This is a genomic window from Paenibacillus sp. ACRRX (genome assembly GCF_022346885.1).
Classification (GTDB): domain Bacteria; phylum Bacillota; class Bacilli; order Paenibacillales; family Paenibacillaceae; genus Paenibacillus_B.
Window position 1 is genome coordinate 57,672 of the sequence record NZ_JAKRNK010000009.1, and the last position, 57,671, is coordinate 115,342.

Below are 57,671 nucleotides of genomic sequence, written 5' to 3' on the forward strand. Positions count from 1 at the left end.
TGCAATTTCAGCAGAGCACATCCAGCGAGGTGCTGTTCTACAAGAGCATCTGGAGTTGGATTCCATTCAGTCTGGTCATATACAGCATGCAGCTATTCATTCAGGGCATATAGATCAGGGAGCTATACATGGAGGGCATTTGCAATCAGATATTATTGCATCTGCTCATATCCAATCGGAAGCGATCGAGAGCCAGCATCTGATGGCAGGGAGTGTGCAAGCGGATCATCTGGCCCGTCAATCTGTAGGGATGGATGCAATTGCGGATGGTGCTGTAGGCCATACCCAATTATCCTTGCATGCAGTAGGACAGGAGCATCTCGCGAATGGAGCCGTTGCCGCGGAACATATACAGCATGCAGCTGTTGGGGGGCATCACATTCATAGCGAGACGATTGGTTCGAAGCATATCCAAGCGGAAGCCATAGATGGAAGACACTTAAAGCATGCTATTATTTCATCACACCATTTAACAGAGGGTTTTTTGCTTCCGCATCATTTAAGAGAGCAAATTATTAATGAGAGCCATATCGCAGCCGATTCTATTCGCACTGATATGCTGAAGGAACGCTCCGTGGATACGTCACGACTGGCAGAGGGAGCAGTGAAGAGTGATAATTTGTCAGCAGCGGCGGTTCAAGCGAATCACCTCGCTGATCAAGCGATTCTTAGCTGTCATGTGGGAGACGGTGTCATTAAAGGGCAGCACATTGCATATTCAGAAATAGGCGGGGAACATTTATTGCCGATGTCTGTTGGGTCCAGACAAATTGCGGTGCATTCGATCAGGACGGATCATTTGGCAGAACTTTCTGTTGGAAAAGAACAGTTGGCAGAGGGAGCCGTTACGAGTGATAAGATTGCATCTAATGCTGTTCGAGGAGAACATATTGAGCCGCATACAATCGCGTCCTTCATGCTGCAGGACAATATTATTGTAAATGAAAAGCTAGCGGACGGAAGTGTGACAGGTACAAAGCTGGCTATGAGAACCATTACAGGGGCGCATTTGATAGCACACTCCATTCAAGCGGAATTGATCGATAGTGCAGCTATTGAGGCGCGACACATCGCTGATCGTTCCGTATGCGCACAGCATATTGGCCAGGGAGTGGTAGAGGGAGAGCATCTGGCAGAAGAGGCTGTGGATAGCGCCCACTTAAAGCAGGAAGTGATTCACAGCGAGCATCTGCGGAATGAAGCCGTTACGAACGAGAAATTAGCTGACGGGTGTATTACAAGCGCCAAGATAGCGATACATGCGATCGAAGCGTCACACATTCAAGTAGAGGCAATAACCACTGAACTCTTGGCGCATGAGGTTGTAACGTCAAATAAGCTAGCAGATCGAAGCGTCACAACGGGGAAGCTCGCCCAAGGATGTGTGACGAGTGATCAGATCGGTCTCGAGGCTGTAAAGTGTGACCATCTGGAGCCAGGTGCAATCGGTAAGCTGCAGTTGGCGGAAAACGCCGTAGGCGCACAGCATATTGGATCTTGCGAAATTAATGGCGCGCATATCCAAGCCCATGCGATCGGGCCTCTACAGCTGCAGATTGCTGCTGTCAGGAGAGAACATCTAGAAGATGGGGCTATCACGGAGGAGAAGCTGTTAGATGGGGCTGTATCTGGAAGTAAGATCTTGCCGCAGTCAATCGGCCGTGATCATATTCAGGATGAAGCGATTATAACTTCGATGATTCAGAATGATAGCATCACAAATGATAAGCTGGTAAATGACGCAGTGACAGGTCAGAAGCTGGCAGCGGAATCTATCCATTCCATACACCTTCGCAACGAATCCGTGATGACGGAACATCTTGCAACGGCTTCGATATCTACACGGACGATACGGGATGGAGCCATCAAGTCAGAACATGTGCAAGAAGGAGCAATTCAAGGACAGCATCTACAAAAATATGCAGTAACAGCAGAACACTGCAACTATTCCCCAGTTCGCACCGCAGCTACAAAACGTACGGCTTTACAGCAGTTTGGCACAACACCGTTTGAACTTAACGAAGTGGAAGATCGGATGACACTTACGGTTTATTTTCAAGAGCCATACGATACCCCTGATTACGTACTTGTCGCTATGACCAATCATGAAGAATGTTATGCCGTATTAGCACAAAGATGGAAGGATAGTGCTGACATCTCAATCGTCCGTCGACTTAAAGGGGGCACATTACAAGGGCATCTGTCGTGGATCGTCATCTCGTAGCTGGCGTATACGAGAGATCGTGATGAAGAGGCAAAAGTGGAAAATCGCGGCTTTGTTAGAGGATGTATTATGGGAAAGGTTCCATTCCTGTAAGGAATAGACCGGGAGAAAGCTGTCCCGGTCTACCGTTTTTTTGGCAGCAATGAAAGGCTAAAGTCAGCCAACACGTACATTTGCCGTTACCACATTTATCCCTGCTCATACTATGTGTTGTAGCAGCAGGTGCAGCAGGCCTATTTGTGGCAGGGGGTGAATACATGCGTCGACTTAAGCGGATACATCGCTCGGATCGCAGTCGGACGGGTGCACGATCAGGTAAACGAACAGCAGCATTATCGCTGCGCAGAGGGAAAAGGCCGATACGTCGCCTCAGCTCTCTGAGTCTTACAAAGACGGGTATGCGTAGGCGGAAAGCCGTGAAAAGGATGAGGAAGCAGTGGACATCGCATCCTCATCCAATCGTGTCGGTCATTATCCCGGTAATGAATGAACGTCGCACGATCGTGGAGGTAATCCATGAGGCACGTAGAGTTCATCCGGAAACAGAGATCATTGTGGTGTCCAATGGGACATCTGATGGCTCAGGTCTACTAGCAGAAAGAGCCGGGGCGCATGTCATTCGGCATGCCAATCCGCTGGGTCACGATGTAGGCCGGACCATAGGTGCAGAGGCAGCGAAAGGTGAGATTCTACTCTTTATCGACGGGGATATGGTCATACCAGCAGAGCGATTAAAACCTTTTATTAGGGCCGTTGCTGCAGGTGTAGATGTGGCCTTAAATGATTATTCAGGACCGACCAACAGGCGTTATGTACATCGTGTCGTCTTGGCCAAGCATACGCTAAATGCACTGTTGTCCCGATCTGATCTAAAAGGGACGTCCATGACTGCTGTTCCGCATGCCCTAAGCCGAAGAGCCTTGGATACCATTGGCGCCGATTCATTATCGATCCCGCCGCTCGCTCATGCAAGGGCAGTTCATCAGGGGCTTCGGGTCGAACGAACGGTCGGCATCGATGTTGGCAGTTTAAATCCGATACGGACGAAGCAGTATGAGCAAGATCCACTTACATCTCTGATTGACAATGACCATCTTCAATCTGTACGCTGGCTCATTGAACATGCGGGCAATCGGGGAGGTTACACGGATTTAAACCGACAACGCCATCTTGTGAGGTGAAATCGTTGAAGCGTAAGGTAATGAGGCGAGGAAGATATCAACGTAAGGCGAAGCGATCCAGACGTGCAGCTGCTGTTCACAGAAGCCAAAGACCACTTCAACGGCCGCGGCACAAGAAGAGGCGATTGCGTTCAGCGCAGACAGTTGCAGGATCGATGCAAGACAAACAAATGAAGCGGCATTCTCCGCTGTCTGAACCGTTAGTATCAGCTGCCGTAATACGGAGCTCGGAAGAGGCGGGTATGCATGATGGACAATTGGCACGAGATGCCCAATACCAGCTGCTGGACCTGAATTCGCGTTTAAAGTCATTAAAGAGATCATTTAGTGCATGTTATGCCAACGCCTTCTCGCATATTGTATCGTACGAGGCGATATTGGCACTAGGAAAAGCTTATCAGGCCGGGTATTCCCGCGAAGCAGGGCCAGAACTGGCGCTGCCTTCGGTTGTACTGATTCCGGCGACAAAGCGTCATGCCGTTATTATAAGCGCGATGAATGAACAAGAACGAATTAGCTCGGTGCTGCAAGAACTGGAACGTCTTGTGTTAGATGAACTGATCATAATCGTTAACGGGTCAACGGATATGACTTTACAATTGGCAAGAGAAGCATCGCCTGCATCAACGATTGTCCATTACCCGGATGCTATAGGGCACGATGTAGGTCGTTCCATAGGTGCTAAGCTGGCTAGAGCAGACGTGATGCTGTTTACAGATAGTGATCTCCAAGTCCCAGCAGAGGACTTGGGTGCATTTATTTGGGCGGTAGAAAGTGGTATAGATGTCGCGTTAAACGATATTAGTCCTTTTATGGGTACGTTTGACAACCAGGATACCATCAGTCATTGCAAGTTATGGCTTAACCACACTCTGGGCAGAGAAGATCTGGATGTGAATTCGCTGACTGCAGTGCCACACGCATTAAGTCGGCGTACGGTGGATACCATCGGTGTTGATGCGCTTAGTGTCCCACCGCGGGCGCATACATTAGCACTGCTGCATGGATTAAACGTGCAGCGAGTTCACGTAGTAGATGTCATTACACATAATCGAATGCGTGCCACGAACGTTGGAGATCACAATCCCGTGGCTCAGCTTATACTAGGGGACCATGTGGAAGCTATTCAGGAAATATGGAAATGGTACGGTGACCGTCTTCACGAGCCCCAGCGTAGTCGTGACCAGATCGCGCTCAGGAGGAATGGAACATGACACTTGCCCATGTAGCGGCGCCATTGTCCAGCATCATTATTCCTACGTATAATCGCTGCGAACTGTTGCGGCACTGCGTCTCATCCATACGCAAGTATACGGATGTACCGTATGAGATCATTGTGGTCGATAATCATTCCTCAGACGGTACACGCCATTATTGTATTGCGGAAAGGCTCACTTATGTTTCGCTGCCGGAGAACAGGGGGTTCCCCGCAGCATGCAATGCAGGGATGCTGATTAGTTCAGGCGATACAATCGTGCTGCTTAACAATGATGTAGTCGTATCTCATTATTGGCTGCGCAACTTAAGTCAAGCTCTGATGGAGCATGAAGAAGTTGGCATCGTTGGACCAACTACCAATTACGCAAGCGGGCGTCAACAAGTGAATCATCCTTATGAAGATCTAGAGCAGTTTCACCGATTAGCAGCACAACTTAATCAACCCGATCGTTTCAAGCGTGAGCGTGTGCAGCGTGTAGTTGGGCTTTGTTTTGCCTTGAAACGTAAGGTTTTGGATACGATAGGCCTGCTGGATGAGCAATTTAATCCAGGACACTATGAGGATGATGATTTTTGTCTAAGAGCGCGTATGAGCGGTTACGGAATTATGATGTGCGGGGATGTGTTCGTTCACCATTATGGCAGCCATAGCTTCAAACAACTCGGGGAGACTCATCTTCGACAACTGGTGCAGCGTAATTATGAGTTGTTCAAGCGCAAATGGAATATCGATCCCCACCATTTTATGTGAGGAGGAAGAGATGTGAAGGGAATTATTCTGGCGGGAGGCACTGGAACACGACTATATCCGTTAACGAAGCTGGTGAACAAACATTTGCTTCCCGTCGGCAAGTATCCGATGATTAGCTATGGCATTGAGCGGCTTCGCTTTGCCGGAGTGACCGATTTAATTATCGTTACAGGAAAAATGTCCGCAGCTTTGTTCACCGAATATATCGGAAGCGGGCAGCAATTCGGGGTTCGTGTTACCTTTTCTATCCAAGAAGAAGCCGGTGGCATTGCACAAGCATTATCGTTGGCTGAGCCTTTTCTTGCTCCGGGAGAGAAATTTGTTGTGCTGCTTGGCGACAATTTATTTCAAGATGACATCACTCCTTATGTGCAGTCGTATCTGGAGCAGGGCTCAGGTGAAGCCCGTGTACTTCTGAAGAAGGTGTCTGATCCCAGAAGATACGGTGTACCCGTATTTGACGAGGTAAAACAAGATTACATTATACGGATTGAGGAAAAGCCGAAGCAGCCCAAGTCCTATTATTGCGTAACAGGTATTTATATGTATGATACTGAAGTGTTTCGACATATTCACAGTATTGCGCCTTCAGCGCGTGGTGAGCTTGAAATTACGGACGTTAACAATGTGTACGCACAGGCTGATAGTCTTAAATATGATGTGTTAAGGGGATGGTGGACAGATGCCGGAACCTTTGACTCCTTTAATGAAGCAGCGATGAAGCTGCGTGGGGTACAGTTATGAGGAAGTTTCTAGTCACAGGGGGAATGGGATTTATCGGGAGTAATTTTATCGGATACATGTTTGAGCATTATGCTGATATTCATATTACGAACGCGGATGCTCTTACGTATGCTGGTAATCCTGATAATGTGGAAAAATGGAGCAGTTCGGATCGATATCAGTTTGTTAGAACGGATATTACGGATGCAGAGCAAGTCCGTAGTCTATTTCAAAGCGAGACCTATGAAGCTATGTTTCATTTTGCGGCAGAATCACATGTTGATCGCAGTATTACAGGGCCTGAGCAGTTCGTACGCACCAATGTGCTGGGTACCTTTCACCTGCTTGAAGCTGCCAAGGCAAGCGGTGTAGCCCGAATAATTCATATTTCCACAGATGAAGTATACGGCACTCTCGGAGCAACAGGGTATTTTACGGAAGACACACCGCTTCAACCGAACAGCCCTTATTCTGCAAGCAAAGCAAGCTCTGACCTACTGGCCAGGTCCTATGTACACACATACGGAACGCCGATTATTATCACGAGGTGTTCCAATAACTATGGTCCTTATCAGTTCCCAGAAAAGTTGATCCCAACCATTATTGTCAAGGCACTTCATAATCAGCCAATACCGGTGTATGGTGATGGCTTAAATGTTCGTGATTGGCTGTATGTGCGTGATCATTGTGCGGCCATTGCTGCAGTATGGGAGCGTGGCGCAGTAGGCGAAGTGTACAATATTGGAGGCCATCAAGAACGAACGAACATCGACATCGTACGATCTGTACTGCAATTGCTGGGCAAGCCGGAATCCTTAATCACCTTTGTGGCCGATCGGAGTGGTCATGACCGCAGGTATGCCATTGATCCAGCAAAGACAAAACAGGAGCTGGGATGGGTGCCGGAGCAAACGCTGGAGACAGGGCTTGCGGAAACGGTTCAATGGTATGTTGACAATCGGGTTTGGTGGGAACGAATTCAATCTGGCTCCTATCGGAAAGGGAGATGATGTGATGAGGAGGAATTCTCAAGCGAACACATCTGCAAGTCATCCAAGCGATGAAGTCCTTGTTCATGCTCACCGCAGAAAGCAGAGTACTCGTAACCACCCCCAAGGAGCTTCGGATGCGCGCCTTAAACCTGGCGCGCGTCCACTCAGGAGCAAGCGTAGGCTCAAGCGCGGCAAGAAGAAGTGGCGTCGCGCTATGCGACCTCGCAAGCAAGTTCCACTTCAGCCTGTTACTGCGCCAGATATCGTTGAAGCAGAGCGAAGCATCGCTTATGAGGACGGGTTCCGTAAAGGGAAATACGAAGGTGGAGAGGCCGTACTTGCTGGCCTCGTACCAGAAGATCACATTCTTCCTGACATTCCGGTAGAACATGTTATTGCACTTGGCTTCGAACAAGTGAAGCATTTGTTGAAGCCATTGGTCGATCCACAGACGATTTTAGCGGAAATGATCCAAGCATTAGATGAACGGCGGCCAATGTCGTTGGTCCGGCTTGGTGATGGCGAACTGCTTGCTCTAGCGCATGACCGTGTGCTTTCTTCCGCCTTGGTGCAAAGAGAAGGACCTTTTCTGCCTTACTCTGGAATAGAAGTGCCAGACCATGAGTATAGAGAGCAATTGGCCGAATCTGTGCGCAAGGCAACTTTTGTTGGCATTCCTACAGCCAAATCTCCCAATTTTCAAGGTCTGGTACATCCGTTATTCCGCTCGTATGGCATGTCTATTGGTGCTATGCGGTTAACTTATTCAACTGTTAACTACATGTTGGCGCAGCAGGGCTCTTTGCTGCGGTTGATGCAGGGACGACGCGTACTCGTGATCGGCAATGTAGCAGAAGAGCTTTCGCAAGTGCTCCAACAGCATGGTATTACGGTAACGGGGCTTATTGCACCCGTGATAGGTGTGAGGGATATTCCTAGAGTGATGCAGGAAGCTGGCTCTCACCAATATGATTTTGCCTTGGTAGCGGCAGGAATTCCAGCGGTGATCCTTGCAGAGCGCATTGCCTCGCAGTATGGCAAAGTTGCCATAGACTTCGGTCATCTGGCTAATAAAATTGCAAGTAGAGAACATCCTCTATGAGTTGCCCATGTTATTCCAGACTACACCGGAGGTGTGAAGAAGATGGCTAATCTTCGACGAACAACTCGCATCAATACGGATCGCCAACCGCGTGCGGTCAAGCGTCAAGCAAGGGGCTTTAGACGCAAGTCCGTGCATGGAAGGCGGGTGCGCTATGAGCGAGGGTTTGCGTATGGATATGCTGAAGGGCTTCGTGCTGGTCAAGAGCAGTATGAAGCCCGGTTGGAAGGCACGAGTATTATTATTCCGAATTTTAATAAGTTAGATCTCCTCCAGCAATGCATCTCCAGCATTCAGGCGTATACGCCAATTCCCCATGAAATCATCGTTGTTGACAACGCGTCAACGGACGGTGCCGCTTCTTACCTCGATTCAATGGCAGGAAAGCTTCGATACTATGTTCACGAGAGCAACAAAGGTTTTGCAGGTGCTGTCAACACAGGGTTGATGATGGCAAAAGGACAGACAATATGTGTGTTAAACAATGATATTGTCGTGACGCCCAATTGGTTGAGTAATTTGCTGCTATGTCTAAATAGTGACCCGAACATCGGGATTGTAGGGCCTGTTACGAACTATATTAGCGGAGAACAACAAATAGAGGTTCCATATACTCGTGTGGAAGATATGCAAGCATTTGCAGCCAAACATAACGTCTCGAATCCGGAACTGTGGCAGCATACTGATCGAATCGTTGGTTTTTGTTTCTTATTTAATCGTGCGTTTTTTGATGCAAATGGCTACTTTGATGAAGGTTTCGAGATCGGAAATTTTGAAGATGAGGATTACGTTGTACGAGCGCTCATAAATGGCCGCAAGCTGGTGGTTGCAAGAGATACATTTATTCATCACTACGGCAGTCAGAGTATGAGGGCACTCGGCGATCAGTTTCAGGTTGTAAATGATAAGAACGCCGCATTTTTTAGCGCTAAGTGGGCTGACCCCCGCGATTGGGTTCGAAAGATGCAGCCACGAATATATGACGGACAAGGAAGCATTGTTCAGCATTTTAGATCCCAATCATTTTATCCGTCGCATGTGGCGGTGACTGGACTTAGCGAGACGGTATATTGGGTGGAACAAGGGGCAAAGCATCCACTGCGGGGACATGTGGGTGTACCTGTAGTCAAATTGTCACAAGTTGACTTACTCGGTTGGCCTACTGGTGACGTGATGGATGCTTCCGCTGCAGAGGCGAAGTGGCATGAACGAGTAGCAGCAGATGGAACGATTCCCGATGGCGGTATGTTTACAACCGAGACAGGCAGATGGTATCAACGTCAAGGGGATACGTACCGCGAGGTCGTTAGCGGACATGCGCTGAGTCGCTGGCAGCTCGAAGGTCGATTAACGCATCGAACAGAGGTTGAACGCCTGCAGCTTCATGAGGGCATTCCTATTATTGCTGCGCCAGTTATTCATGCTTATCATATATAAGGTGAAGGAGCATACCGGTGTCAATGCGCTGGTTATGCTTCTTTGCGCTGCTGTTGAGGAAATTATACTGTACATGCTGGTGATGCTATGAATTGGGCGAATCAGCCGTATGCGAAGCCGTATCAAACGGCATATGTTGTGTATGAGGAAGTTCTGACGTTGTTTGTGCACCAGGTACTATTGCCATAAATAAACTGGTCTGAGAGAAAAGGAGGGACAAACATGCATCCTAATAATGAATCCGTTAATCATGCCGTTAATCATACGATGCAGCACTTGTCACATACGCAGCAGCAGATGGCGCGAGTTCTGGATGCGGAGCGTCATGTAGCCGTTCGCAATTCGCAGGTCATTCATGTCTTGCCCGATACACAGGAATTACTTCACGGAGTAAGGGACATTAAAGAGCAATCGATGGCATTATCCCGCAATTTGATTGCCTATTTGAATGGCATTGCGGAGCTAGAGCATGCTCTTGCTGACCAATTGGAGCAGATTATGATCGAGCTGCAAAATGAGAACGCGCAGGGAGAGGCTTGAGTAGACACTTGTGCGTCTTATAAACGGTGTCTCGATGAGGTGAGGAGGGATTGATGGGTGAGTCGGGAACGTGCGATGACAAAAATGCTGGAGGCTATGGCTGACATGCAGTGGAGCATATCGATGATTCTCGAAGCAAAAGCAATGGAAGCTGAGAAATCCCGCAATTGGATGCTTAATCACTTCACTCACCAGCCAGCAGCGACACCTCATGAACAGATAGAAGAAGCTCTTGAAATCCATGAGCAAGTCATTGAAGTATTAGAAGGACTAACCAAACTGCAGCAGGGCTTGGCTAGAAATATGAAGACGATATTTCATCGTGCGGGTAGCGGAGGACACGGCGATGGTATTTCCGATGGAGCGTTCGGAGAATTTGAACTTGGGGATAGGCTGCAATGAACAATAAAACAAATCAAGCTACTCAAGGGAGCAATGCTGCCTATCATGTGATGTCGACAGCACATGATCATCGTGAAAATGAAGCCAAAGTTGCGATGGTTGAAGCGATCACAAGGAGTCAGATTGCATTGGCGCGGCTGCTTGAGCAGTTGGCAGATGTGTCTGCACATTCGGAGGTGCAAGTAAAACTAATGTACGACAACATTCATTTGCTGTCGCAGCATCAGCATGCTTTATGCCATATGGTGACTGGCTGGAGGCCGCGCAGCCTAAATAAAGGAACCCCCGAAATACCATGGCTAAATCCAGTTTGTCATGTTGAAATATATGGCCCCCAAGGGAGCGCAGGAGGAGAAGCACATTGAAGAAAGACAGCCGCAGCCGAAAGCGTAAGTCCGCTTCGAAGAGAACGAGAAGTAAGCCTGGCAGAGCAGCGTCAAGCCGCTTGCGCGTCAGACGAGCAGGGAAAAGCCGACTAATCAAGCGTAAGGGTGGTATTAAGGCAAAGCGTAAGCGAGGTAGAAGAAGAATGGGATCATCTGGGATCATCTTTAAACAAGGTTATGATGCAGCATACAACGAGGGCTTTAACAGCGGCTTTGCAAAAGGATATGAGGATGGACACCAGTTAGCTTATGCCGGGCAAGTATAGTGGGAAAATAGCCTGATATGTGCCTCGTGCGATATCAGGCTGTTTTTATGGAAGGCTGTGCATAAGGCAACAGCCTTATTTCTATCGATATCGACAAAAGTCCATAAGACAGTCGGTCTAGCGGCATATAGTGATTTGACTGCACACATTATTCGGCACCAGTTGTGATTCGTTGCTAGTTGCTGCTCATGATTGGTACAGGCGGGTGTCGCTAATGTCAAGCGCTGAGGTTTCAGGAACAATCACTTGTCGTTATGAAGGCGAGGAACAGACTAACTTGGTTTGATTGGATGACAAATGAGTAGATAGATGATGATCGTTATGATTTATGAAAGATTGGTGGTTGAATAAGTATGGTGTTGGCCTCGATACAGCCAAAGTTTGGTTGGCTCACGGTCGACAGTAACAACAAAGGAGTGAGGAGATGCCCGGTTCACGCTCACGGAGGAAATCATATCGACACAGACGCGTGACATCGATAACCGTTGCTCGCAGGCGTGGACGATTACGCGGTCTGCATGAAGGATACCAGGATGGATACCTTCGTGGCCGTGCGGATATGCTGGTGAAGACCATACGCCCGCAAATTCCTCATCGACCTATACATGTCATGTACGTTACCTCAGGCAAGGGCTTCCCATACTCTCCAATTGATGATGCGTTAGTCAGCACGCTTCAGGAGATGGTGGGGAAGGTGACGGTCATCGGGCCGAGAGATGCCGTTGCAGCTTCGGCGGCCTCCTTAAGGCCGGATATTATCATCGCCTTGGATGGCATGGAGCTTCCAATCGGCCAGCTTGATGAACTGCGGGCAGCAGGCATTCGCACAGCCGTATGGCTGACGGACGATCCGTATTATACGGATATGATGTCTGCTATCGTGCCGCATTACAGCGATGTGTTTACGTTAGAAATCAACAGTGTCAGCTATTATCAATCTATTGGCTGTCCCAGTGTTCATTACTTGCCGTTTGCGGTGTATCCAGGCCATTTTTTGCCGAAGACAACACCTACACCGGGGCGCCGCGATGTTTGTTTTATAGGTTCAGCCTACTGGAACAGAGTACGTTTTTTCGAATCGATTATAGATCGAATGATGCAGTATAACGCATACTTTTCAGGCTTGTGGTGGGATCGACTGCCACAGTTTAGCTCCTATACGGGCAAGATTGATCTTGGTCGTTGGATGACTCCGCAAGAAACAGCTGATATGTACAACATGACCAAAATTGTCATCAATATGCACAGATCTCACGATGACGAGACGGTGAACAGCAATTCCAGTCAGATTATTGCCTCCTCTCCGAACCCAAGGACGTTTGAAATTGCTTGCTGCGGCACACTGCAATTGACAGACATTCGCAGTGATCTAGCTAGCTTTTATACCCCTGGTATCGAGATTGTGACCTACCAATCGCCTGATGAGCTGCTTGCAAAGATGGAGCATTATTTGCACCATGAAGGAGAACGGCGTGAGATTGCGCTGCGCGGGCTTGAAAGAACGCTGCGTGAGCATACGTATGCCAATCGGATGAATCAGCTTTTGGGTACTCTTTTTGGCTACTGATGTTCCCGCGGATCCCAAAAAATTACATGAGACAGCCGCTTGAACGTACTCGATTCAGGCGGCTTTAGTGTATGCGCTGATATAGCCATACGAAAAGGCAGTGTAGTCTAAATCCCGCCTATGCATGCCTTATGCAAACGCATCAAAGCGAGCTATGAGCTGTAAATGGAAGCTTGAACAGGACACGAGTAATAGATTAATCATGACAGAAATTTTGCCAAGAAAGCGATTAAATCCATATTGTTATCGAAATTACTTTAAAATGCTACTGTTATCCAATCGAATGAAGATAATTAAAGATATGACGAGTAAATGATAGGATTTGCGATGATTGATTATGATTATATCCAGCATTTGGTCATGCTTGGAACAATATGAACGTTCGAATTGATTTACATACATACATAAAAAGGCGTAAGATTCAGTTCATCGACGACAACAATATCCGTTGCGTCTTCATCGCTGAGTTCCGCCGGAAGGCGGGAGCGGGGGAACCACAATGAGAAGGCAAATCCGTCATAACAACCGATTGCGGCTGAATTAGATTGATTTGCGTTCAGGGGGTGAATCCGGTAAAGGTTATATCCATGCTAAATGTTAGGGGATGTCACTTTGCAACCGGTAGGGCGACTCTTCGATTCCGAACCCGACAGCTAACCTCGTAAGCGTCCGAGGAGAGGCGCGCTAGACCGATTTGCGCATACTGACCAACCTCTACCCGAATGATGAAAGTAACGGACTTCAGGAGGTATGGTGAAATGCAAGACACGGACCGAATCGTTACCGTATTCGCTCCGAACACGATGGGGGCTGACTTTGTCCGCCAACTGCGCGGCGCAGGCTTGCCAGTGGCAGCCATCAGTAACAATGTGAGATGTTCGGCAAGAATGGAGAAACTTGGTGTCAAGCACATTTGGCACGTAAACACATCTCGGACCAAAGCAGCCGAGATTCCGTTATTACCAGTTGGACGTATATACGTATTCGAGCAAAGCTTTGCGCTGACTTGCCGTCTGCTGCAGCAATGCCGAGCATGGACGTACGACCCGATTACGGTCATAACTAAGCAGCATTTTCCACGTTCCATTTACCGCCTGCTAGGCGCGGATATGGTTGTGTACACGCAGTCGGATCAAGTATCCTTTCTGCTGACCGAATTGATTTACAGCGAGCAGCGTTCAACCGTATAGCTGCACCAGTAACTTATTTACAGCAGGTTCTGGTGCGATCAGTTCGAACGGCTCGACTAATTGATAAGCTTTGGGCAATGCTCATCGCTGAATCCCTGAGAAGGGAACGGGGGACCCAATGTTAGAGCACAGTGCTTCGAAAGTGGAGAAGCTGCTGTGCGAGGGGTGAATCTTGGCCTTTGGCCAGTAGGGCGACTCATGCGCCCGAATCCGTCAGCTAACCTCGTAAGCGTCCATAGAGGCAGCCTTATTTCGTTGTGGAGATTCGCAGCTTGCGTTTTATTTAGCTGCGTGTTAAGAAGCCGCACGGAAAGGGATCCTCTTTCCGTGCGGCTTTTTGTGTTGTCTTTTAACATGCTGCAAGGTAAAGCACCGTCTCTGAAGGGTGAGCACATCTTAGCACCAAGGCTCAAAGGAGGAGTTGGCATATGTTCGATGTCATTATGCTTGTATTAATTGTATTGTTAGGCGTCGTAACGTATGGGGTGCTGTCCTGGTGCTCCACAGAAGTTGATCATTAGTCATGGCTAATGCCATGAACATCGCACGGGCTGACTCGTGCATATAGAGGTGAACAAAGATGATTATCGTGCTTGGTGTACTGGTAGGGGCACTGTTTCTCTATCTGGGATACGCACTTGTAAAGCCAGAGAAATTCTAGGGATACGACTTCCTTGTAAATAGTTGAAAGGTGGAACACAAAAATGACAGGTTTAGGTTGGTTGTCTATTGGCATTACATTACTTATTGTATTGGTGTTGGCACGTCCGGTCGGCATCTATTTATCTCGTGTATTTGATAGCGGTGGAAAGCCGCTGCCGATGGATCGAGTGCTTGGTCCAATTGACAGAGGTTTATTCAAATTGTTTGGCATCCGAGAGACCAACCAGAGCTGGAAAGCCTATGCAGGTTCGTTGGTGCTAAGCAACGTGGTCATGATTGTGATCACTTATGCAATATTCCGGCTGCAAGGAGTGCTGCCGCTAAATCCGAGCGGCATTGCAGGCATGGAACCTTCGGTTGCGTTTAATACAGCGATCAGCTTTATGGCAAATACGAATTTACAGCACTACAGCGGAGAAACAGGGTTATCCTATCTCTCACAAATGATCGGCATTATTTTCTTGATGTTTACCTCGCCGGCAACTGGTCTCGCCATTGTATTTGCTTTTATGAGAGGTCTGGCAGGCAAGCCACTTGGCAACTTTTTTGTGGATCTAGTTCGCTCGATTACGCGTGTCCTGCTTCCGATTGCGGTAGTGGCAGGCATTATATTCGTTGCGATGGGTGTTCCGCAGACGCTCAGCCCGACGGAGACGGTAACAACAGTACAAGGTGCAGAGCAGCAGATCGCACGGGGTCCTGTCGCTTCATTATTGTCCATTAAAGAGCTGGGCAACAACGGGGGTGGTTTCTTCGGTCCGAACTCGACGCATCCATTCGAGAATCCAAATGCACTCAGTAACACGCTGCAAATGATTCTAATGATGCTGGTAACGACTTCCTTGCCGTTTGCATACGGAAAAATGGTCGGGAATGCGAAGCAAGGCAGGGTATTGTTTGTGGCGATGTCCGTCATGTTTATCACGATGCTGGGCCTCTCCCTTACTTCTGAGCATGTGGGTAATCCGATGATGCATCAGCTTGGCATAAATGGCCCGAGCATGGAAGGCAAAGAACAGCGGCTTGGCATGGTGCAATCTTCTTTGTATTCCGTCGTCACGACAGCTTCCGAGACAGGAGCGGTTGCGACCATGCATGATACGCTTACACCGCTCGGTGGACTTATACCGATGGCTAACATGATGCTGAATACGGTGTTTGGCGGTATCGGCGTGGGATTTGTCAATGTGTTGATGTACGCCATGATTGCCGTATTTTTGTCCGGCCTGATGGTTGGGCGTACACCGGAGTTTCTGGGACGGAAGCTTGAAAGTCGGGAAATGAAGCTAATCGCAGTCACGTTGATCGTGCATCCATTGCTCATTCTTGTACCAACTGCGATTGCGCTCATTGCTTATCCTGAGACGATATCGAATCCAGGCTATCATGGTTTGTCACAAGCTTTGTATGAGTTTACATCGTCTGCTGCCAACAACGGCTCAGGCTTCGAGGGACTTGGCGATAACACGTTGTTTTGGAACATTGCCACAGGGATTGTAATGTTCTTCGGCCGTTATATTTCGATGATTACATTGCTTGCTGTCGCGGGGTCTATGGCAAGAAAACGGCCTGTTCCCGCAACAAGCGGTACATTTAGAACCAATACAGCGATGTTTGGAGCGATATTCGTCGGAACGGTTCTTATCGTAGGGGCATTAACGTTCTTCCCGGTCATTGTGCTTGGACCTGTGGCGGAGCATCTAACGTTGTGGAAATAATGTGTACGGCTTAAGAGGAGGAAGAAAGACATGAAAACGGTTCAGTCCACGAATTCGTCGGTTCCGTATGACACGGAAAGCGGACGTTCTCATATAAAAGCGCAAAAAGGTATGTTTCAAGCTGCATTAGTCAAAAAGGCATCTATCGATGCACTGCGCAAGTTTAATCCGAAGCAAATGGTTAAAAACCCAATGATGTTTATTGTAGAAATCGGATTTGTCATCACATTGTTCTTAACCTTAGTTCCAGATGCGTTTGGATCACCTGTCGCTCGGTGGTACAACGGATCAGTGAGCTTTATATTGTTTATTACAGTATGGTTCGCCAACTTTGCGGAAGCTCTGGCAGAAGGGCGGGGTAAGGCTCAAGCGGACTCCTTAAAGCAAACCAAGAAAGATATGTGGGCGAACAAAGTGACAGAATCAGGCACGGTTCGTGTATCCTCTGCAACGCTGCGTAAAGGAGACCTTATTATTGTCCGTGAAGGAGAGACCATTGCGGGGGATGGGGAAGTTATTCAAGGCTTGGCATCAGTTGACGAATCTGCAATTACAGGCGAGTCGGCACCAGTGTTAAAAGAAGCAGGAGGCGACTTCTGCTCTGTGACAGCAGGCACGCGGGTCGTAAGTGACTGGATTCGTGTTCGTATCACGAGCGATCCGGGCGAATCGTTCCTTGACCGAATGATCGCGCTTGTTGAAGGTGCTGAACGGCAAAAGACGCCAAATGAGTTGGCGCTGCACACCGTACTGATTAGTCTAACCCTTATTTTCTTGATTGTAGTGGTAACACTACCTTTCTTTGGACAGTATTTGAACATTGAACTAAATGTAGCTGAACTTATCGCCTTACTAGTTTGCTTGATTCCAACAACTATCGGGGGGCTGCTGTCTGCGATTGGGATTGCGGGTATGGATCGTGTTACACGCTTTAACGTCATTGCGACTTCAGGGAAGGCAGTAGAGGCTTGCGGCGATATTCATACTATTATTTTGGATAAAACGGGTACGATCACCTATGGAAATCGTCTTGCTTCCGATATGTATGCGGTTGGGGGCGGTTCAAAAGAAGAGCTTGGACGCTGGGCAGCGGTATCCTCTCATCTGGATGAGACACCGGAAGGACGTTCTGTTGTCGAATGGGTAAATAAACAGGGTTGGAGCTACGACACTCAGCTGAGTGAACAAGGTGAGATTATTCCGTTTAAGGCGGAGACACGTATGAGCGGCATTGATCTGACGGATGGTCGCAAAGTGCGCAAAGGCGCCGTAGATTCAGTGAAGCGATGGGTGAAAGAGAAAGGCGGATCTATTCCTGTTGATTTAGATGCACAGACCGAAGCGATTGCGGCAGCAGGTGGAACGCCGTTGGCAGTTGCAGTCGATCATCATATTTATGGTGTGATTTATTTGAAGGATACAGTGAAGCCAGGCATGCGCGAGCGTTTCGAGCAACTTCGTCAGATGGGGATTCGTACGGTGATGTGTACAGGCGACAACCCGCTGACAGCTGCTACGATTGCGCGGGAAGCGGGTGTAGATGATTTTATCGCAGAGAGCAAACCAGAAGATAAGTTGGCGCTTATTCGTCAAGAGCAGGCGGCGGGCAAGCTGGTTGCAATGACGGGTGACGGCACAAATGATGCGCCAGCCTTGGCACAGGCAGACGTAGGGATTGCGATGAACAGCGGTACAACAGCTGCTAAAGAGGCTGCTAATATGGTCGATCTCGATTCTGATCCGACCAAAGTTATCGAAGTCGTTGCTATTGGGAAGCAGCTGCTGATGACACGTGGTGCCTTGACTACATTTAGTATCGCAAATGACGTAGCCAAATATTTTGCGATCATACCTGCTTTATTTATGCTTGCGATCCCGCAGCTTTCTGCTTTGAACATCATGGCATTAAACTCGCCGATGTCAGCGATACTGTCTGCGCTCGTATTTAATGCGATCATTATCCCGCTCCTGATCCCACTGGCCGTGAAAGGGGTAGCATACAAGCCAATGAGCTCAGAGAAGCTGCTTGGTCGCAATATGCTGATCTATGGACTAGGCGGACTGATTGCACCGTTTATAGGAATTAAGGCTATTGATATGGTGCTTGGAATATGGATGTAACTTCTCAATCAGCTAACGGATGTGCCGATAAGATGGCAAGCTGATATTAAGCGGATTAAGAATGATTTGGCAAACAAGCTGCATAGTTACGTTCGTTAATAAGCAAATAAGAATAAGCAAACAGGCAAATTGAGCAGCCGATCAGTTTAAAGTTTTAGGCATTTAGAAAGGGTGTATTTACATGAGTTCACATTTACAACAGTCAGATCATACAGATTCTCCCGCCGATAATGGCGGGGGCATCAGCACCATCATCCGTACAAGTTTCGGCTTGCTTGTGTTATGCGGGTTGATATATCCCCTCTTGATGACGGGAATAGCACAAGCTATTTTGCCGAAAGAAGCAAACGGCAGCCTCATTTATAATGCCAAAGGGCAAGCGATTGGTTCCGAGCTGATTGGTCAGACTTTTACAGAACCACAGTATTTCCATGGACGTGTATCAAGCATTGACTATAACGGAGTAGGAGCTGGGTCACCGAACTTTGCGCCTTCCAATCCAGATTTGAAGGCACGAGTAGAACAGTTTGCAGCAGATTGGAGTAAGAACAACCCTGAAGTGCCGCTGTCAAAGGTGCCTGCTGATTTGGTGACGAATTCGGGTTCGGGTCTTGATCCGCACATTTCCCCGGAGGCGGCGCAAGCTCAATTACCACGGGTTGCAAAAGCTGCCGGCTTGTCCTTAGAGGAGGTACAGCACCTAGTAGATAAGTATACCGAGTCTGCTGATCTGGGTATTTTCGGTGAACCGCGTGTGAACGTGCTGCTGTTAAATTTGGCGGTTCAAGGAGAAATGAAGGGCGATACAGCGCGTATAGAGGGTTAGAAGGAATAGATGTGAAACATGAAAGCGACATAGAATAAAAAACATATAGAAAATATAAAAGATATTCAAGATGAAAAAGGCACAGATATTCATGCTTTGCGTGTATAGACGCAGGGGTTCAATTGAAGGATTATATGGAGCTCATTCCTCATTCATACTTTTGGAATAAAGGAATGTTATAGTACAGGCTGCGGTTCGGGAGGGATGAGGATGAAAGAAAGTGATGCTTATCGTAGACGCTCACCAGAAGTGCTGCTTCAGCTTATTGAACAGATGCAGCGAGGCAGGTTGTGTATTCTCGTGGCGGTAGCAAGCGGTGCGGGCAAGACAACACAGCTTGAACGCGAGGGACAAGAGCGAATCAAGCAGGGGCTGGAAGTAGCCTGGGCAACGTCTTCGCCTGAGCAGGAGCCTGCGTCATCTCTCATTTCCCGTATTCCTTCTATAGAATGGGAATGGAATGGACAGCGGATGGAAGATTTGGATATGACTCAAATTCAAGCGGGTTCACCGGATATCGTCCTTGTGGACGGCTTAGCTCAGCCGAATCGGTCGGGGGCAGAGCGTGCTACACGGCTGGAGGACGTCCGATATTTGCTTCAACTGGGCATCAGTGTTATTGCTACGATGAACGCATATGAAGATGAGCGTGTAAGCGAACAAGCGAAAAAAATGACGGGAATCGATGCGATTTGGACCATTCCTGGCGATGTGCTCAAGGAGGCAGACGAAGTCCGCCTCCTTGACGTGTCTGCAGAATCGTTGATTGAACGGCGGCAGCATCATCGAGGCAGAGGAAAAGAGGCACGTGCCAGCACACGCAAAGAGCTTGTATCTGAGCGAAGCCAGCTGAGCATCCTCCGTGAATTGGCGCTGCGGACGCTTGCAAGTGATGTCAACGGATCATTGGAGCAGCACCGGCAAGAGCTTGGATTAAGTGGTCCTTCCGGTGTTGCAGAACGTATTCTTGTGCTGGCGCAGTATGGATGGAACGGATCTATTCATGTCAGAAGGGGACATCAGATATCCAAACGATTGAACGGAGAACTGTTTATTATTTCATTTGTACATCCGAAGAAAGCACTTACCCCTATACAGACGACATTCAGGCGTTCACTCAAAAAGCTGGCAGCCAAGCTTGGTGCTTCATGGGAGGAAACAGCCTCCTCATCCAGAAGCGGCATGGCTCGACTGCTTGCGCGATACGCATGGGAGCACGGCATGACCCGGATTATACTAGGTCATTCGCGGCAAACTCGCTGGCAGGAGTTCTGGAACGGTTCTCTAATTAATGGCTTGCTGAAAGAGGTTGAGCACACGGATTTGTTTTTTGTCGCTGACCGTTCGATGAAAGAGGGGGAGCGAATCCTTCCAGTACGCTCTCAATCCAGTCATTCCCATCCTCCTTTTAAACGCTGGACACAGGCTGAACTGTTAGCGAAGGCTGACGGACTTCGACGTGGACGATTTAAGATCATTATCGGTGCGGCTCCAGGAGTCGGGAAAACGTATAAGATGCTGCAGGAAGGCAATCGTCTGCTCGAACAAGGGGTAGATGTTGTGATTGGCTTGCTGGAAACGCATGGACGGAAGGAGACAAAAGCCCAGATTAACCAGTTACCTCTTATACCAAGAAGCAAGATCGCATATAACGAACGGTTCCTAGAAGAAATGGACACAGAGCGATTGCTGCAGCTGAGGCCCGAACTTGTTCTGGTAGATGAACTGGCGCACACGAATATGCCAGGTAGTCAACACGACAAGCGCTATGAAGATGTCCTGCAGTTGCTTGAAGCAGGCATATCTGTCATGACAACAGTCAATATTCAGCATATTGAGAGTCTGAACGATGCCGTGGAACAATTAACAGGCGTGCGAGTAAGGGAAACGGTGCCAGATGGCGTATTACGGCTTGCGGATGAGATGGAGTTGATCGACGTCACTCCTCATACGATTCAGGAGCGAATGCGGAGCGGCTTGATCTACTCCGCAGATAAAGTGAATCAGGCGTTAGATCATTTTTTTCGAACGTCTAATCTGATCGGCTTGCGTGAGCTCGCCTTACGCGAAGTTGCGGACGATGTTGACGAGCGACTGGAATCATGGGAGCGAAGGGCATTGCTGCGGGGGCCCTGGCGCCGACAGGAAGTAATCTTCGTCTGTATTGAGCCAAATACGCAAGCGGAGCGGCTCGTAAGACATGGATTCCGTATTGCACATCGGCTTAAGGCGGAATTGTTTGTTGCTTGCCTGCCTATTATGGGGCGAAGCAAGATCGAGGAAAAAGGGATGAAATCGATTAAGTCGCTGGCAGAGCGGCTAGGTGGTACATTTGAGATGTACCATCCTGTATTACGCAAACAATGGGCGAGTACGGCCGTAAAGCTTGCGGATGCACAGCTTACGACACAGCTTATCGTTGGATTGCCAGGGAGAAAGCAGCGGAGAATGGAGCGTCAACAAATGAAAATGCTGATGCGTCTGTCTCGGCATATGGATGTGCTCGTCATGAACGAGATCGAATGGGCGAAAGGGAAGCCAGGATAAACGGATCGTTTTCAGTTTGCGGGAGTGGTCTTACAGCAGTTGTAAAAGGTTATATTCAAGGTGAAAATAATGGTAGAATAATCATAGATTAGCCTTGATATTCATTCTAGGATAGAGCCTATTTACAACTGAGAGGTGGAAGCATGAACAGAGCAGCACAGCTATGGAGCAAGAATGAGATTGATTGTATTCGCGAACGAGCGATCCATATGGAGAAGAACGGCACGGTTGATGACCAATTTCTAGATTGGATTAGAGACCGTGGTTTGTTTAAGATGTTTGTTCCAGAGCAGCTTGGCGGCAGGATGGCTGATCTGCCTGAGGCGCTGCGGATATTTGAAGAGTCTGCATGGATAGATGGCAGCTTTGGATGGACTGTAACGATTGGGGCAGGTGGTGGATTCTTTGTGCCTTTTATGGAGCCGGGCGTGTGCCAATCGTTGTTCAGTGAACCTGCGGCGGTCATTGCAGGAAGCGGCTATCCATCAGGCCGTGCCACAGCAGTCGAGGGCGGTTATAGGGTGAGCGGCACTTGGAAGTATTGCAGCGGAGCAAGGCATGCAACGATGTTTACGGCAAATGCACTTATTGAAGGTGCATCCGATGATGCGGAATCAGCAGATGCTTCGCCTGTGATGAGGGCTTTTACATTTATGCCTGATCAGGTTCAGATCGAATCGGATTGGGATGCATTTGGGCTTAAGGCTACAGATAGCCATACGATTCGGGTTGAGCAGGCATTTGTTCCAGCTGAGCGTACATTTAGCCTAGTGGAGCCATATGGTGCTTATCAGCATCCTACGTATCGTTATCCGTTCCCTGCATTTGCAGCAGCTACTTTTGCGGCTGTTGCACTTGGTATTGGACGGCACTTTTTGGATGAGGCGGAGCGTATGGCAGCTGGAAGCCGAGATGCTTGGCATGCAGTGAAGCCGGAACGTGTTGCCTTTACGGAGCAATTGATTGCGGAAGGACGCTGCGCTTACGAGGAAGCGGCACGAAAATTCATGTTTCATGTGGACATGTCATGGAGAGAGCTTAAAGAACTGGGAACTGTGACGGAGGAGTCGGAGCGTGAAGTTAGTTTGCAAGCGAGGGCTGCGGCGCAATCGATCAGAGCGGCAGTAGACAGTATTTTTCCATACATGGGTATGGGCGCGATTATGGAGCATTCAATGCTTAATCATATTTGGCGTGATCTGCATACAGCTTGCCAGCATACATCTCTTGTGTCGTTTCAGTAACGAGATGGTAGGAGTTGCAATAGCATTATATAGTTGAGCGGGTATTAATACGGTGCCGAGCACCCTTTTACCGCGATGAAAGAGAGACTCTTTTATCGTTGTGAAAGGGTGTTTTTTTGTTCACTAAAAAGACGGTGTAATGCCTAATTATTCACCTTTTCAGCAGGAGATATGTATTACGGCGAATGAATGAATGTTCATTGGGGAATACCAAAACAAAAATAAGGGAAACCAGCCCTCATAAACAAGGAGTGAAGACTTCAGATGCGAGATGAATCAGGTACACATAGGTCCATAGATGGCACAGGTGACAGCTCGCAAGTCTACTCTCCTCATCAGAATGCGGGAGGTACACCGTCACAAGGCGGCAAGCCGCTCGGCGATAAGTTGTCTGACAACATCCGCAGCATTCGTGCAGCACTTGGCGACAGTACAGATCTGGTTGTGCGAGAGATGAAAGTAGGACGCAAACGTGAATGGGATATCTCTTTTATTTTTATAGATGGTCTAATAAGCGCTACATTGGTCCATTACTTGATGGATTCATTTGTAGAACGAATGGAGATTGCAGTCGAGCACTATCCGCATCCGAAACAAATTGGCTTTGACACGTGGATTCGTTACGTAGGTATAACAACTGGTGATGTGCAGACGTTCCATCATGTCCCAGCGCTCTTGAGCGCTCTTATTGATGGCAAGACGGTCATCTTGATTGACGGATTGGCTGACGGTATCAGCGTATGCACGTTAGGTTATGAACATCGTGCCGTTAATGAGCCTACTTCCCAGACTGTCATTAAAGGTCCGCAAGAGGCATTTACCGAGACGCTGCGCGTGAACACTGCTTTGCTGCGCAGACGTATCAAGCATCCCGATCTCCGGCTGGAGTCATTGGAACTGGGCAAAGTAACCAAGACTGCCATTGCGATTATGTACATTGAACATATCGTAGATCAGGATGTCCTAACGGAACTGTTTGAGCGTGTCAAGCAGATCGATATTGACGGTGTGCTGGAATCCAACTATGTAGAAGAATTCATTCAAGATGGAGTGTTAAACATTTTCCCTACCGTCAACAATACCGAACGGCCGGATACCGCATCTGCTGCTTTGTTGGAGGGACGGGTCATTATCATTATTGACGGATCACCATTTGTATTAATTGTACCTTCATTATTCTCAGAAATGATGCAGTCCGCTGAGGACTACTATCATCGTAACGATTATGGATTGACGAGACTGCTGCGATTTGTTTCCTTTGTAGCGACACTGCTCACACCAGCCGTCTATATTGCACTGACGACATTTCATCAAGAGATGATTCCCACCTCCCTTTTGATTAGTCTTGCTGCTCAACGAGAAGGTGTACCCTTCCCTGCATTTGTGGAGGCGATGGTGATGGAGTTTGTTTTCCGGCTTCTGTATGAGGCGGGAGTGCGGATGCCGCGGGCTCTTGGAACCGCGATTTCAATCGTTGGTGCGCTTGTACTTGGACAAGCAGCGGTCGATGCAGATCTAGTCTCTCCCGTAATGGTGATTATCGTCTCCGTGACTGCGATTACTAGCATGATCTTTCCGAATGCAGAGATAGGTCTGTCTCTGCGTACGCTGCGTTTTGTATTTATGGGGCTAGCGGCCGTGTTTGGATTTTACGGCTTGTTTGTCGGAATTATGGTGCTTGTGCTCTACATGTGCAATATGGAGTCGTTCGGTAAGCCGTACATGTCGCCATTTGCCCCGTTTCATAGTTCCGATCAGAAAGATGCATTGTTTCGTGTCCCCATCTGGATGATGCGTAAGCGTCCGGTGAGCATGAATACGAATCAGTACCGTCGTCCACCAGAGTCAAACACGATTCCGAAACAGTCAGAGCGGTATAAGAGAATGAAAGACAATCGTTAGTAATAAAAGGAGGGTTCTGCAATGTCACGGCAAGTGGCTCCGCTGGGCAGAAGAACGACTGCAGCCATTGTTCTCATCATTATGACCTTGGTGCTGACATCTTGTTGGAACCGAAGAGAGCTGAATACGCTTGGGATTGCGCTTGCTCTTGGCATTGATAGCTCACCAGATGGAACGGTAAAAGTAAGTGCACAAATTGCAAACGTAAGTGCAATCGCAGCTAAACGCGGGAATCGGACCGCAGCTCCGGTGATTGTCATCCAAAAGACGGGGCGCACGCTTGTAGAAGCATTACGCAAAATGACGACAGAACTGCCGCGTAAAGTTTACTTATCTCACATGCGTATGCTTGTTATAAGTGAGGAAGTGGCAAAGCAAGGCATAAGCAGATTGCTCGATTTATCGCGTGATCATGAAATGCGAGGCGATTTCTACTTAGTTATTGCGAAGGATACAACAGCCAAGCATGTGCTTGAAATTATTTCACCAATGGAACCGATGCCTGCGCAGAATCTGTACTCCTCCCTAGAGATATCGGAAGTGAGCTGGGCACCTACCAAAGGGGTGTTGATGAACGATTTCATTCAGCAAACATTAAAACCTGGTATTAACCCGGTACTCCCTGGGGTGATGGTCACCCATCCTGATTCAAAAGAAAACAGCGTAGAAAACATTAACAAGTCCTCGGATTTTACGATGAATACATATACCACTCTAGGGGTATTTCGAAACGACAAGCTTATTGGGTGGCTCAATGAATCGGATAGTAAAGGCTACAATTATATAAGAGGCAATGTCAAAAGCTCGATCGGTGTCATCCCTTGTTCGAAGGAAGGGAACATTGGGATTGAGATAATGAAGAGCAGCAGCCATATTAAAGCAAAATTTGAAAACAATCAACCGGTCATTTATGGGCAGGTGAAGCTGGACGTCAACATTTCAGACGTATCGTGTAATAAAGACATTACGAACATTGAATATATGAAGGAACTTGAAATGGAACTGGAGCAGAGCCTGTTAGTCATGCTAAAAAATGTTGTCTCCCATGTCCAGCAAAAATATAAATCCGATATATTCGGCTTTGGAGAAGCCATACATCGGAGTAATCCTAAGTATTGGAAAAAGATTAGATCTCAATGGGTGGACATTTTTCCCACTGTTCCTGTGAAGCTGACCACACGTATCCAGATCCATCAGACGGGTACACAGAGTAATACGTACATGAATTACCAAAGTAAGGAGATGAGGCCGTGAATGTAAACATTATTGCCGTGTTGGTCGCAGCTTTGATATTCATATGGATTGAGATGCCGCGGCTATCACCCAAACCACGTAAGGAAAAAGTCGTATTCTGGTTATTGTATGCGTGTAGCTTTGCGTACATGGCTTTATACGCTTTACATATTCCGTTGGCTAACCCGAATGACTTGATTGTCAGAGCATTTAATCCGATCAGCCAAATGGTTGTCGACCCACTTGAAAGGATGGAGCGAAAATGAAAAAGGATATGATCGGCGTCAGACAGATGATGTGGTTAGTCGTGTTGTTTACAGTAGGCTCATCCGTATTGTTTGTGCCTTCCGCCGCGGCCTATCATGCTGAGCAGGATGGTTGGATTGGAACGATTATGGGTGTGGCAATAAGTATTGTTGTGGCGTGGGCGTATTTAAGATGGATTGGTAACCACAGCCATATGACCGTATTTGAGCGATTTGAGCACGCTTTTGGCAAATATGTTGGGAATACGCTGGTTATGGCTTACGGAATTATCTCATTCCTTTGCGGGACCTCTTCGCTTGTTTATTATTCAGGCTCCTTCCTTGTGACGCAGATTATGCCGGAGACGCCCCGTGAAATATTGCAAATTATATTTGCGATCCCCATTCTATTAGGGATACGATTGGGTCTGCGCGCCGTATGCAGAGCGGGGGAAATATATTTTGTGATTGTATTTACTATGTACGTAGCCATGATCATGTTTGCTGTACCTAACGGTGATTTAGATAACCTTTTGCCCTTGCTGGAGGCCAACGTAGCAGCATATACCCGAACAGCCTTCCATTATGTTGCGTACACGGTATTTACATTTTTTGCATTTTGGACCTTGTACCCTCGTATTCAAGGTGACGACAAGAGCAAGCGTCGTGCGATCATTGCTGGTACTGCTATTAGTGGGTGCTTGTTAACGATTATTACGTTGGCTTGTATTTTTGTGTTGGGATGGGAGAACACAGCGAGATCCAGTTTTCCAAGCTATATGCTGGTACAGCGTATTAATATTGGCAACTTTATTACGCGTATTGAAGTGTTTATGGCCTTTTTATGGCTGACTACGCTTTATTTTAAAAGCTTTATTTACTTTTATTTTGGGCTTAAAGCTTTTAAGCACGTTATGAATGTAGATGATGAGAAAATATATGCGCTGCCCTGGATGGTTATATGTTTGGTGTGGTCGTTTATTATGTATTCTAGTGCGTCCTATCAGATCTGGTGGGATTCTCGTATTTGGCCAAGTGTAAGTTTAGTGTTATTTATGGTGATCCCGCTTGTGATGATTCCGTTGGAAAAAATACGCAAGCCAAAACAGGCAGGGGATTCTTCTATGAATGCAGCATAGTATATGTGTATTTTTGTATTTAATAAAATGTACGCTTGTATGAGGTTCATGAGTCGTGCCGGCAGCTGGGGAGGACTAATATACTGTAGTACTCTTGGCGAAGGAGGTGAACCTGCTCCTGTTCCCCGACTGTCGGTAGAATAGGCACTTACAAATGAAACCAACGATCGTTTGTTTCTCCCACTTGTGCAACACCTCTTATATTACAGGAGCTGAGAAGCTGCTCTTGTTCCTGCTTCGTGAATTATCTCCTCGCTACAATTGCGTGCTTATCGTTCCACAGGAGGGCATACTTGCCCGTGAAGCTTGGGAGGCTGGCATTGCTTATCGCGTTCAGCCCTGTCCTTTATTTTACTCCATGGTTCATCCCACTCCCTCGATGGATGCCGAACTGGAGGAACTCAGGCATCAAGCTGAGTATGGAGCGCTTGTTCGTTTATTGCAGGATATACAACCGGATTATGTATTAACAAACACAAGTGTACACGTTGTTCCTGCCTTGGCGGCGAAATCGTTGGGTATTCCTATATTATGGCAAATAACAGAAGTCATTACAGACAATGAATTTACCTCCAAAGCCGCTGCGATTGTCCATTCGTATGCAGATATGGTTATTGGCATATCACATACGACTTTATATCCATTGCCGCATTCCGCTCTTCCACAAGGTCCTTTTCCTCCTCATTATGTACTTCCACCTTCCTGGCATATGGCTGCGTTAGAGCCTTTAACATGGCTGCACCATCGATGTGAGCAGCGTACTACACTTGGTCTTTCGGACAGAGAGGTCCTGATTGGCTATATCTCCTCATCTATTAATTGGAACAAAGGACTGGAACATTTTGTTGAAATGGCGCTGCGACTGTGCGCAATCGATGAAAGGGTGCGCTTTGTCATCCTGGGTGATCCTGTAGACGAAGGCTACATGGAGCATTGCTTGCGGAAGATTCATGAATCTTCCTATGCAGGCCGATTTCAGCACATTCGATTTGAGCCCATTGTGCAGCGGATATATCCCGCCATGGATATTGTAGTCATACCAAGCTTGATACCTGAAGGGTTCGGGATGACAGCATTGGAAGGATTAATTTTTGGAAAACCGGTAGTTGTGTACCGATCAGGTGGACTTGCGGAAATTGCCGAGGCGACTGGCAATGCAGCCTTTGCTGCTGAACCGGGCAGTGTGGCGCATATTACGGACATTATAACTGGATTACTGCATAATCCGGCAGAAATGAAAAGGGTAGGCGAGAGCAATGCACTGGCGGTGCAGCAAGTATATGGCATAGAGCAGTGCCGAGCCAGACTACATCACTTATTTGTTCAGTTGATAATGGCCCAACCAAGTCTGTTCTATGCGATCCAAGGGAGCTCGCACGATGTTTTTATCCGTGATGGAATGATATATCGCCGTGCGATCAGCCCAAGTCAGCTTAGGTCGCTTGGAGTAAGTGTGGTCAGACGAGTTACCGATGAGGTGCTCCACGATCTTCCTAAAGGCGATCCACTGCCAAAGCGGCGCAAAGTGAGACGCAGACTAAAGAGGTATTTACGAGGCAGGTTACGCAAAAAACGGCGTCTATCTCGTAAGACCATGCTGCGGGTGAAAAGACGTAAACGCGGATCTAAGCAGGGAGTGCGTGTTCGGAAAGGTCGAAGACGGCTTCGTATCCGCCGCTAGCCAGCCTATATAAATGACAGGTGGTGACTTGTCCTGATGCGTATAATGACGATTTTAGGTACGCGGCCCGAAATTATTCGCTTAAGCCTCATTATGAAGCGGCTAGACGAATGTGCGGAACGGCATGTGATTGTCCATACCGGTCAAAACTTTACGCGTACACTAAATGATATTTTTTTTGAAGAGATGGAGTTGCGACAGCCGGATTATGTGTGTCACCACCAGCAGCACTCCTTAGGCAGCCAATTGGCGACCATATTTAGTGAAGTTGAGCGCTTATGCCTTACTGAACGTCCTGACCGAGTACTTCTGCTAGGGGATACGAACAGTGCGTTAAGTGCAATTGTGGTAGAGCGGCTTGGCATTCCGGTTGTGCATATGGAAGCGGGCAATCGCTGCTTTGATTTGCGTGTCCCGGAAGAGAAGAATCGGCGAGTAATCGATACGATCTCTTCTATTAATATGCCTTACACCGAGCAAAGCAAAAAAAACTTAGTCAAGGAAGGAATACCAAGCGAGCGAATTTTACTAAGCGGAAATCCTATCTACGAAGTATTGCTTCATTATAAGCCGCACATCGATGCTAGCAATGTGTTAGAACGCCTAGCGTTGAAGCCACAGCAATATTTTCTTGTAACGGCGCATCGAGCTGAGAATGTAGATAATTCAGAAGCACTTCTGCAAATTTTGACCAGTCTGAATCGGTTAGCGGATACCTATCAACAACGTGTTATTTGCAGCATTCACCCACGCACCAGATCTAAAATGGATAAGCAGGTCAACCTCTCTTTGCACCCCTTGGTAGAATTTTACGAACCGTTTGGCTTCTTTGATTTCGTTCACCTCGAACAGCATACACGTTGTGCGATCACTGACAGCGGCACTGTGCAAGAGGAATGCTGCATCTTTCAAGTCCCGACTGTAACGATCCGTCATACGACGGAGCGACCTGAAACGGTTGATTGCGGGAGTAATATCGTAGCAGGAGTAGTGGCCGATCGTATTATGGAGGCTGTCGCAATAACGCTTTCTATGCCTGCATCTTGGGAATGTCCGGTCGGATATACAGTACCCCAAGTATCCCGCACCGTTGTTAAATTTCTGCTTGGAGGGAACATAGATGTTTAAACATAAGCGAATTCTCGTGACTGGGGGCACCGGTTCATGGGGGCAAGAATTAATCCGCCAGTTGCTGCCGCAGCAACCGCAGGAGATTATTGTTTTCTCTCGCAATGAATCGAGTCAGGTCGCAATGAGCCGCGAATTTGAAGATACACGACTCAGCTTCTGTATCGGTGACATTCGGGACAAGGAGGCACTGCATGCGGCTTGCCGGGGAGTGGATTATGTATTTCATCTTGCCGCACTTAAGCATGTGCCCGTTTGTGAGGAACAGCCCTACGAGGCGCTGAAAACCAATGTGATCGGTACACAGCATGTCATTGAAGCGGCAATTGAACACAATGTCTCCAAAGTTATTTATATCTCCACTGACAAAGCTGCCAATCCTTCTAATTTCTATGGCATGACGAAAGCGATTGGCGAGAAGCTGATCGTATATGCCAATCTGCTTCGTTCCTCCACTCAGTTCGTATGCGTACGTGGTGGAAATGTGCTCGGCACGAACGGAAGCGTCGTTCATTTGTTCAAGGATCAGATCAAGTCCAAGCGAGAGATTGGCATTACAGACAAACACATGACACGCTTCTTCTTGACTTTGCAGGATGCTATTAAATTGTTGTTTAAAGCAACCGCGAGCAGTCATGGCGGTGAAATCTATGTCATGACGATGCCGACGTGCCGTATTATCGATCTGGCTGAGGTATTAATAGAAGCTTCTGGTGAAGAACAAGTGCGTATTGTGGAAAAAGGAATTCGACCGGGTGAGAAAATACATGAAATTTTGATGAGCGACTACGAAAGCTTAACAACAGTTGTGTATGATGAGCAGTATTTTGTAATCCTTCCTACACTTGAAATAGTGGGATTACACGAAAAATATGCACAGTATGACAAAGTCCAATTCTCTAGCTTCAGCTCAGAACGAAATGTAATGAACAAAGATGATATTCGGGAGATGTTGGAGCGGGGAGGATTTCTGTAATGAAAATGTTAATAGTCGGCGGAAATGGAATGGCGGGGCATATGCTGGTCCGCTATTTCCGTCAGCTTGAAGCGTATACCGTCTTCTACACCTCTCGTGATCCGTCTGATGAACAATCGCTGTTGCTTGATGTGACTGACGTAGAGCAGGTGGATCGTGCGGTTGAGCTGGTCCGCCCTCATATTATCATTAATGCAGTAGGTCTTTTAAATGAAGCCGCAGAACGAAATCCCATCGAAGCTTATCAGGTCAATAGCTTCTTGCCGCATCGTCTGCGGCAAAGAGCTGACCGAATCGGCGCCAAGGTCGTGCATATAAGCACGGACTGCGTCTTTTCTGGAGCGCAGGGAGGGTATATGGAGTCGGACGAACCTGACGGAGTCTCGATGTATGCCGTGACCAAAGCGCTGGGTGAATTAAGAGATTATCCTCCACATCTGACGCTGCGCACTTCTATTATTGGTCCTGAAATTCGTCCGCATGGGATCGGCCTTCTGTCCTGGTTTATGCAACAGAAGGGGACAGTTGCAGGTTACAAGAGTGTCTGGTGGAACGGTGTGACGACATTAGAACTCGCCAAAGCGATTCAATATTATTTGAATAGCACATGCACAGGTCTTATTCATTTGGCCAATCCCACCGTCATTAACAAGCACGACCTGCTCGGCCTGTTCCAATATACGTTTAACAAGCAGGACGTGACGATAGTCCCTAACAAAATGCCCGAAATCGATCGGACGTTAGTCATTAGCAGATCAGATGCATTGTACCAAGTGCCTGATTATGACATGATGCTGAAGGAGTTGGGAGAATGGATGGGCACCCCTTGATCGGCAAAAAGCTGCTTCTCACGGGTGCATCTGGATTTACTGGCTATCATGCGTGCCAACACTTAGTGGATTCAGGCATCGAGGTGGCAGCGTTGGTTCGCAAGCCTGCTCCTGGGCTTACAGCAGTTGGAGCAGATGTATTCTTATGCGACATGCAGCAGGAAGAACTGGTTCAACGCATCGTAGAAAGAGTCCAGCCAAATTATGTACTGCACTTAGCAGGTATGAACGCCGTAGCAGCATCGTGGCAGTATCCGACTCGTGCGCTGCACGTTAATGTGATGGGAACCGTACATTTGCTGAATGCACTTCGGCAGGTGCCGGATGCGAGAAGTGTTATTGTTACTTCCAAGCTCAAAGCCATACTGGACCCAACCGTTCCCCCCGCACATCCATACTCGTATAGCAAGGCGCTGCAAGAGTCTGTCGTTTTGGCGTGGTCAGCTATGTATGGTCTTGATGTGATGCTTGCGGCACCTTCAAACTTAATTGGCCCTGGCCCATCAACTGGCATCTGCTCGCTGCTCGGCAAATACACGGCGGAACGAGAGCGGGGGCATCTTGATGCAGCATTCAGCTTGAGCGCCAAGCATGACAAGAGAGATTTCCTGGATGTAAGAGATGCAATTGCGGCCTATGAAGAAATACTCTGCCATGGGGAACGAGGAAAAACATATCGGGTGGAAAGCGGTCAACAGCGGACGCTAGAAGAAGTAGCTGCCTTATATCGCCGCTTGGCATTGGTAGATCTGCCCTTGCATTGGCGAGAAGAGGGGACATCGTCCTCTAGAAGTTTAGCTGGCGCCTGTCAGACTGGATCAGGTGATACCGATGGCAGTCTCGATATGACGAGCCCAGAGCTCAAAGCATGGGGCTGGCAGCCGAGGCGCCCATTTGAACATACTGTTGCTGATATTCTAAATTATTATAGAGCGCAAGAGAGGTGACGGCATGCAGCCACTAGTCACAGTTGTTATTCCATTTTATAACGATCCTTATGTGGATCAAGCGATCAACAGCGCTTTGCTGCAGACTTATGCTCAAGTTGAAATTATTGTGGTGGATGACGGATCTGTGAGGTATGCAGATCGGGCAACTCGTTATCAACCACGTATATATTATTTAAGCAAGGCCAATGGAGGAACGGCAACCGCTTTGAATCATGGTATTAAGTATGCCACAGGCAAATATATTGCGTGGCTCAGTTCCGATGATTTCTTTTACCCTGATAAGATCAAGCAACAGGTTCAATACATGGAAGAGCGAGGAGCACATATCAGCTTTACAAACTTTGATTACATTGATGCATTTAATGGCGTGACAAAGCACCGTGCGGCTACAACGTTCCATAACGTGATCGAATTTTATGAAAGTTTCTTTCATAGCAATCCGATTAACGGCTGCACGGTCATGATGAGCCGCAGGCTGTTGGATGTGGTTGGCTGCTTCGACGAGGCACTTCCATTTACACATGACCTGGACCTATGGTACCGGGCCATGTTAACCGGGTTTGAGTTCCACTATATTGATACGTCATTAACGGCTTATCGTTGGCATGATGCGATGGGTACGATGCGGCATCGAGAGGCCATTATCCAAGAGGTGGCGGCGACGAATAGTCGTTATCACGGTCGATTGGCTGCTTTTATTAAACAGCTGAATATCAGATGAGATGGGATTGGCAAATACGGAGCAGAGCAGAAATGGAATAAAGATCGGGGATAGAATTTAAAAGAGAAAGCGTAACATTTGTGAGGCCTCCAAATGCTGCGCTTTCTCTTTTAGTCATAGTGATATTGGCTCCTAGTCGAATTTTTTCTATATTCTTAGAACTTAAGTCTTTTGAACTATAACATTATTTTTGGGTTATTATGGTATTGTGTATCTAACCATAGTTGGCCAACTTAGGGAAGAAATATTTAACTATCATATGTTTTTGAATTATGCGAGAGTGTTGATAAGTGTGCCTCATTAAACTCTTTGTTTGGGAGGCTTTTTTATATGGTTAAAAAAATTATTATTATTTTTGCTGTATTTTCTCTAACATTAACGAGTATGGCGTTTGCCCAAGACGTGCAGGTTCGCTCAAGTACTGTTCCTGAATACCCAGAAACAATTTTGGAGCAACAAAAATATCAAGAAGAGTGGAAAAATTCCAGAGTTGAGGCTTTGTCGTTAGAAGGATCGCGTGAACATATTTCTAATCAAAGTTCTACAGTTGAATTTTCTACGGTCGTTCGACCAGGATATAAAGGATATATAGAAAAGTACTTAACAGGGGCATATTCTGGTGGTTCAGGCGAATGGAAAAAATACAAATTTGCAGGTGGAGTTGGTGAAAATCCATATATCGGATTGTATACTGAGACAGGAAATGCTTGGACTGTTGTAAAAGATAAAGTTAATTACAAGGTACGCGAGGTTAAAATTTAAAGATGATATCTAAAAGGTCTAAACTATTTTACTTTTGTCTAGCGATCGTATTAATATGTAGTGGATGTGTCAACAAGAGTACCTCTAATGCATCTCCCCACCAAGTATTAGCTCCTAAGAATGATATTCTGAGCATCTTTCAGTTCCAGCAGCTTGCCGCGAGTATAGAAAAAAATCTTATCATACCTGGATTTAAAATAAATGGAAGTACCCTTGGCGACAATACGATTATTGCAGTTGAAAAAGAACTTTCTTTTGATAAAAGGAGTTATTTAACAACTAATGGCATAGAGACTGGGCAAAAAACGCAAGAGCGGATTACATTTACTAATGATAGGGATCATTATCTGGTCTTTCTTGATGTTATTTACTTAAACAATTATATAGGTAATGATCTAGTATATTGGAAATTGGCAGATGAGAAGTTCAAGGAAGAAAAGACTTACTCCAGATTTAAAGATTCTATTATTTCATACAAAAATATAATAGTGAAAACAACAATCGTTTCTCAAAATGAAGAGCTCGATTCATTAAAATTAATTGAAGTAGATAACTCCATCGTTAACTTTCTTAAAGGTTATCAATCTTAAGCAACTTAAAAGCTGACGCCCAAATACATGGCGTCAGCTTATTTTAATTGTTAAAATATATTCCATTTTATAATAGAGATGGTTGCACTAGATCATCCTGTTACACCTGTTAACATATTTCTTCATTGAACTTTCTCCACTGATTCCACCTGAAAAACGGGAATCTTATGCAGCTCATTGTTGACGTTAAGCTCTGCATATTCATGAAATGAGCCTGTTATCGTGATCTGGCCGGTCTGAAACGGATAAGCGCCTGTTAACTTCACGTAGCTTGATCCCATCTCGCCGTACACATCTCCTCCTTCAATGAGGACGATGTTACAGGTAAACTGCACTTTAACGTTGTAGTAGTTCAGCAGATTCTGTGCCGCGATCATCGTATAATCGGATTGGAAACTCGCTAATTGATAGCTGTTACCGTGTCGTTCATAAACAGCAGTGCGGCCTTCGGCATTCGCAACGTTCGGACTGTAGACGAGAAGTGTGCCGTTAGCGGCTGCTTCATAGCCGTCTGCCTCGAATTGAAACAACGGGATCTGGGTATCTACGCCTACAAAGAAGGCAGTATATTTGGCTTTTCTGGTCTCCGATGTGGATTCGAGCAGTAGTACAGGCTGACTGTTTGTACTTAGATGTTCCTCCAAGCTTAAGCGCCGAATGGATGCGTGTCCCTCTGGCAACACCATGTTCCAAGACTGGATTTGATCGTCATTATCCCACCTTGCATATGTAAGACGGTTACTCGGATCTACGGCAATCACGTACGTCTTGGCACCAAATTGATGCTGGCCGCTAATCACATGTGCGTAGCTTTGATTGCCGCTGAGGGCGGGAAGTAGACGTACGGGCTCTGCAATGGCCCAGGCCAGCTCTGCCGCTTTGATCTCTGCTTTTGTATCCTGATAATCCCCGAGCATTTTGTAGAGAGCAATACCTTGCTGGTAGTTGCCTTTAGAGATGAGTTTCCCTGCTTTTCTCATCCATGCTCGGATTTGATTCCGTAAGTACGTTTCCATATCTGAATCTTTACGGGTGGAGGTCATAAAAGACGTATAATCCTTGGCATGAACGATGAAGGCAGATACTTGATCCCGCCCTACATCCTTCTCCATCATCGTTGCAGCAAGCTTCTTTGTTTTGGGGTACACCCAGTCACTTGTAAAATTAAGCTCTGTATAGACATTTATCAGATGAAGCGCCTCTGACAACATACCTTGAAATTTTCCTGCACTCGCCAGACTGGCGAGCTTAGCTTCATCATATTGTTGAAACTTGGTACTGAGCTGTTGTTCTTTCTTAGCACTGCTGCCGTATATAAAGGCTGGAATGCGCAGCAGGTTGGTTCGGAACGTTTCCTCCTCAAAGCGGCCCTGCTGCATGTTTTCTTTCATTTGTTCATAGAAGCTGAGCTTGAACTGCTGTAAATGTGCAATCATCCGTTCGGACAGCTGCATTGTGCCTGAGATCTGCCGGTAGAAGCTGGCATATTGACTTTTTGGCGCCATATAGGGTCCACGAATCTGTTGGAGCTTGTCATATACCTGCATGAAGACGGCAAAATCCCTTGCTTGCCCAGCATTGTCTGCTTCCTCAGCAATAATGGACAAAGACTGTTTGATCTCGGTAATCGGCGCCAGCTTCTGTAAACGTGCAGCAAGCTCCAGCTCTTTATATTGAAGGGAATGATTCCCGCGTGCTTTCTGATACCAATCTTCTGCTGCGACCAGATCCTTGCTGGCATATAAACGTTCTGCCTCGTTAAACGCCATTATTTTCTGAGTGATCCACACACCTTTGAATCCAATCATTACCACTGCAGTTACACACAGAAATATCATCAAATTTCGAGGGTTTACGACTCGTAACCACGTCATATCAGTTAGCCTCTTATGGACGACTCCTGAAAGTCAGGGTCCCATTGGTATTTTTCTTGATAAATGCGGTGGGCTTCACTCGTTAGTCTGTCCCCCATTTCATGGGGATTTTGTTGAATCATACGATACAGCCGCAAGAACCGGTCCTTTGGCAGTTTGTGAGCATATCTGCGCACAAGGCCAGAGTAGGACAGCACATAACGTTTCATACGAACAGCAGCACCAGCGACTCCCGCGAGAATGTCTTGGCCGTTCTCCAGCCCAAGTATTTCAAGCTCGTAATTTAACACATATTGAAACGCACTGTCTTTGATTAGATCACGCTTAATCTTGGTTAACTCACCGATATAGTCAGCAAGTAAAGGGTCGTAATTGGTAATCAACAGCGGCTCAAGCACCAGGTCCATATCTTTGCGAAGCGCAAAGTAATGAAGCAGCGCAACCTGCTGTAGACGAATCGTATCGTTGTGGAGCAGTGTACTAAGCTCGCGCAGCAGTTCATATGTCAACTGCTTATCGGTATCCCAGTTGGAAAAGGCTGTTTCCCAGTCGCGATACAGATCTTGCCCGAGACGGTCCTGGTCCTGTTGCAAGAGAACAAGCAAGGCGCGGTTCATTTCATGCGTCATGACTTGGCGCTGCACGAACCAGAGCAGCGTGACGAGCAGAAGGCCTGCTGCACCGCAGAGCACCATTTGCAGCAGCGTGTTGCTGAGAAATATGCCTACTAATCCGATAAAGACCGCAATCAGCAGCGAAGTAAGCATGGAACGCTTCGCCGTTGACACAGCATACTGCTCAACGGGAACAAGAGATGATTTGCCGCAAGCAGGGCACTGTTGCTCGTCTAAGGCTGTGAATGTTCGGCATTGTTTGCAAATCGTCAACTTTTGATAAATATATCTTGTAGGTTTGTGTGGCCGAAAATGTACAGGTATTTTTTTCATAGTTATCGTTCGCTTTCGCCATTTAAAATAGTTAAGAGACTGTTGTCTATGTCTTGCTGTGTAGGGGCCGAGGTGCGGCGGAACCAATAGAGGCCGGCCCGTATTGCTGTATATAGAAACAAAATGCCTAAACAACCGTATGCTAACATATAACTATCATTCCTTTTATATTAAGTAAATAGTTCAACGATACAAGATGAAGCGGCAAATATCGATCATATTCTACCACTTGGACGCGAATGAGAGATATGGTTGAACTTTATAGTCCCTGATTATATCATAATGTATGATACGTGGTAGAATTAGTAAATAAATTGTCATATACTACAGGATTGAGACGACTGGTAACTTTTTTTCAGACAATTTTCATATAATCTTAAGAATTAAGAGGTAACGTTATAGAGTCATGTCCTTCATGTGACTTTATGCCTATGAGACTAATGATAAATTACTTGATAAGGGAGCACAAATTGCAGACAACGATTATATATACAGTCGCTTAACCAGACCATCAGCTATCGCTTGCATGCTACTATTAAACTAACATTTCAACCTAAAGGAGTACAACTATGCTTCGTAGAAACGTTCTGAATTATACAATCTGGCTTATGATAGGTTTACTACTGCTGCCGCTTGCTGCCAATCTGCCTGTGGCAAGCGCTGCCCAGCAATCCTCGAAGCTTGACTCTGTTCTTGTCGTAGACGTAAGTAATTCGATGAGTACAAGTGATGCGAATAAAGTGGGCAATGAGGCGATGAAGCTATTTATCGATATGCTGTCTACTGCGGGAGATAAAGTCGGTATCGTAGCATATACCGATAAGATCGAGCGCGAGAAGGCACTGCTTGAGATCCAGTCCGATGCGGACAAGCAGGATTTGAAGCAATTCATCGATCAGTTAAATAGAGGCGCCTATACGGATATTGCCGTTGGCGTCAAGGAAGCGGTAAAAGTGCTGCAGCATGGCGCGGACCCAGGGCATGAGCCAATGATTGTTTTGTTGGCTGACGGTAACAATTATTTGAATGCTAAAGGAAGTCGTACGCAGGCTCAGTCAGACAAGGAACTGAACGAAGCCGTTGTGGAAGCAACAAAAAAGGGGATTCCTATCTATACGATTGGCTTAAATGCGGACGGCAAGCTGAACAAGGAAGCGCTGGCGGGTTTGTCCAAGCAGACGGGAGGCAAGTCGTTTGTCACATCGACAGCTGATGATCTGCCGCAGATATTAAGCGAGATCTTTGCCAGCCATCTGAAACTGAAGATTGTGCCGATCCAGTCCATTACAGCTAACGGGAGTTATCAAGATGTAACGGTTAATGTGCCTAATGCCAACGTCATGGAGGCTAATATCTCGATCATGTCAGCCAAGCCGGTCGATGTGAAGCTGATCGATCCATCCGGCAATCAGGTAGCGATTCCATCAGACGAAGTACAATTATCCCGTTCGAAGAGCTACTCTTTAATGAAACTGCTTCAGCCAGCTCAAGGTGATTGGAAGCTGCAGGTCAAGGGGGTTGCTCAAGACAAGATCGATATTAATCTAGTTTTTAATTACGATTTGGAACTTGCGCTGGAGCCAATCGCAACAAAAAAGTACGAAAAAGGTGACACCGTAGATATTAATGCTTATCTGGTCAGCAACGGTCAGAAGCTCCAAAATAGCGCCTTATACAAGAACATGAAAGCAGTTCTGTCTGTAACCGACCACGATACAGGTAATGTAAAAGAAATCCCGCTTCAAAATAAGGGAGACCGTTTTGAGGGCAGCTACAAGATAGAAGACAAGCATATTTATGAACTGAAGGTCAAAGCAGAGGAGAAAAGTTTCTTCCGCGAAACCAAGCCCGTCACCGTAGATGCGAAGTCGAACGGATTGTCCGGGAGCAAGCCGGATGCAGCCGAAGAGAAGCCGCTGTCGATTTGGTTGATTATCCTCGGTATTGCTGCCTTGCTGGGAGCAGCGACTGGCGCTTACTTTATTGTTGCAGCGGTGAAAAAAGCTAATAAGGGCTTCGTTGGGCAGCTGGTCATCGAGATTCGCGACGAAAATACAGGCGAGAAGTCTTACCCGCAATACAAGAAGCTTGCGGCCTTTAAAGGCAAGTTCACGCTGCATCAAGTACTTCAATTGGCGCCTGAACTGAAGGAGACAGAAAAGCTTATATTTGTGCCTGCACGTAATGACCGTATTCTGGTAAAGAGTGGATCTGCAGGCACGATTGAGAAATCCGGCCGGGCGGTAGATGCTAGCGGCGGGATGGAATTAAAGAACGGCGATCGCATTACAGTGCCGCTGCAAAGTGTTGATAAGACTATTTTGATTGAATATCTCGTATAGGGGGCAATTACATGAAACCGGTAGTTAGAGAACATATTCAGCAGCTCGACGTATCGCTTGGCGGGGGAATCGTCAGCGATAAGATTCGAGTCGAAACGATAGATAATCCGATTCTGATTATTGGACTTGGAGGTACAGGCATTGATGCGCTGCTGCGTTTGAAATACCAAATTAATCGCAGATTTAAGCTGCCGGAAGATCCTTTGTCCAAGAAGAAACGCGAAAAGCCGGACAATGTTGAATTTCTAGCTTTTGAGACGAATGAGCAGGACCGCAGCAAAAAATATAAAGGTATCGGTCTAGATCCGCTGAACGAATTTGTGCTGCTGTCCAATGCCGAGATTGGGGGCTTGCTCCAAAATCGCAGTATTCTGGAGCCATACATTACGGAGTGGCTGTCACCAGAGCTTAGTATTACGGACGGTATGAACGGTGCGGCAGGGGTGCGTCAGGCAGGGCGGCTGTTGCTATTCACGAAGATCAATCAGGTTGTGCAGGCAATAGACAAGAAGATCAAGACGTTATCCGTCGGCACCAACAAAAAGCTGATGGTGTTTCTGTTGTCGGGCTTGTCTGGCGGAACGGGAAGCGGCTGTTTCCTAGACATTTCATATATTGTACGCGGTATTATCGAGCGTGATCACGGTTCTGCAGGCATCGACCGTGTCAATACACTTGGTTATTTGTTCACGCCTGACGTGAACTTATCCAACAAGAGCTTGAGTGAGCATACAAGAGAATATATCAAGAAGAACGGTTATGCTGCACTAAAAGAGTTGGATTACTGGATGAACGTGGACAGCCGTGGTGAAAGATTCCAGCAGAAATACGGCAATATTTTGACTGTTAATTCACCGCTGCCGCCATTTAACCTATGTCATCTCATCTCCGCAACCAACACGGAAGGTAAGCTGTTGGAAAGCGCGTACGATTATACGATGAACGTCACCGCTGAGAACATTACGAACTTTATGGCGAGTGAAGAGAAGCAATCAGGCGAGGAATTCGCCATTCATGACTATATAAGCAACATTCGTACCAACATCGCGCAGATGAACAAAGCGTATCCGGCTAATTACGAATACAACATTATCGGAGCTTCTTCTGCAGTACTGCCGATTGAAGAGATGACAACGTATCTCGGCTATCGCTTATTTAACAAGATGGAGAAAATGTTTGAAAAAGCACCAAGTCAGGAGGAAGTAGAGAAGTTTGCGCGTAAGCTTGGTGTGGACCTCGATTCGATGGTAAAGACATTCGAATCCCGAGTCCCAGAACCGCTCCCAGGGTATGAGAATAGTGAGCGTCTCAGTTATAACAATGTGGTTAAAATGCAGGTCGTAAATCTCGATACAGAGCTGGAGCAGAGCTTCTTAGCCAGGGCACGCGAAGAATACATCAAAGCGAAGAAGCAGCTGCCTGGCGAGATTGTGGGCCAATTCACAGATCAATTGCGTAGAATGTTCCTGCATCCGGAACAAGGACCGTTTTATGTGTCACGTCTTATTTATACGGAGAAGGGCTTCTGTCTGCTAAAAATGCTGTTGTCTTACATTGAAACCTTGCGTGAGAACCTGCATCGTATTCCGCGTGAAATCGAAGCGGCGCAGGATCAGGCGAATGAGCGATTGGGCGACGCAAAAAGTGCGTTTATATCGAAGGATAAAAAGAAAAATATGTATGTTGAAGCCAAGATCAACGAGTATTGGCTGCATGCTGATATTGAACGTACAGAGCAAATGATCGAGTTCTATGAGGATCTGTATGAGCTATTGAACGGTGAAAATAATCGAATTTATAACGTGTTTACAGAGATTCTGAACGCGCTGAATGGCATCTTCGAGAAGAATGGCGATATCTTAATTAACGGTGACGAACAGACCGACCATAAGGGCAATCACACGTATTATTGGAATCTGGTCAGTGTACCTGACATTTCTAAGGTAATCAGCAGCATTATGGAGCAAAAGGAAGTGGATGATCTGATCCGCGACTTCTCAATGGAGCTGTTGAACCACTCGAACCAGTGGATCAAGGAACAGGAGCTGGATATTGTAAGCTCGATCTCAGACTTCTTGTCAGAGAAGTTTGGCGATTTGATTACACAGTCAATGGAAGAATTTTTGATCATGAAGTTCGGCCACGAGGAATCGATCGACAAATTTGTGGAACGGAACATTGCGAGCAAATTGGATGAGGAGGCAGTGCCAGTATTCCATTTGAGTAACAGTTCCGGCAATCTGTACTTCCCGTCATGGGGATTCGTATCGGTGCCAGTGAAGGCGCCAAGCATTCTGAAAGGAATTCGTAATTATCAGAACAATGCAGTTGGCAAGTCCCACTTCACTGTAAAAGAAAGCGAAGTGAAGAACCGTATCTTCTGGCTGAATACACGAAACGGTGTACCACTCTTTGTCTATACGCCGTTGAAGGTATACGAGGAGAGTTACGAGCGGACGATTCTCGACAAGGAAGGCATTGGCCGCCATTTGGTACAGACCGATAAGATGAACTGGACTTATTTACCGTCCCCGATACCGGAGCAATCCTGGGGAGAGACATATATGAACACACGGGTGCAGAAGTACAATGCACGTGTTCGGAACGAATTCGACCAGGCTAAGACGCACAAGGTTATCGTGGAGAAGGGGATTGATCATAATACGAGCAATCGTTATGCAGTCATCTTTACGAAATCATTTGACATGACGCAAGTACTGCAAGGTTATGATCTTCAGCTGACAGCGGCCAAGCCAAATCTCGGTGAAGTGAAACGAGCCTATATCGAATTGAAGCGTTTGCTGAGCGAAGGCCTGGAACAAGAAACAGCAAAGGATATTTTCGGAAGTATCAGTGAAGAACTGGCGAAGGAAAATCTAATTCGTTCACCGGAGCTGATTAAGCGGACGCGCGAGGAACTGGCCAAGTACGCGGCGATCGCTGCTAAAGTGGCGGAATTTGAGCAGCTGCTAGGCCAATATCAGGATGAAGAGAAGTGGCAGGATCATTTCATCGAAGCGTTGTATACGGGAACTGTCGTCAAGAAGGGCGCTCTTTTTGTCTATGATCGTGATGAAGAGGAGGAGGCTTGGGAGCCGCTTGCGAATTTGATGCGTATTCGTGATTATGCGGAGTATGAAGTATACAGTCAGTTCCGTAAGCTTGACGACAAGAGTCGGGGGACGTTGTTGCGCAAGGCATCACGTCGCGATGCAGAACTGACCTCATCTGAGGACGTGTCTCCGCTGCTGATTAAGCTGGAGGAGATGTACGATACATTCAAGGATGCGCGTGACCGTCTGGAACATGAGAAGATCGAATTGGCCAACGGGGAAGAAGCATATCAGTTCTACAAGCAGTTAACCACGAAACTACATGCGATGATTAGAAAGTTGAAATAAGATGATACACAACAACCTAAGAAGGTTCGCATTCGATTATGCGAGTTCAGAAGAACGTCAGATCGATCAGGGAGACGATCAGAGCAGCATCCATTTTCCAACTGTATTCCTGTTTATAGGAACTAAGGTGTCAGATGCCATTGCACCTATCATTCAGATAAATGAGCGTAAATGGGATAACAATGCCGGCGTCATGTATGCACATGTGGTGTCTCGCGATTGGATAGCCGCTTCTGCGGATCATAAACAGGGAACTTCCGGGATCTATTCCGGAAGTTCTGTCCCTTCTCATTCAGAAGACGATAGGGATGAAGCAGGGAAGGCTCACGAACAAAATAAGATGCAGACGCGTGTAACACGACTGGAGCTGCCTGTCCACACAACGGGAAAGAGCATGTCGCAGCGCAAGGATGTATACACCCAATTACATCAGGATGAAGGTCACTTGTTGGAATTGAATCGAATGCTGCGCCAAATCAGTTACAGTATAGCAGAGTACGGGCGGTTATATGCATCTTTTGATCGCATTCATGTGGCGGTCATAACCCGGGTGGATGATCCGCTGAACGTATTTGTGCCCGAAATATCTTTGCTCGCCAAAGATATTTTCAACCAATCGTTTAAGTCGGTACAGATGGACCTGTACGCCTTAATAAGCGAGAAAGAGCAGATGGAGTCATTTGGCTATGATAGTTCGCTCGGAGTGGCGTTTCTCCGAGAGTTGGATTATATGCAGAGTTCTCAATATTCATTCCATGCACCCTTGCATGTGACAGAAGACGGCATCTCGATTCCGGTCGTCCACTCCGCTGCACCCTTGTTTGATCTGGCGTACCTGCTCTCAGACAAAAATGAACGAGGCATCTCGTCTACTCATGACCTGGAAGATAACTGTGAAATCATCTGCCATATGAGTCTGTTAAAAAATCGAAAGCTGACGGACGTCTCGCACGAGCAGCAAGGTGAGCGTTATAACAATACGTCTTTTAAAAATAACATCATGACGGAAGATGGCAGACAAGGTTATGTATCCGCGGGGTTCTCCAGAGTGAAACGTCCGAACGAGTCCATTGCACTCACTGTAATGTATCAATTATACCGGGAACTCGTGGTGAGGATGAACGATATACAGATGCGGAGCAGCATAGAGAAACTGGAAGTGCTTGGATTAACTCCGGCAGATGTGGCCAGTGTCACGGCGGGGATTGTGCCAGATGACCATGCCATTCAGGATATGAGCGGTATTATGACGCATGGGATAAGCTATTCTCAGCTAAAGCATATGACGCTGCGAGAAGCAGAACAAGCTTTGTTTGGTGATGGCTGTGAGGCTTACTTTCGGGATAACTTCATACGAGCTGCAGAGCTTCGTATGAGCCAGCACAGTGCGGCAGAACAGCTGCATCAGCACGTTCAGCAAACTTTGAGCAAGCATCCAGATATCAGCTTGTTTCAACTTTATGAGTGGACGAATGAAGCAAATGAAGCAGAGAGCATTTGGCGTGACTTCCATGGTCTGATTCGGGACAAATCCAAAGTGCTGGAGTCGGTTCGGGGAGAACTTGAACAAATGTATCAAGAAAGCGTAGACGAGCAGTCTTTTCAGCGCTTGCCGCTGATGGACAAACATAATGTGCGCAGCTTTATCCGCTGTTTCTTCGACAAAGTGTATCGCTATAAGCTTGAGATGCTCCGCTTGGAAATGGAACTGGCATGGTACCGTGAATATGAAACGGCGCTTGGACAGCTCCATGCTGCATGTTCCCGTCAAGTCCGGGTAATGAAGCAAGTGGAACATGAGCTTCATCAAGCAGCACGGAGCATGATCAGAGAGGCTGATGATTATATTGGTCAGAACATTATAGAGTACTATCAACTCGTAACAGCTGCTGTTATGCAGGACATTGAAGCCAAGCGCGGAGAGGGGAGCTTCTTTGAGGATCGCTTTATAGGGAATCTCTCCCAGCTTGCGGAAGCAGGAGCGGAGGCGCTTACGGACAAGCTAATGGCGGTCTGTAAGCAGCATATTTTAACTGCGGCACCGTTCCATCAAACATTCGAAGAAGAATTGCTGCGACGCGCAAATGTTACCGTTGATTACAGCAACCGCGAAGTATTGTCAAAGGATGAATTGTTTAAAAAGCTGTATCGAACATTGGAAGAGCATGCGGTTATTCATATTCGTTTATTGGATTATACGCATGAGCACCGTTATGAAGAAAAATACTTTTTTGGCGACCGTTCAAGTGAATTTATTCGGTATGCGCTTAGTACGGACGAAACGTCGCGTATATATAAGCTGGGTTGTGTGCATGAGAGACGCAGTAGTGGTGTAGAGAAGTTAAACCTGATGGGCGGTTTCCATGTAGAGGATATGATGTATTACCGCAACGGCAGAGTGTATTACGATAGTTACGCCCAGAACGGATACGAGTTCCACGGCATTAACCCAGACCTTTTGCCGGATATCCGCTGATCGTGTTTGCTGATAGGCTTCGCTCGATGCGAGGCCTACGGTGCGTCATGTTCCTATTTCATGTGAGAGGATGCAATCAATATGCAGCGTAAAGTGAATATGCTGATGGTGCTGTTTAGCTTGATCGGAGGACTGATCGGCTTTACGGTCGGCGAATGGCTGTTGCACAGTCTGCTTGGAGAATGGCCGAGGGTTATTGTAGTGGGACTATATTTTGGGACAGTCGCTTTCTTTATTGGCTTGTTCTGTCTGATCGCAGAGATGATATCGCCGCGTTTGAGCGGGGCGTCCTGGCGTCAACGCTATGTCGGGAATTCATGGAAGTTCCTTGTGCCAGCCACGTTAGTTATGCTCTTTGTGGCAGGACTTGCGCTGGAGTTTGTCCATCAGCTGGACTTGGGAGGGGCTAGGCCCGTTAAAGATATCACACTTGTCATCGACAATTCCGGCAGCATGCGGGATACGGACCCTGATAATGATCGATACAAGGCAGCCAAGCAGATGATCGGGGAAATGGACAGTGACAAAAAGGTAGCGGTCATTGTATTTAATGATAAAGCCGACCTGCTTCAACCTTACATTCAAGTGAAAGATCAAGCAGCTAAAGAAAGTATATACAATAAGATCGATGCGCTTAAACCGACGGAAGGCGGTACGGATATTGGCTTGTCACTGTCCGAAGCGATGAAGCATATCAAAGATAACGATACGGCAGGTCGCGGCACAATGGTTGTGCTGCTTTCGGACGGTTTTAGCGAGATGAACACTGGCGAAGCGCTGGCGGAATACCAACGACAGGGGATCGCCGTTCATACGATTGGCCTGAGTCTAGTAGATGCAAAGGGTGCCGGCTTGCTGCAAGATATCGCCAACCAGTCAGGCGGTCAGTACTATGATGTGTCAAAGGCTGACGAACTGTCCTTTGTATTTGAGCAAATTTATAACAAGATTGGCGAGCGTACGTTGATTACGGAGCGCACCGGGCCGCTAAAAGATAGTGGGTATTATACGGCGCTTCGAGTTGCAGCGCTGGTACTTATTGGGGCGGCGCTAGGGCTTGCACTTGGACTTGTGTTTGACAATCGCCACCTGGCGAGAAGTTTTGCCATTGGAGGCGCATTTGCAGGCTTGATGTCCGGCATATTGCTGGAGGTGGGCTTAACTGGGCAGCCATTTAACGATGCCGTAATTAGACTGTTAGCCGATCTGATATTGGCGTGTGTCATCACGTTGTTTACCCTGGTTGTGCCAGTACAGGAGAACCAGCGGCTGCGTGAAGGCCGTCAACGTCCAGGATCAACTGGGCGTACCGGTGGCAGCTTTGCCGCTCGTCAGCAGGAAAGCCGCAATAAAGGGTTCTAAACGTGAGAGCCAAGTGCGGAGGAGGCAAGAAGTGATGCAGTATATCCAAGCGGATACGGCAACTCCAGTCATCAAGGGGATCACCCACAGTGTTGATAATGATCGCAGCACGATACGCTGGTTATGGCCCGAAGGTGTTCAAGTCGTATACATTCATAAGGCTAACGCAGATGAACAGCTACAATTACAGCCAGTCCCGGCCAGTCTGAAGTTGTACACAAAGGATGAATATAAAGCCAACAATGGCTATTATGACCGGATAGAGGGTTTTGGCCGAATCGTATATACGATATTTGCCTGTGTGATGACGGGTGGTACAGCGCAGCTCGTTCTACAGGCAGACGGTTCTAACCGTGTTGTCATGAGTACGGGTAAAGCTAAAATCTACTTCTCGATTCGTCAAAAAAGCACGTTGTTCAAAAAACTCAAATCGGTTCACATTCAGGTGACGGCAGAAGTTCCTATTGCAAAGGAAGTATTGTGTTATGTGAAGAAGCAAGGGGCTTACCCGGCGAATAAAGAAGACGGAACCGTGTATCCATTTGTTGCGCCGTTTGCCCCAGGCAAAAACGTGCTGCCAATCATCGAGATTGGAAAGGATGACTATATTCGGTTATTTTTTACCGACGGACGCTTATACGGGCAATTATACGAATTGATACCGGAATAAGGAGGGTTCACTATGGGTATTTTTGATTTGTTTAAAAAGAAACCACAGACGGCGCCCAAGCCGCTCTATTACGATATTGTCTGTCCTTACTGTTTTAGTAAATTCACTCCCGAAGAGGTCGTGTTCCGCGCAGCACATCACCGCGAGGATGATGAGAATTATGCGTTGCAGGAAGATGAGAAGCTAAATAAATATCGGGAGCGCTTCGGGTTGGACACCGTGTATGACATGGAGGCTGTGCTGGATCCGCATGATATTCCAGAGGAGCATCATTTGTACTCGGATCATGTGCTGATCGGTCTGAATGATCGTTATGGTGTTGTGACCAGAAGCCGATTATGCCCGAACTGCCACAATGAGCTGCCTGTTACAGCAGGAAAAGTACCAAGCAACATTATATCGATCATTGGTGCTTCCCAAGTCGGTAAATCGGTGTATATGACGTCGCTTATTCATACGCTGCAGCATATGACCGCCGATCATTTTGACGCCGCATGTATGCCGCTCAATGCCGAGATTAGTCGTAAATTTCGCACGATGTACGAGGAGCCTCTGTTCGAACGGGGAGACTTGCTTGCTTCCACACAAAAAGAGAAGATGCAGGAACCGTTTATTTTCCAATTTGTATTTAAGGATGAGACGAAGCCGCCGCTTACACTGGTGTTCTTTGACGTCGCAGGCGAGGGTATGGTGGATCAAGATTACTTGGGCTTGCACGGCCAGCACATTAAGAACTCTGCTGGTATTCTGTTTATGGTGGACCCACTTCAGATTCGATCCATTCGAGAGAAGATTCGCATTAAATACGGCGATACATCGGATAATTGGGTTCCGCAATATGATGAGCCGCGTGATGTGGTGCTGACGATGTTTGGTGACTTCATCGCATATGAGGCGAAGAACAAGACAGATATCCCCACTGCAGTTGTGCTGACAAAGAGTGATATGCTGCATTCCTTAAAGGATGAGGATGGCGAGTATATTAAGTCTAACAGCAACATTTTTAACAACGTTGTGCACCGCAAATATATGGATGTCGCTGAATTCGAAAATATAGACGGTGAAATCCGTCGATTTATTGAAAAGGTAGATCGCCCGTTTAAAGGCACGATGGACGTTTATTTCTCGAACACGGCCTACTTTGCGGTATCTGCGCTTGGCAGCAATCCTGTTGATCAAAAGCTTCAAGGGGTAGTTAGTCCGGTACGGGTAGATGAGCCCTTTATTTGGCTGTTGTATAAGCTGAATTACATTGAAGGGAGAGAAGAACGTTGACGTTATCCGATCCCAGCAAGATTCAGCAGCAGATGTATACGAGAGAACGGCGCGGTATCTTTCGCTCCACGGAAGGGTACGATACGATTGCTAAATCCAAGGGACTAGATCCGAATTGGATTAAAAAAGCGCTGCACCCGTTCTGTGTATACGATGCTCCCGCAGAATTGTCTGCACGAGGGGAGAAGGAAGATACGGCCTATCCGAAGGCGATGCATTTGTTTCACAATGATACAGGACAGATGGTGCTCGGGCGCAGTGTCTACCGTTCAACTGACTTTACCGGCCTGCGCAGCACCTTCTTTACACACAACTATGTAATTCCGGCAGACCGCATCGCGGACATCGTTAACAAGTCCCATTCTTGGCTGGACGTGCTTTACATAGATAGCTACGATATTGAGCAAGGAATGGAACTTGCAGAACTGGATACCTTGCCAACAGCGGAGCAACGCGGAGGAGCACCCTCTGATCCCATTGCGTGGTTGGAAAGCATCGGTATTGGCGAAAAACTGTTTAAGCAGCTGTTATTTGCGGTTATGTCGTCTGTTGCTTCGAAACGTAAAGTATATGTGGCGCTCGATGTGCCAATTGAGCTGGTAGCAGAGACAGCATGTCGATTACTCGGCGTACTTTATACCTGTTTGCCGTATGCATTCCGTCAAACGCTTGGCTTTATAACCTATGCGAAGGAACCGCAAAGCCGTAAAGGTATTCACCTGACTTTTGTCGAGAAAGGCAGTCTTAGACCAAACGATCGAAATACAGATAAGGACTACACGTTTGATCTCGCATCGCAGCGGGTAACTAATGCGGATGTGGATTTCAGCAAGCAGCCTTACTTGGACCTGGCGTGGACCAATTTGACGCAGCTTGATCGAGCAGAAGATTTCTATCAGTTTGCAGGTCAGATGCTGGCAGATATGGATGCCGTTCGTCATACAGCAATTACGAGCTACCATGAACTCGCTGTATTTTATCAGGTTGAAGCGGGCAACGAATCACTGTACGATGTCAACAAAAATGCAGTGCTGCGTGCGATGCTAGAATATTTGACGCCTGCAGGAGCCATAACGGGCAAAAAGCGGCTTAACGAGCTGTTTATGTCGCGTTTTACACGGGAATTCGAGCTTATCAAGCAGCGCCAAATCCCGGAATTGCAGCTGGTTAAATGTTTGAAAGAGTATGCAGAACTGCCAGACACAGATGTGGATAAACAGTTGGTCGCTTATATGATAGGCGCGATCCATAATGCGCAGTTGGACAAACGCAAAGACCGGTCGGAGGCATTTTACACATTAGTTGGAAGCCAGCCGTCCTTAAGTCGCGCATTTTTTGATACCGTATTAAATTTGGGTAAAGCAAGCGAATTGTTTGAGCCGTATATCCAGCAGCAATTTCTCACAGCTATAAAAGCTGAGGATGTCGTGCAGTTGGCGTACCAGTGGTCGTCTACACATCCGCAGACGCTCAAAAATGCTTTTTTTGTGGAGCTGGCGGAAAAGCAGTTAGTGAGCAAGCTGCGCACAGAATCTGATGCTGTGGCAGCTGTCAACGCGACACATGATTTGATCGATGAGCTGCTGGAGCGTAATCGTGATTACGGGAACGGTACTCTAATGCAGAAGCTGTCTTATTCGGCAGACCTTTTCCTGTTGACGGAGCTGAATCTGGAGCAGGTTCGGAAAGAGCAGCTGCTGAAAATCGGATTTTTACAATATCCGGATGAAGTAAAGTCTTGGGCAGCTCGATTTAACCAACAGGTTCAAAGTAAAGCAGCCATTATGCTGGCAGCTTATCAATGGTTTGTTGAGCAGGACCCGGACGAAACCGTGTTTGATGATCTTACCTTATCTGAGTTGGATCAGGTACAAAAGCTGGGACGCAACTGGCTGCAGCGGGATATCATACCGGATCAGTTCGGCAGATTGGTGCTGGCCTTCTACTGTGAAGCACCAAGCGGCACGGTTGATTACGGAGCACTGCTTCATTATTTGCAGCTGAACTCACCGGATAAAGAGACGCTGTATCAATTTATGAGATGGTCGGAGACTCAAATGAACTTTGTCCGCTCACGCAAGCTTGTACCTGCATACGCGGCTGCAATCGTATCTTACTTTAAGAAGCATGATCGTGATGCTTTTAAGAACAGAGCTAATCGTAAGGCTTATTTTGAACAGGCAGGAACTGCACTTAAGCCTGTTTATGAAAAAGCGAGAATGGAGCTGTCGTCCCCGCTCGTAAAGTTCTTCAAGCGAAACAAGAAAGTAAGTCTGATGCTTGTTACGATGTTAGTAGTTGTTGGGGGTACGCTGCTGGGACTGCAAGCTGCGGGGGTATTTGAGCCGCCGGCCCCGGTAGCAGTGGAGAAGCCGTCGGAAGGGAAGAAACCGGAGACAGATACTTTACCACAGACAGGAAAAGAGCATAAGCCTCTCGTATTTGCCGAACTCGTTACGGATAAAGTCGAAGGTGTAGATAAGGTGACAACACAGCTCGTATTTGAAGTAGCAACAGAAGCTGAATGTGCTGCATTTGATACAAAACGAATACAGGTTACCTTTAATGACGGGAAGCAGATCGAATATAAGGATCGGAAGGCGCTCTCGACCTGCAAGGCGAATGCCCAAGATCAGCTAGGCTCTGCCCTGCCAGATAAGGAAGCAGTGAGTCAAGGTGAAGATAAACAAGGTTCAACTGATTCTGCCACAGGTGATGATTCAGCCGCGGGGTCCGGTAATACTGGAACAAAGCCAGCAGATACGAGTGCTGATGGGAAAGAGAAGGACAGCAAAGATGAAGCGAAATTATCAGAAAATGCTGGGAAGAATGCTGCCGCTGGAGAAACTACAGGTGCATTACCCTATCGTATAACGGTAAAACTGGGCGAACAGGTCAGCACCTCGGACATCCGTGAAGTGGCTGTAGGCACTACTATTTTTCCTTTTATCGTAAAATAAAATGAGCAAGCTGTGAGAAGGGGGCTGAAATGCCCCTTTTTTTGTGTTTATAACCTAAGAGGAAGCTTCAGTCTTTGCTTAAAAGGTGATCAAAGGTTCAGCGTTGATTCGGTAACGATTGCGAATCTAAAAAAGGGGCTGCCACTTGAAGATCTGGAATGACGTAGTGGTCAGGCACACGCTCAATGATCACATTCCAGACGAGGGATTCGACCATAATCCCGTCTGTAGAGGGTGGGGTCAAAAATAGATTGCTGTACAAGCTGCCCGGCACTTGCATACTAATAGCACCTCCTACGTGTAAATGTATGAAGTCGTATTTTCGTGTTAACCAAGCTGGAGGGTTATTTTTTATGCATTACCTGCTCATACATTCGCATCATATTTCTATTATATTGATCAATGGACCAATGCTTCTGACTGAATAGGCGAGCTTTAGCGCCAAGCTTACGTCTTTTTTCCTTAGATTGCAGCAGTTCGTTTAGCAGTGTTGACAAGGCGTGCTCGTTATCTTTAGGAACGATAAGACCTGTCAATCGATGCTCAACCATTTCAGACAGTCCTCCTGTATTGGACACGATAACGGCATTTCCTGCAAGCTGTGCTTCAATGACTGACAAAGGCTGATTATCTTGGAGACTAGGCTGCACATAGATATCTGTCATTGCCATAAAGCTTGGCACATCTGCACGTGCACCCCAGAATGTGATATCTTCCTGAAGATCACAGGCTGCTGCAAACCGTATATATTCCTCACGCTTAGGGCCATCGCCGACAATCCAGCATATCCAATCATTGCGCTGTGTTTTCAACTTAGCCAAGGCCCGAATAAGTACTTCAATTCCTTTTAAATGGACGAGTCGTCCTGCAAAAGTAATTACTTTCTTACGAGGAGGACGACTGATGTCGTTCCGTGTATTTAAAAGTTTTGTGTATTTGGCCGTATCAATACCATAGGGAAATACGGATATGCGATGAGCGGCAACGCCGTAATCGTCAACAAACCGTTTTTTAAGCCATTTGGAAGAAGCTGCGGCATGAGAAGAGGACTGCAGGCCTTGATGCTCTATCCTGCGATAATACTGTAAGATAGGCTTCATATCACGGTCAGCCGCCGTATTCGTATCCATTAATAGCTGGATTTCCCCCGGCAAGTAGCCATGGGGATTGACGATTAACGGCAGCTGCGCTGGCTTGACTCGTGCGAATGCACGTGCGGAAATTACATCATGCGTATGGATCAGATCGTATTGTTCCAGCCGGAGGCTTAAGGCGACACATTCCAGTGTATATCGATCGATCTCGGTATTATAGATGACGGGTACAGCCACTAAGTCAGTTTGTCGAAGATGGGATTCGATTAGCGGCAAATACAAAGATTTATGAAATTTAAGCTGGCGATTAACGAGATGATAGTATTCAGGATTGTTGCCCAAAATATCAACTTGATGACCCTGCCGAATTAAGTCTTGTGCCAGTCTTTCCATTAAAGGCCAGACACCGCCCAAGTGCGGAAGCTCCCAATAAGTAGCTAACAATATTTTCATCACCATCACGATCCCATCCATATCAGGATATTGCAGTATATGGCATATCTTCATAAAGCGTATAGGTGATTTTTCTGAGGGAGATCTGTCATGCGGCCCACATTCCCCCCCAGGAATATCAGTGTTAAAAGCTTCATGTGAGAGGAGATAGGCGCATACCCTTGCCTAAAATCAAGCTGCTGCATATGTTAACACGATAGTTGTCGGCTTGATAGTGAAGGGAGAAGGCGATGGGCGTATACTATTCAACTACATTTAATAACCCGGAAACACAAGAAGGCCCAGTAGTCAAAGTGTTAGATCTGCATATTACGAACCAGCATCACCGCGCAGCCAACGTGCTGATTCGACTTATATGTAATGGCGTAGTTGTAGCAGAGCACTTAAACAGGCTAAAAGCTAAAAATAACTCGGCATCCGCATTTAAAATTCAGGAGATGCGTTTACAGCCGGGTGCATTTGGAATACAAATATTCACAACTACAACAGGGCATCATCCGCTCGTTATCCAAGCTGCATTCAAGGATGGTCAGCGTTCTGTCATTCGAACAATCGGAATGGAGATGTTTACAGAAGTAGATATAGTGTGAAAAGACGCCGATTATTGAAAAAAGCTCGATCACAGGTAGGGAATCGTTACGAATATACGAGACTCTGGATTGAGGAGTCATGGTTAAGACGGACGCATGGTCGGTTACCCGAACAAACGTCCGTCTGTTTTGTTATGGCTCAACGTGCAGCGGGAGCTGTGCCAGCATTTTGGTAAATTGCTTCAGGTAGAGGTCAGGTGAAAAGTGAGTGCGGATATGAGCGACACCAGCATCTCTTATCGAGGCACGTAAACGCTGATCGGTCATCAGCCTCATTCCCCCCTGGACAGCTTGCTGAATATTGCCATGTCGATAATACATGCCAGTCTGATTGTGTATAATAAATGCGCGTACACCATCCGAGTCGGTACTTAAGACGGGGCAGCGGCAGCACATAGCTTCCGCGACGGCGTAGCCGAATCCTTCCAGAATGGATGTTGATAGCAGCAGTCCCCCTGAATCACCGACCATTGAAAAATAGGTCATCATATCTGCATGAGGCACATTGTTGCGGATGGTCAGCTTGTTGCGAAGTCCAAGCTTGTCAATCATCGGCTCGAATTGTTTGCGCTCTTCCTCTATATATATGTTTGGATCTGCAAACATCCATAGCTGCAAAGCAGGAATTAATTTAGTTAGACTGCTGCCAATTTCGAGAAAATGTTTCCAATTTTTATTTTTCTCCAGACGCCCTACCCAAGCAAGAACAGGATAAGGGAGTGGAGCGCGAGCTTGATAATGGAATGTAGAAGCATTAATAACATTGGGAAATGAAAAGCGGGGCAGCCATGGACAGTGATGTTCAAACATCTCAATTAGATGAGAAGTAGCAGGCAGCAGCACACCGTTTGCATAGTCGCGTAGGAAGGGCAGTGCCTCTAGCATAGTTTGTTCTGCAGTGGAATGCATACCTAAGCCCTGTGCTTCAAAAATAAGCGGGCCTCTATATCCTAACGTTCGAATTCGCCTCAGCATCAAGTAGTCGGATGAGACGAATATAGCTGTATATTGATGCTCATCAAGTAGTGCTTGAATCTGTTCGTCAAGATTGGTTATTAAAGTGGGGATGTTGTTAACATTGTTTTGAATGCCTGCACCGTGTTGAGTATACAGCAAATGGCCCTGTATGCCGCCTTGAAGCAGCGTGTGACATCGCAGCCGATTTAAGGTTTCAAGTCCACCACTTGGCACATAAAAAGTAAACAACACTTTCATTTTCCTTGCCGCCTCATTTCAAGTGAAGTAATCAAGCACTTGTTGTCGCTCAGCATGGCGGTTGTACGCTCTCGTTGTTAGCACTGTATGTATAGAGGCATGGATTGGTGTGGGTGAAACATTGTGGTTACCTTTATCCGAACAACGTTGCTAGGTACGGGAATCAGGCAGAATCAGGCAGAACCGGATCGGGGCTGCCTGATTGGTTATTTTCAATCTTCGGGGCAATCTATACGAGTACCTCGCAGCATATTAATGCTTTTTATAAGGTCCAACGGATTAACAGTCCAGCTTGTGATAATCCACCGCCGAAGCCGTAGAGCAGCATCAGCTTACCCGCTGCTAATCTTCCGTCTCGAATGCCTTCTTCTATTGCGAGCGGGATGCTTGCCGCTGATGTGTTCCCGTAACGTTGCACACTTGTTAGGGTATGATCCATTTTAATGCCGGTTCTGTCACAGAGGCTCTCAATCATCCGCAAGTTGGCACTATGTGGGACAAAGATATCCAAGTCGCTCACAGTCAGATTAACCTTATTTAACAGGTTATGAATATGGGCAGGAATTTGTTGCAGCGCCCACTTGTATACTTCCCGTCCGTTTTGATGCAGCTTGCCGTCCTCTGCAAGTTCAAGGCCATTAAGCTTGCAGCTTACAGCTGTGCGATATAACGTACCGCTAAGATCACCATCTGTCACGGAGCTTGCGGCGAGACAAGAAGCTGGAGACTGTGGATCAGACTCTAAGATAACGGCACCTGCACCGTCACCAAATAGGATGCACGTTGAACGATCAGAATAATCAACCGTCTTTGTAAGAACTTCGGTGCCAATAACGATTACTTTTTTATTCATGCCTGAATCAATAAGTCCTATTGCCATCTGCATTGCACTGACAAAGCCTGCACATGCATTGGATATATCTAACGCTAAGCAATCAGGCAGTTGTAGGCGAGCTTGTACAATTGCGGCTGTACTTGGAAAAAAAGTATCTGGCGTCGTAGTGGCCACCAAAATGGCATCGACACCTTGTAGACAGGATGGATAGCGATCAGTCATACGCATCACTGCTTCAAAGGCCAGATCACTGGCATATTGATGTTCAGCAGCTTTTCTTCGTTCCTTCATTCCAGTTCGTTGTACGATCCATTCATCGTTAGTATCTAAAAAAGAGGCAAAGTAGTCATTTGTCATTACCTCTTCGGGTGTATATGCGGCAAATGCAGTAATGCGTGCTGTCGTATTTAATTGGACTGTAGGCATGCGTTGCCCTCCTTATAGATAATTAAATTATTATTTAGAACTAGATATTAGTACTAGGTACTAAATATAATACAAATCATACCATGACCTGTCAATACAATATGACATGAGCTGTTATACATTACTTGTAAGATGACTAAAGAGAACCCCGTTTAAGTTCGTTCGTATTGCACTTTACCAAACCATGACTACTAAGAAAATTAGCTGCAAAGCAGGGAGTAAGGTATCAGGATAAGTTCGGTACGGAGGACGCACCATACTGAATGTCAACATCACGATCTCATCAAACCACTAACTGCTCATAGGAGGCACGTACATGCAAATGAGAAAAGCTTTGCTCGCGGTGACAGCGGCAGTAGTCATGATGACAGGGTTAACAGGGTGCTTTGGCAACAAGGATATGACGGCAAAGGGCATACGTACCAATTCAGTACGTTATGACGGTCACAATGGAATTAACCCTTATAATGATGCCAATTATAACACCGGGCGTAAT

The 57,671-nt window shown here is 46.9% G+C and carries 47 protein-coding genes and 2 riboswitches (2 of these 49 cut by a window edge); of the genes, 41 read left to right on the forward strand and 6 right to left on the reverse strand.

The window, feature by feature from the left end:
- From MH117_RS26740 to MH117_RS22015, 32 genes are all read left to right on the forward strand, one after another.
- Positions 1 to 2,224 carry the 3' portion of a WIAG-tail domain gene (locus tag MH117_RS26740; protein ID WP_239332462.1) on the forward strand. It extends 2,960 nt beyond the left edge of the window, so the window shows 2,224 of its 5,184 coding nt (coding positions 2,961–5,184); its start codon lies beyond the left edge, outside the window; its stop codon occupies positions 2,222 to 2,224.
- 398 nt (positions 2,225 to 2,622) lie between these two features.
- Complete coding sequence (locus MH117_RS21870; protein ID WP_239332765.1) at positions 2,623 to 3,405, forward strand: glycosyltransferase family 2 protein; 783 nt, start codon at positions 2,623 to 2,625, stop codon at positions 3,403 to 3,405.
- A 5-nt stretch (positions 3,406 to 3,410) separates the two neighbouring features.
- A complete protein-coding gene (locus tag MH117_RS21875) occupies positions 3,411 to 4,619 on the forward strand; it encodes a glycosyltransferase family 2 protein (protein ID WP_239332464.1) in 1,209 nt (402 codons plus the stop codon).
- Positions 4,616 to 5,374, forward strand: coding sequence for a glycosyltransferase family 2 protein (locus MH117_RS21880; protein WP_239332466.1), 759 nt, complete (start codon positions 4,616 to 4,618; stop codon positions 5,372 to 5,374). Before MH117_RS21875 ends, MH117_RS21880 begins: the two co-directional genes overlap by 4 nt.
- Before the next feature lie 12 nt (positions 5,375 to 5,386).
- Complete coding sequence (locus MH117_RS21885) at positions 5,387 to 6,118, forward strand: sugar phosphate nucleotidyltransferase (RefSeq protein ID WP_239332468.1); 732 nt, start codon at positions 5,387 to 5,389, stop codon at positions 6,116 to 6,118.
- Entirely contained in the window at positions 6,115 to 7,107 is a 993-nt protein-coding gene (gene rfbB, locus MH117_RS21890) for a dTDP-glucose 4,6-dehydratase (protein ID WP_239332469.1), read from the forward strand. Before MH117_RS21885 ends, rfbB begins: the two co-directional genes overlap by 4 nt.
- A 4-nt stretch (positions 7,108 to 7,111) precedes the next feature.
- Positions 7,112 to 8,191 carry a GT-D fold domain-containing protein gene (locus tag MH117_RS21895; RefSeq protein WP_239332471.1) on the forward strand — a complete coding sequence of 360 codons (1,080 nt, stop codon included), beginning with the start codon at positions 7,112 to 7,114 and terminating at the stop codon, positions 8,189 to 8,191.
- 42 nt (positions 8,192 to 8,233) lie between these two features.
- On the forward strand, positions 8,234 to 9,628 hold the full coding sequence (locus MH117_RS21900) for a glycosyltransferase family 2 protein (protein WP_239332473.1): 1,395 nt from the start codon (positions 8,234 to 8,236) through the stop codon (positions 9,626 to 9,628).
- Positions 9,629 to 9,850: 222 nt separating this feature from the next.
- Complete coding sequence (locus MH117_RS21905; RefSeq protein WP_239332475.1) at positions 9,851 to 10,168, forward strand: nucleoside-diphosphate sugar epimerase; 318 nt, start codon at positions 9,851 to 9,853, stop codon at positions 10,166 to 10,168.
- Positions 10,169 to 10,225: 57 nt separating this feature from the next.
- The gene (locus tag MH117_RS21910) at positions 10,226 to 10,570 is read left to right on the forward strand and encodes an alpha-helical endospore appendage domain-containing protein (protein WP_239332477.1); all 345 of its coding nucleotides are present in this window, start codon (positions 10,226 to 10,228) and stop codon (positions 10,568 to 10,570) included.
- On the forward strand, positions 10,567 to 10,935 hold the full coding sequence (locus MH117_RS21915; protein WP_239332479.1) for a hypothetical protein: 369 nt from the start codon (positions 10,567 to 10,569) through the stop codon (positions 10,933 to 10,935). Before MH117_RS21910 ends, MH117_RS21915 begins: the two co-directional genes overlap by 4 nt.
- Entirely contained in the window at positions 10,932 to 11,222 is a 291-nt protein-coding gene (locus MH117_RS21920; RefSeq protein WP_239332481.1) for a hypothetical protein, read from the forward strand. The genes MH117_RS21915 and MH117_RS21920 overlap by 4 nt, the downstream gene beginning before the upstream one ends.
- 469 nt (positions 11,223 to 11,691) lie before the next feature.
- Positions 11,692 to 12,789: a CgeB family protein gene (locus MH117_RS21925; RefSeq protein WP_239332483.1), complete on the forward strand. Its 1,098-nt coding sequence runs from the start codon at positions 11,692 to 11,694 to the stop codon at positions 12,787 to 12,789.
- 450 nt (positions 12,790 to 13,239) lie between these two features.
- Positions 13,240 to 13,473, forward strand: a riboswitch (cyclic di-AMP (ydaO/yuaA leader).
- A 74-nt stretch (positions 13,474 to 13,547) separates the two neighbouring features.
- Positions 13,548 to 13,979, forward strand: a complete 432-nt coding sequence (locus tag MH117_RS21930; protein WP_239332485.1) for a hypothetical protein — start codon at positions 13,548 to 13,550, stop codon at positions 13,977 to 13,979.
- Between the two features lie 75 nt (positions 13,980 to 14,054).
- Positions 14,055 to 14,225: riboswitch (cyclic di-AMP (ydaO/yuaA leader) on the forward strand.
- 334 nt (positions 14,226 to 14,559) lie between these two features.
- On the forward strand, positions 14,560 to 14,640 hold the full coding sequence (kdpF, locus tag MH117_RS26885) for a K(+)-transporting ATPase subunit F (RefSeq protein WP_350338994.1): 81 nt from the start codon (positions 14,560 to 14,562) through the stop codon (positions 14,638 to 14,640).
- Between the two features lie 43 nt (positions 14,641 to 14,683).
- The gene (kdpA, locus tag MH117_RS21935) at positions 14,684 to 16,360 is read left to right on the forward strand and encodes a potassium-transporting ATPase subunit KdpA (protein ID WP_239332487.1); all 1,677 of its coding nucleotides are present in this window, start codon (positions 14,684 to 14,686) and stop codon (positions 16,358 to 16,360) included.
- 111 nt (positions 16,361 to 16,471) lie between these two features.
- Positions 16,472 to 18,481: a potassium-transporting ATPase subunit KdpB gene (gene kdpB, locus MH117_RS21940; protein ID WP_239332766.1), complete on the forward strand. Its 2,010-nt coding sequence runs from the start codon at positions 16,472 to 16,474 to the stop codon at positions 18,479 to 18,481.
- Positions 18,482 to 18,662: 181 nt separating this feature from the next.
- The gene (gene kdpC, locus MH117_RS21945; protein WP_239332489.1) at positions 18,663 to 19,307 is read left to right on the forward strand and encodes a potassium-transporting ATPase subunit KdpC; all 645 of its coding nucleotides are present in this window, start codon (positions 18,663 to 18,665) and stop codon (positions 19,305 to 19,307) included.
- A gap of 210 nt (positions 19,308 to 19,517) precedes the next feature.
- The gene (locus MH117_RS21950; RefSeq protein WP_239332491.1) at positions 19,518 to 21,854 is read left to right on the forward strand and encodes a histidine kinase; all 2,337 of its coding nucleotides are present in this window, start codon (positions 19,518 to 19,520) and stop codon (positions 21,852 to 21,854) included.
- 143 nt (positions 21,855 to 21,997) lie between these two features.
- Positions 21,998 to 23,098 (forward strand): acyl-CoA dehydrogenase family protein, encoded by a 1,101-nt coding sequence (locus MH117_RS21955; RefSeq protein ID WP_239332493.1) that lies wholly within the window; start codon positions 21,998 to 22,000, stop codon positions 23,096 to 23,098.
- Positions 23,099 to 23,362: 264 nt separating this feature from the next.
- Positions 23,363 to 25,000 (forward strand): spore germination protein, encoded by a 1,638-nt coding sequence (locus tag MH117_RS21960; protein ID WP_239332495.1) that lies wholly within the window; start codon positions 23,363 to 23,365, stop codon positions 24,998 to 25,000.
- Positions 25,001 to 25,021: 21 nt separating this feature from the next.
- A complete protein-coding gene (locus tag MH117_RS21965; RefSeq protein WP_239332497.1) occupies positions 25,022 to 26,254 on the forward strand; it encodes a Ger(x)C family spore germination protein in 1,233 nt (410 codons plus the stop codon).
- The gene (locus MH117_RS21970; RefSeq protein WP_239332499.1) at positions 26,251 to 26,499 is read left to right on the forward strand and encodes a hypothetical protein; all 249 of its coding nucleotides are present in this window, start codon (positions 26,251 to 26,253) and stop codon (positions 26,497 to 26,499) included. Before MH117_RS21965 ends, MH117_RS21970 begins: the two co-directional genes overlap by 4 nt.
- Entirely contained in the window at positions 26,496 to 27,617 is a 1,122-nt protein-coding gene (locus MH117_RS21975) for a GerAB/ArcD/ProY family transporter (RefSeq protein WP_239332501.1), read from the forward strand. The genes MH117_RS21970 and MH117_RS21975 overlap by 4 nt, the downstream gene beginning before the upstream one ends.
- Positions 27,618 to 27,771: 154 nt before the next feature.
- Positions 27,772 to 29,298 carry a glycosyltransferase family 4 protein gene (locus tag MH117_RS21980; protein ID WP_239332503.1) on the forward strand — a complete coding sequence of 509 codons (1,527 nt, stop codon included), beginning with the start codon at positions 27,772 to 27,774 and terminating at the stop codon, positions 29,296 to 29,298.
- A gap of 36 nt (positions 29,299 to 29,334) precedes the next feature.
- Entirely contained in the window at positions 29,335 to 30,426 is a 1,092-nt protein-coding gene (gene wecB, locus MH117_RS21985; protein ID WP_239332505.1) for a non-hydrolyzing UDP-N-acetylglucosamine 2-epimerase, read from the forward strand.
- Positions 30,419 to 31,402, forward strand: coding sequence for a polysaccharide biosynthesis protein (locus MH117_RS21990; protein WP_239332507.1), 984 nt, complete (start codon positions 30,419 to 30,421; stop codon positions 31,400 to 31,402). Before wecB ends, MH117_RS21990 begins: the two co-directional genes overlap by 8 nt.
- Positions 31,402 to 32,232, forward strand: coding sequence for an SDR family oxidoreductase (locus MH117_RS21995; protein WP_239332509.1), 831 nt, complete (start codon positions 31,402 to 31,404; stop codon positions 32,230 to 32,232). Before MH117_RS21990 ends, MH117_RS21995 begins: the two co-directional genes overlap by 1 nt.
- Positions 32,214 to 33,179 (forward strand): NAD-dependent epimerase/dehydratase family protein, encoded by a 966-nt coding sequence (locus MH117_RS22000; RefSeq protein WP_239332511.1) that lies wholly within the window; start codon positions 32,214 to 32,216, stop codon positions 33,177 to 33,179. Before MH117_RS21995 ends, MH117_RS22000 begins: the two co-directional genes overlap by 19 nt.
- 4 nt (positions 33,180 to 33,183) lie before the next feature.
- Positions 33,184 to 33,903, forward strand: a complete 720-nt coding sequence (locus tag MH117_RS22005) for a glycosyltransferase family 2 protein (protein ID WP_239332513.1) — start codon at positions 33,184 to 33,186, stop codon at positions 33,901 to 33,903.
- A 330-nt stretch (positions 33,904 to 34,233) separates the two neighbouring features.
- A complete protein-coding gene (locus tag MH117_RS22010; RefSeq protein ID WP_239332515.1) occupies positions 34,234 to 34,665 on the forward strand; it encodes a hypothetical protein in 432 nt (143 codons plus the stop codon).
- A 2-nt stretch (positions 34,666 to 34,667) separates the two neighbouring features.
- Entirely contained in the window at positions 34,668 to 35,255 is a 588-nt protein-coding gene (locus tag MH117_RS22015; protein ID WP_239332517.1) for a hypothetical protein, read from the forward strand.
- A gap of 122 nt (positions 35,256 to 35,377) precedes the next feature.
- On the opposite strand, the gene MH117_RS22020 is transcribed toward MH117_RS22015, so the two are convergent.
- Both MH117_RS22020 and MH117_RS22025 read right to left on the reverse strand, forming a co-directional pair.
- Positions 35,378 to 37,129: a hypothetical protein gene (locus tag MH117_RS22020; protein WP_239332519.1), complete on the reverse strand. Its 1,752-nt coding sequence runs from the start codon at positions 37,127 to 37,129 to the stop codon at positions 35,378 to 35,380.
- 5 nt (positions 37,130 to 37,134) lie between these two features.
- On the reverse strand, positions 37,135 to 38,016 hold the full coding sequence (locus MH117_RS22025) for a hypothetical protein (protein ID WP_239332521.1): 882 nt from the start codon (positions 38,014 to 38,016) through the stop codon (positions 37,135 to 37,137).
- A 629-nt stretch (positions 38,017 to 38,645) separates the two neighbouring features.
- Between MH117_RS22025 and MH117_RS22030 the strand changes: the two genes are divergently transcribed.
- The 7 genes from MH117_RS22030 to MH117_RS22060 all read left to right on the forward strand — a co-directional run bounded on the left by MH117_RS22030 (position 38,646) and on the right by MH117_RS22060 (position 52,562).
- Positions 38,646 to 40,418, forward strand: coding sequence for a vWA domain-containing protein (locus MH117_RS22030; RefSeq protein ID WP_239332523.1), 1,773 nt, complete (start codon positions 38,646 to 38,648; stop codon positions 40,416 to 40,418).
- Between the two features lie 11 nt (positions 40,419 to 40,429).
- Entirely contained in the window at positions 40,430 to 43,819 is a 3,390-nt protein-coding gene (locus tag MH117_RS22035; protein WP_239332525.1) for a tubulin-like doman-containing protein, read from the forward strand.
- A gap of 4 nt (positions 43,820 to 43,823) precedes the next feature.
- Positions 43,824 to 46,295, forward strand: coding sequence for a tubulin-like doman-containing protein (locus MH117_RS22040; protein WP_239332768.1), 2,472 nt, complete (start codon positions 43,824 to 43,826; stop codon positions 46,293 to 46,295).
- Between the two features lie 81 nt (positions 46,296 to 46,376).
- The gene (locus MH117_RS22045) at positions 46,377 to 47,657 is read left to right on the forward strand and encodes a vWA domain-containing protein (RefSeq protein WP_239332527.1); all 1,281 of its coding nucleotides are present in this window, start codon (positions 46,377 to 46,379) and stop codon (positions 47,655 to 47,657) included.
- Positions 47,658 to 47,691: 34 nt separating this feature from the next.
- Positions 47,692 to 48,327, forward strand: a complete 636-nt coding sequence (locus MH117_RS22050; RefSeq protein WP_239332529.1) for a beta-mannanase — start codon at positions 47,692 to 47,694, stop codon at positions 48,325 to 48,327.
- A 12-nt stretch (positions 48,328 to 48,339) separates the two neighbouring features.
- Positions 48,340 to 49,602, forward strand: a complete 1,263-nt coding sequence (locus MH117_RS22055) for a TRAFAC clade GTPase domain-containing protein (RefSeq protein WP_239332531.1) — start codon at positions 48,340 to 48,342, stop codon at positions 49,600 to 49,602.
- Entirely contained in the window at positions 49,599 to 52,562 is a 2,964-nt protein-coding gene (locus MH117_RS22060) for a GAP1-N2 domain-containing protein (RefSeq protein ID WP_239332533.1), read from the forward strand. The genes MH117_RS22055 and MH117_RS22060 overlap by 4 nt, the downstream gene beginning before the upstream one ends.
- Positions 52,563 to 52,659: 97 nt before the next feature.
- Here MH117_RS22060 and MH117_RS22065 read toward each other — a convergent pair whose 3' ends face one another.
- Both MH117_RS22065 and MH117_RS22070 read right to left on the reverse strand, forming a co-directional pair.
- The gene (locus MH117_RS22065; protein WP_239332535.1) at positions 52,660 to 52,842 is read right to left on the reverse strand and encodes a hypothetical protein; all 183 of its coding nucleotides are present in this window, start codon (positions 52,840 to 52,842) and stop codon (positions 52,660 to 52,662) included.
- Positions 52,843 to 52,906: 64 nt separating this feature from the next.
- A complete protein-coding gene (locus tag MH117_RS22070) occupies positions 52,907 to 54,130 on the reverse strand; it encodes a glycosyltransferase family 4 protein (RefSeq protein WP_239332537.1) in 1,224 nt (407 codons plus the stop codon).
- A 209-nt stretch (positions 54,131 to 54,339) separates the two neighbouring features.
- On the opposite strand from MH117_RS22070, the gene MH117_RS22075 reads away from it, so the two are divergent.
- A complete protein-coding gene (locus MH117_RS22075; RefSeq protein ID WP_239332539.1) occupies positions 54,340 to 54,699 on the forward strand; it encodes a hypothetical protein in 360 nt (119 codons plus the stop codon).
- Positions 54,700 to 54,831: 132 nt separating this feature from the next.
- Here MH117_RS22075 and MH117_RS22080 read toward each other — a convergent pair whose 3' ends face one another.
- Together MH117_RS22080 and MH117_RS22085 are read right to left on the reverse strand one after the other, a co-directional pair.
- Positions 54,832 to 55,914 (reverse strand): glycosyltransferase family 4 protein, encoded by a 1,083-nt coding sequence (locus MH117_RS22080; protein WP_239332541.1) that lies wholly within the window; start codon positions 55,912 to 55,914, stop codon positions 54,832 to 54,834.
- Between the two features lie 262 nt (positions 55,915 to 56,176).
- On the reverse strand, positions 56,177 to 57,175 hold the full coding sequence (locus MH117_RS22085; RefSeq protein WP_239332543.1) for a ketoacyl-ACP synthase III: 999 nt from the start codon (positions 57,173 to 57,175) through the stop codon (positions 56,177 to 56,179).
- 316 nt (positions 57,176 to 57,491) lie between these two features.
- Here MH117_RS22085 and MH117_RS22090 point away from each other — a divergent pair, with 316 nt between their 5' ends.
- A protein-coding gene (locus MH117_RS22090; protein ID WP_239332545.1) for a YhcN/YlaJ family sporulation lipoprotein crosses the window boundary here: on the forward strand, positions 57,492 to 57,671 show its start. It continues 612 nt past the right edge of the window; 180 of the gene's 792 nt are visible here — the first part of the coding sequence; the start codon lies at positions 57,492 to 57,494; the stop codon falls past the right edge of the window.

Coding starts and splice junctions, on each gene's coding strand:
- MH117_RS21965 (WP_239332497.1), top strand. CDS start 25,022: ATGTCACGGCAAGTGGCTCCGCTGGGCAGAAGAACGACTGCAGCCATT.
- MH117_RS22045 (WP_239332527.1), top strand. CDS start 46,377: ATGCAGCGTAAAGTGAATATGCTGATGGTGCTGTTTAGCTTGATCGGA.
- MH117_RS22070 (WP_239332537.1), bottom strand. CDS start 54,130: ATGGATGGGATCGTGATGGTGATGAAAATATTGTTAGCTACTTATTGG.
- MH117_RS22055 (WP_239332531.1), top strand. CDS start 48,340: ATGGGTATTTTTGATTTGTTTAAAAAGAAACCACAGACGGCGCCCAAG.
- MH117_RS21900 (WP_239332473.1), top strand. CDS start 8,234: ATGGCTAATCTTCGACGAACAACTCGCATCAATACGGATCGCCAACCG.
- kdpB (WP_239332766.1), top strand. CDS start 16,472: ATGTTTCAAGCTGCATTAGTCAAAAAGGCATCTATCGATGCACTGCGC.
- MH117_RS22015 (WP_239332517.1), top strand. CDS start 34,668: ATGATATCTAAAAGGTCTAAACTATTTTACTTTTGTCTAGCGATCGTA.
- MH117_RS22005 (WP_239332513.1), top strand. CDS start 33,184: ATGCAGCCACTAGTCACAGTTGTTATTCCATTTTATAACGATCCTTAT.
- MH117_RS21905 (WP_239332475.1), top strand. CDS start 9,851: ATGCATCCTAATAATGAATCCGTTAATCATGCCGTTAATCATACGATG.
- wecB (WP_239332505.1), top strand. CDS start 29,335: ATGCGTATAATGACGATTTTAGGTACGCGGCCCGAAATTATTCGCTTA.
- MH117_RS22020 (WP_239332519.1), bottom strand. CDS start 37,129: ATGACGTGGTTACGAGTCGTAAACCCTCGAAATTTGATGATATTTCTG.
- MH117_RS21915 (WP_239332479.1), top strand. CDS start 10,567: ATGAACAATAAAACAAATCAAGCTACTCAAGGGAGCAATGCTGCCTAT.
- MH117_RS21930 (WP_239332485.1), top strand. CDS start 13,548: ATGCAAGACACGGACCGAATCGTTACCGTATTCGCTCCGAACACGATG.
- MH117_RS21880 (WP_239332466.1), top strand. CDS start 4,616: ATGACACTTGCCCATGTAGCGGCGCCATTGTCCAGCATCATTATTCCT.
- MH117_RS21995 (WP_239332509.1), top strand. CDS start 31,402: ATGAAAATGTTAATAGTCGGCGGAAATGGAATGGCGGGGCATATGCTG.
- MH117_RS21980 (WP_239332503.1), top strand. CDS start 27,772: ATGAAACCAACGATCGTTTGTTTCTCCCACTTGTGCAACACCTCTTAT.
- MH117_RS21990 (WP_239332507.1), top strand. CDS start 30,419: ATGTTTAAACATAAGCGAATTCTCGTGACTGGGGGCACCGGTTCATGG.
- MH117_RS22000 (WP_239332511.1), top strand. CDS start 32,214: ATGGATGGGCACCCCTTGATCGGCAAAAAGCTGCTTCTCACGGGTGCA.
- MH117_RS22075 (WP_239332539.1), top strand. CDS start 54,340: ATGGGCGTATACTATTCAACTACATTTAATAACCCGGAAACACAAGAA.
- MH117_RS22065 (WP_239332535.1), bottom strand. CDS start 52,842: ATGCAAGTGCCGGGCAGCTTGTACAGCAATCTATTTTTGACCCCACCC.
- MH117_RS21960 (WP_239332495.1), top strand. CDS start 23,363: ATGCGAGATGAATCAGGTACACATAGGTCCATAGATGGCACAGGTGAC.
- MH117_RS21975 (WP_239332501.1), top strand. CDS start 26,496: ATGAAAAAGGATATGATCGGCGTCAGACAGATGATGTGGTTAGTCGTG.
- MH117_RS21870 (WP_239332765.1), top strand. CDS start 2,623: ATGCGTAGGCGGAAAGCCGTGAAAAGGATGAGGAAGCAGTGGACATCG.
- MH117_RS22030 (WP_239332523.1), top strand. CDS start 38,646: ATGCTTCGTAGAAACGTTCTGAATTATACAATCTGGCTTATGATAGGT.
- MH117_RS21895 (WP_239332471.1), top strand. CDS start 7,112: ATGAGGAGGAATTCTCAAGCGAACACATCTGCAAGTCATCCAAGCGAT.
- MH117_RS22085 (WP_239332543.1), bottom strand. CDS start 57,175: ATGCCTACAGTCCAATTAAATACGACAGCACGCATTACTGCATTTGCC.
- kdpA (WP_239332487.1), top strand. CDS start 14,684: ATGACAGGTTTAGGTTGGTTGTCTATTGGCATTACATTACTTATTGTA.
- kdpF (WP_350338994.1), top strand. CDS start 14,560: ATGATTATCGTGCTTGGTGTACTGGTAGGGGCACTGTTTCTCTATCTG.
- MH117_RS21955 (WP_239332493.1), top strand. CDS start 21,998: ATGAACAGAGCAGCACAGCTATGGAGCAAGAATGAGATTGATTGTATT.
- MH117_RS22010 (WP_239332515.1), top strand. CDS start 34,234: ATGGTTAAAAAAATTATTATTATTTTTGCTGTATTTTCTCTAACATTA.
- MH117_RS21950 (WP_239332491.1), top strand. CDS start 19,518: ATGAAAGAAAGTGATGCTTATCGTAGACGCTCACCAGAAGTGCTGCTT.
- MH117_RS22035 (WP_239332525.1), top strand. CDS start 40,430: ATGAAACCGGTAGTTAGAGAACATATTCAGCAGCTCGACGTATCGCTT.
- rfbB (WP_239332469.1), top strand. CDS start 6,115: ATGAGGAAGTTTCTAGTCACAGGGGGAATGGGATTTATCGGGAGTAAT.
- kdpC (WP_239332489.1), top strand. CDS start 18,663: ATGAGTTCACATTTACAACAGTCAGATCATACAGATTCTCCCGCCGAT.
- MH117_RS22050 (WP_239332529.1), top strand. CDS start 47,692: ATGCAGTATATCCAAGCGGATACGGCAACTCCAGTCATCAAGGGGATC.
- MH117_RS22080 (WP_239332541.1), bottom strand. CDS start 55,914: ATGAAAGTGTTGTTTACTTTTTATGTGCCAAGTGGTGGACTTGAAACC.